The sequence below is a fragment of the Salmonella sp. SAL03688 genome (assembly GCF_046551895.1).
GTDB classification, from domain to species: Bacteria; Pseudomonadota; Gammaproteobacteria; order Enterobacterales; family Enterobacteriaceae; genus Salmonella; species Salmonella enterica.
The window spans coordinates 346,029-397,969 of the sequence record NZ_JBGDVI010000001.1 but is presented as its reverse complement, the minus strand read 5'-3'; the positions used below and the strand labels follow the sequence as shown (position 1 = coordinate 397,969).

At 50.9% G+C, this 51,941-nt stretch carries 44 protein-coding genes and 2 pseudogenes (1 of these 46 only partly in view); 22 read left to right on the top strand and 24 right to left on the bottom strand.

From position 1 onward, the window contains the following. A partial coding sequence (locus tag ACLJR2_RS01790; protein ID WP_410957913.1) for an STY4851/ECs_5259 family protein occupies positions 1–2,608 on the bottom strand: 2,608 nt, incomplete at its 3' end. Positions 2,609–2,917: 309 nt separating this feature from the next. On the opposite strand from ACLJR2_RS01790, the gene ACLJR2_RS01785 reads away from it, so the two are divergent. Both ACLJR2_RS01785 and ACLJR2_RS01780 read left to right on the top strand, forming a co-directional pair. Beyond that, positions 2,918–3,112, top strand: a complete 195-nt coding sequence (locus ACLJR2_RS01785; protein ID WP_000422448.1) for a hypothetical protein — start codon at positions 2,918–2,920, stop codon at positions 3,110–3,112. 77 nt (positions 3,113–3,189) lie between these two features. After that, positions 3,190–4,065, top strand: a complete 876-nt coding sequence (locus ACLJR2_RS01780) for a phosphorothioated DNA-binding restriction endonuclease (protein ID WP_000199885.1) — start codon at positions 3,190–3,192, stop codon at positions 4,063–4,065. A gap of 479 nt (positions 4,066–4,544) precedes the next feature. Here the strand turns inward: ACLJR2_RS01780 and ACLJR2_RS01775 are convergent, their stop codons facing one another. From ACLJR2_RS01775 to ACLJR2_RS01765, 3 genes are all read right to left on the bottom strand, one after another. After that, on the bottom strand, positions 4,545–5,261 hold the full coding sequence (locus tag ACLJR2_RS01775; RefSeq protein WP_000532937.1) for a YebC/PmpR family DNA-binding transcriptional regulator: 717 nt from the start codon (positions 5,259–5,261) through the stop codon (positions 4,545–4,547). Between the two features lie 620 nt (positions 5,262–5,881). Beyond that, complete coding sequence (locus tag ACLJR2_RS01770) at positions 5,882–7,513, bottom strand: methyltransferase domain-containing protein (protein ID WP_000979791.1); 1,632 nt, start codon at positions 7,511–7,513, stop codon at positions 5,882–5,884. A 4-nt stretch (positions 7,514–7,517) separates the two neighbouring features. Further along, complete coding sequence (locus ACLJR2_RS01765) at positions 7,518–7,775, bottom strand: YjhX family toxin (protein WP_001054380.1); 258 nt, start codon at positions 7,773–7,775, stop codon at positions 7,518–7,520. Positions 7,776–8,263: 488 nt separating this feature from the next. Here ACLJR2_RS01765 and ACLJR2_RS01760 point away from each other — a divergent pair, with 488 nt between their 5' ends. The 3 genes from ACLJR2_RS01760 to ACLJR2_RS01750 all read left to right on the top strand — a co-directional run bounded on the left by ACLJR2_RS01760 (position 8,264) and on the right by ACLJR2_RS01750 (position 10,803). After that, on the top strand, positions 8,264–8,872 hold the full coding sequence (locus ACLJR2_RS01760; protein ID WP_000864865.1) for a DUF1062 domain-containing protein: 609 nt from the start codon (positions 8,264–8,266) through the stop codon (positions 8,870–8,872). A gap of 353 nt (positions 8,873–9,225) precedes the next feature. Next, complete coding sequence (locus ACLJR2_RS01755) at positions 9,226–10,137, top strand: STM4504/CBY_0614 family protein (RefSeq protein ID WP_000556769.1); 912 nt, start codon at positions 9,226–9,228, stop codon at positions 10,135–10,137. A gap of 204 nt (positions 10,138–10,341) precedes the next feature. Continuing rightward, positions 10,342–10,803, top strand: coding sequence for a DUF302 domain-containing protein (locus tag ACLJR2_RS01750; protein WP_001654330.1), 462 nt, complete (start codon positions 10,342–10,344; stop codon positions 10,801–10,803). Here the strand turns inward: ACLJR2_RS01750 and ACLJR2_RS01745 are convergent. Continuing rightward, complete coding sequence (locus ACLJR2_RS01745) at positions 10,800–11,474, bottom strand: dienelactone hydrolase family protein (protein ID WP_000588699.1); 675 nt, start codon at positions 11,472–11,474, stop codon at positions 10,800–10,802. The genes ACLJR2_RS01750 and ACLJR2_RS01745 overlap by 4 nt on opposite strands. Positions 11,475–11,823: 349 nt before the next feature. On the opposite strand from ACLJR2_RS01745, the gene uxuR reads away from it, so the two are divergent. After that, positions 11,824–12,597 carry a Uxu operon transcriptional regulator gene (uxuR, locus tag ACLJR2_RS01740; RefSeq protein ID WP_000841654.1) on the top strand — a complete coding sequence of 258 codons (774 nt, stop codon included), beginning with the start codon at positions 11,824–11,826 and terminating at the stop codon, positions 12,595–12,597. Here the strand turns inward: uxuR and trpS are convergent, their stop codons facing one another. Next, positions 12,598–13,611, bottom strand: coding sequence for a tryptophan--tRNA ligase (gene trpS, locus ACLJR2_RS01735; protein ID WP_001094612.1), 1,014 nt, complete (start codon positions 13,609–13,611; stop codon positions 12,598–12,600). A gap of 717 nt (positions 13,612–14,328) precedes the next feature. Here trpS and ACLJR2_RS01730 point away from each other — a divergent pair. Both ACLJR2_RS01730 and ACLJR2_RS01725 read left to right on the top strand, forming a co-directional pair. Continuing rightward, positions 14,329–14,859: an Hcp family type VI secretion system effector gene (locus ACLJR2_RS01730; protein ID WP_000907667.1), complete on the top strand. Its 531-nt coding sequence runs from the start codon at positions 14,329–14,331 to the stop codon at positions 14,857–14,859. A gap of 238 nt (positions 14,860–15,097) precedes the next feature. Further along, positions 15,098–15,832, top strand: coding sequence for an aspartate/glutamate racemase family protein (locus tag ACLJR2_RS01725; RefSeq protein WP_000683248.1), 735 nt, complete (start codon positions 15,098–15,100; stop codon positions 15,830–15,832). Positions 15,833–15,837: 5 nt separating this feature from the next. Here ACLJR2_RS01725 and hypT read toward each other — a convergent pair whose 3' ends face one another. From hypT to mdtM, 7 genes are all read right to left on the bottom strand, one after another. Beyond that, positions 15,838–16,746 carry a hypochlorite stress DNA-binding transcriptional regulator HypT gene (hypT, locus tag ACLJR2_RS01720; RefSeq protein WP_000383513.1) on the bottom strand — a complete coding sequence of 303 codons (909 nt, stop codon included), beginning with the start codon at positions 16,744–16,746 and terminating at the stop codon, positions 15,838–15,840. A gap of 118 nt (positions 16,747–16,864) precedes the next feature. Further along, complete coding sequence (iadA, locus tag ACLJR2_RS01715; RefSeq protein WP_001113058.1) at positions 16,865–18,037, bottom strand: beta-aspartyl-peptidase; 1,173 nt, start codon at positions 18,035–18,037, stop codon at positions 16,865–16,867. Positions 18,038–18,049: 12 nt separating this feature from the next. Beyond that, positions 18,050–18,511, bottom strand: a complete 462-nt coding sequence (locus ACLJR2_RS01710) for a YjiG family protein (RefSeq protein ID WP_000211979.1) — start codon at positions 18,509–18,511, stop codon at positions 18,050–18,052. Beyond that, complete coding sequence (locus ACLJR2_RS01705) at positions 18,508–19,179, bottom strand: nucleoside recognition domain-containing protein (RefSeq protein WP_000068752.1); 672 nt, start codon at positions 19,177–19,179, stop codon at positions 18,508–18,510. The genes ACLJR2_RS01710 and ACLJR2_RS01705 overlap by 4 nt, the downstream gene beginning before the upstream one ends. Before the next feature lie 872 nt (positions 19,180–20,051). Next, positions 20,052–21,236 (bottom strand): MFS transporter, encoded by a 1,185-nt coding sequence (locus ACLJR2_RS01700; protein WP_000233263.1) that lies wholly within the window; start codon positions 21,234–21,236, stop codon positions 20,052–20,054. Positions 21,237–21,455: 219 nt separating this feature from the next. Beyond that, a complete protein-coding gene (locus tag ACLJR2_RS01695; RefSeq protein ID WP_001033037.1) occupies positions 21,456–22,727 on the bottom strand; it encodes a DUF445 domain-containing protein in 1,272 nt (423 codons plus the stop codon). Positions 22,728–22,813: 86 nt separating this feature from the next. Beyond that, positions 22,814–24,055: a multidrug efflux MFS transporter MdtM gene (gene mdtM / locus ACLJR2_RS01690; protein WP_001188918.1), complete on the bottom strand. Its 1,242-nt coding sequence runs from the start codon at positions 24,053–24,055 to the stop codon at positions 22,814–22,816. Positions 24,056–24,533: 478 nt separating this feature from the next. Here mdtM and ACLJR2_RS01685 point away from each other — a divergent pair, with 478 nt between their 5' ends. Together ACLJR2_RS01685 and ACLJR2_RS01680 are read left to right on the top strand one after the other, a co-directional pair. Beyond that, entirely contained in the window at positions 24,534–25,499 is a 966-nt protein-coding gene (locus tag ACLJR2_RS01685; RefSeq protein WP_000749992.1) for an Rpn family recombination-promoting nuclease/putative transposase, read from the top strand. A gap of 180 nt (positions 25,500–25,679) precedes the next feature. Then, a complete protein-coding gene (locus tag ACLJR2_RS01680) occupies positions 25,680–27,050 on the top strand; it encodes an NAD-dependent succinate-semialdehyde dehydrogenase (protein ID WP_000331416.1) in 1,371 nt (456 codons plus the stop codon). A 94-nt stretch (positions 27,051–27,144) separates the two neighbouring features. Here ACLJR2_RS01680 and ACLJR2_RS01675 read toward each other — a convergent pair whose 3' ends face one another. Further along, entirely contained in the window at positions 27,145–27,288 is a 144-nt protein-coding gene (locus ACLJR2_RS01675) for a hypothetical protein (RefSeq protein ID WP_001541460.1), read from the bottom strand. Between ACLJR2_RS01675 and yjiS the strand changes: the two genes are divergently transcribed. Then, positions 27,255–27,419 (top strand): DUF1127 domain-containing protein YjiS, encoded by a 165-nt coding sequence (gene yjiS, locus ACLJR2_RS01670; protein WP_000397915.1) that lies wholly within the window; start codon positions 27,255–27,257, stop codon positions 27,417–27,419. The two genes, ACLJR2_RS01675 and yjiS, sit on opposite strands and share 34 nt — an antisense overlap. Before the next feature lie 74 nt (positions 27,420–27,493). On the opposite strand, the gene ACLJR2_RS01665 is transcribed toward yjiS, so the two are convergent. The 5 genes and pseudogenes from ACLJR2_RS01665 to hsdR all read right to left on the bottom strand — a co-directional run bounded on the left by ACLJR2_RS01665 (position 27,494) and on the right by hsdR (position 35,510). After that, positions 27,494–28,195: a hypothetical protein gene (locus ACLJR2_RS01665; RefSeq protein ID WP_001237611.1), complete on the bottom strand. Its 702-nt coding sequence runs from the start codon at positions 28,193–28,195 to the stop codon at positions 27,494–27,496. Between the two features lie 91 nt (positions 28,196–28,286). Next, positions 28,287–28,481: pseudogene (locus ACLJR2_RS01660) on the bottom strand (SymE family type I addiction module toxin); the annotation flags it as partial. Positions 28,482–28,832: 351 nt separating this feature from the next. Then, positions 28,833–30,221, bottom strand: coding sequence for a type I restriction-modification system specificity subunit (hsdS, locus tag ACLJR2_RS01655; RefSeq protein ID WP_000086367.1), 1,389 nt, complete (start codon positions 30,219–30,221; stop codon positions 28,833–28,835). Then, positions 30,218–31,807, bottom strand: coding sequence for an N-6 DNA methylase (locus ACLJR2_RS01650; RefSeq protein ID WP_001063196.1), 1,590 nt, complete (start codon positions 31,805–31,807; stop codon positions 30,218–30,220). Before ACLJR2_RS01650 ends, hsdS begins: the two co-directional genes overlap by 4 nt. Before the next feature lie 193 nt (positions 31,808–32,000). After that, a complete protein-coding gene (gene hsdR, locus ACLJR2_RS01645) occupies positions 32,001–35,510 on the bottom strand; it encodes a type I restriction-modification system endonuclease (RefSeq protein WP_001043490.1) in 3,510 nt (1,169 codons plus the stop codon). A 197-nt stretch (positions 35,511–35,707) separates the two neighbouring features. Between hsdR and ACLJR2_RS01640 the strand changes: the two genes are divergently transcribed. From ACLJR2_RS01640 to ACLJR2_RS01630, 3 genes are all read left to right on the top strand, one after another. Next, complete coding sequence (locus ACLJR2_RS01640; protein ID WP_000290515.1) at positions 35,708–36,622, top strand: restriction endonuclease; 915 nt, start codon at positions 35,708–35,710, stop codon at positions 36,620–36,622. 268 nt (positions 36,623–36,890) lie between these two features. Then, positions 36,891–37,178, top strand: coding sequence for a BrnT family toxin (locus ACLJR2_RS01635; RefSeq protein ID WP_001131963.1), 288 nt, complete (start codon positions 36,891–36,893; stop codon positions 37,176–37,178). Next, on the top strand, positions 37,165–37,467 hold the full coding sequence (locus ACLJR2_RS01630) for a BrnA antitoxin family protein (protein WP_000063143.1): 303 nt from the start codon (positions 37,165–37,167) through the stop codon (positions 37,465–37,467). Before ACLJR2_RS01635 ends, ACLJR2_RS01630 begins: the two co-directional genes overlap by 14 nt. 73 nt (positions 37,468–37,540) lie before the next feature. Here the strand turns inward: ACLJR2_RS01630 and yjiA are convergent, their stop codons facing one another. The 3 genes from yjiA to btsT all read right to left on the bottom strand — a co-directional run bounded on the left by yjiA (position 37,541) and on the right by btsT (position 40,956). After that, entirely contained in the window at positions 37,541–38,497 is a 957-nt protein-coding gene (yjiA, locus tag ACLJR2_RS01625) for a GTPase (protein ID WP_000187837.1), read from the bottom strand. 10 nt (positions 38,498–38,507) lie between these two features. Further along, positions 38,508–38,711: a YbdD/YjiX family protein gene (locus tag ACLJR2_RS01620; RefSeq protein WP_000460616.1), complete on the bottom strand. Its 204-nt coding sequence runs from the start codon at positions 38,709–38,711 to the stop codon at positions 38,508–38,510. Positions 38,712–38,805: 94 nt separating this feature from the next. Further along, positions 38,806–40,956 carry a carbon starvation CstA family protein gene (gene btsT, locus ACLJR2_RS01615; RefSeq protein ID WP_219829016.1) on the bottom strand — a complete coding sequence of 717 codons (2,151 nt, stop codon included), beginning with the start codon at positions 40,954–40,956 and terminating at the stop codon, positions 38,806–38,808. A 366-nt stretch (positions 40,957–41,322) separates the two neighbouring features. Between btsT and tsr the strand changes: the two genes are divergently transcribed. Beyond that, positions 41,323–42,984 carry a methyl-accepting chemotaxis protein gene (gene tsr / locus ACLJR2_RS01610; RefSeq protein ID WP_000919507.1) on the top strand — a complete coding sequence of 554 codons (1,662 nt, stop codon included), beginning with the start codon at positions 41,323–41,325 and terminating at the stop codon, positions 42,982–42,984. 111 nt (positions 42,985–43,095) lie between these two features. Here tsr and ACLJR2_RS01605 read toward each other — a convergent pair. Continuing rightward, positions 43,096–43,170 (bottom strand): annotated as a pseudogene (locus ACLJR2_RS01605) (GNAT family N-acetyltransferase); the annotation flags it as partial. A 136-nt stretch (positions 43,171–43,306) separates the two neighbouring features. Between ACLJR2_RS01605 and ACLJR2_RS01600 the strand changes: the two are divergent. The 7 genes from ACLJR2_RS01600 to ACLJR2_RS01570 all read left to right on the top strand — a co-directional run bounded on the left by ACLJR2_RS01600 (position 43,307) and on the right by ACLJR2_RS01570 (position 50,805). Further along, positions 43,307–46,072: a sigma 54-interacting transcriptional regulator gene (locus ACLJR2_RS01600; RefSeq protein WP_001224215.1), complete on the top strand. Its 2,766-nt coding sequence runs from the start codon at positions 43,307–43,309 to the stop codon at positions 46,070–46,072. Between the two features lie 101 nt (positions 46,073–46,173). Then, complete coding sequence (locus tag ACLJR2_RS01595) at positions 46,174–46,596, top strand: PTS sugar transporter subunit IIA (RefSeq protein ID WP_000820693.1); 423 nt, start codon at positions 46,174–46,176, stop codon at positions 46,594–46,596. Between the two features lie 14 nt (positions 46,597–46,610). Then, a complete protein-coding gene (locus ACLJR2_RS01590; protein ID WP_000634727.1) occupies positions 46,611–47,072 on the top strand; it encodes a PTS sugar transporter subunit IIB in 462 nt (153 codons plus the stop codon). A gap of 25 nt (positions 47,073–47,097) precedes the next feature. Then, positions 47,098–47,877, top strand: a complete 780-nt coding sequence (locus ACLJR2_RS01585) for a PTS mannose/fructose/sorbose/N-acetylgalactosamine transporter subunit IIC (protein WP_000228866.1) — start codon at positions 47,098–47,100, stop codon at positions 47,875–47,877. Beyond that, positions 47,855–48,703, top strand: coding sequence for a PTS system mannose/fructose/sorbose family transporter subunit IID (locus ACLJR2_RS01580; RefSeq protein ID WP_000178062.1), 849 nt, complete (start codon positions 47,855–47,857; stop codon positions 48,701–48,703). Before ACLJR2_RS01585 ends, ACLJR2_RS01580 begins: the two co-directional genes overlap by 23 nt. A 12-nt stretch (positions 48,704–48,715) precedes the next feature. After that, positions 48,716–49,777, top strand: a complete 1,062-nt coding sequence (locus tag ACLJR2_RS01575; RefSeq protein ID WP_000075428.1) for an SIS domain-containing protein — start codon at positions 48,716–48,718, stop codon at positions 49,775–49,777. A gap of 17 nt (positions 49,778–49,794) precedes the next feature. Next, the gene (locus ACLJR2_RS01570) at positions 49,795–50,805 is read left to right on the top strand and encodes an SIS domain-containing protein (RefSeq protein WP_000900313.1); all 1,011 of its coding nucleotides are present in this window, start codon (positions 49,795–49,797) and stop codon (positions 50,803–50,805) included. 133 nt (positions 50,806–50,938) lie between these two features. Here ACLJR2_RS01570 and opgB read toward each other — a convergent pair whose 3' ends face one another. Next, positions 50,939–51,941 carry the 3' end of a phosphatidylglycerol--membrane-oligosaccharide glycerophosphotransferase gene (gene opgB, locus ACLJR2_RS01565; RefSeq protein WP_001292724.1) on the bottom strand. It continues 1,289 nt past the right edge of the window, so the window shows 1,003 of its 2,292 coding nt (coding positions 1,290–2,292); the start codon falls outside the window, past its right edge; it ends in the stop codon at positions 50,939–50,941.

The window sequence follows — 51,941 nt, the reverse complement described above, 5'->3', positions numbered from 1 at the left end:
TTTGACATTGTCGCAGTTGGCGATTTATTTTGAAGGGCGGCTGAATAATGTGATGACGCTGTAGAATTTTTAACGTGACACAGAATTCTGAACGCTCTCTTGCTTTTTGTAAAGACTGTATTGCTGTCGCGTCGCTTTGAATTACCGGCTCACCTGCAATAAAGCAAGGTCGAAATGAGGCTTCTTCACCTGGTTTCGGCAGCACCAGCCATGGGCCATTCTTTTGTATTATCGAACTTAGTTCAAATTCACCAACTGGTACACCTTCGCTCATTCTTGACGTCAGCGGTACAACTTTTCTCTCCGGTTCGCTGAGTAACATAATGACGGGCGAAGGGATCTGGCCTGTACGATTACTTATTGAGTTTGCGAGAAGAATCTGCCTGCCACGATCATAGTCCAGACTATATTTATAACGTCGGATCTGCCAGGTAAAAGAACTACCACCTCCTTTTATGCGCATATCAACTGTTTGATCAATTCCTTCCTCCAGGGAGAGTAAATTATCAATATGTTCCCTTAAGCTATATAAAGTAAGCTCTACCGGACATTCTCCCGCACTGTAGTGCCACTCATACAAGGCCTGCATTCCACTACGCGAACGTAAACGTAGTTCAAGCTGGTATCGCGTAGGCTCACCATTTTTTCCGAAAAGATATGCTCTGGCACCCAGAAGATCGTTAATCGTTAAATTTTTCGGGAGAGGCTTCTCATCTTTATCGAACGCAAGACAGCCTCGTGCAGGAAATGGTAACCAAATAACAATCGGGTTTGCAGTGAGGTTTGGCGTTATTTGTAATGAAATTGATGCAGGAGGAATGCCCTCCGCCTTCATCATTATTTCTGTACTACCGGGCAACCGCTTCCTTCCAACTTCAAGTGTTTTTTCCTTCAAGCTATACAAACAAGGGTGCTGAGTAGTAATAATGACAGAACCTTCGTTCGCCTGTTGTCCATTTTTTATTTCCAGACTAAAATCATTGGGGAGAATACCAATTTTCTTACGCAATAACGTTTCATTATTTTCGTTACGCACCGAAATAAACTGTGCTCCCATTTTTTCTTGTACATCACAATTATCTATAAATGTTCCGTTGAAAAAACGCTTGTAATGGTGCGTTGATAGATTCTCAGAATGTTGAGTAATCCCAGGAACACCGAGGAAGAGTTCATCCGGGTAACTTGTCCAATTTAACCGCTTCCCCTGGAAAGAGAATCCAGCATGGATAATCTGATCCCTTCCAGTCTTTATGCGGTACGTTTCGTCGCCTTCAATAATGATATCCTGGCGACCTTTGATGGTCAGAGCACGGCATCCCAAAGCCGAAAAGCCAGAGTCACAATCCTCATGTTCTGAAGCCAGACAACCATCCTTTGGCAGCACAATAAGTACATGGCTGCCACGTACGCTGCAAGAGGCTTGTCCCTGTAACAGCCATTCATTTTTATCAGAAACAAAAACCAATGGAACATCGCCAACCGCAACTTCACTGCCTTCTAAAAGATTGGAGCCGACAAACATACCCCCAGCTCTCGCCACAATAAACAAACTGACCGTAGGATTTCTTCGGTAAAATTTAATCTCGCGCTTACGAACTTTTATTTTTGCCTGGGAGTTACTTAGCGTTGCATAGGCAGGTCCCAGACTTGCGATTTCGTTACCATCTTCATAGATAGCAAGCTCGAAGCGCGTTGTTGAAGGCTCAATATCAATTGAAAAACTCAGCTCTTCAGGCAGAGAAATGAGGGCCTGGACGGCTTCAGGATGATTTTCTGACCATAAAAACTGACAGAGAGTGGTTTTATTCTTTTGAAGGCGGGGTTTTGATTCAGTAGAAGCTGTTCGTAAAAGTCCATTAAGGAAACTGGTACCCGTATCATCATCGAGAGGAACAGGGAAACTGTCACGCCACTTAGGATGAACACGTTCAAGTTCTTTTACGGGTTCGGTATGATTACTCAAATCATAAATTTGAACAAGAGATACTAACTGTTCAGCCATCCGACTAATAAGCTCAACTGAAGTATCCTCTTTGAAAACGACTGGCAGGGATGATTTTTCTACCGCTGCATGGACTAACGCGAACGTGGAAATGTTAGAATATTTAGCCTGATCGTATTGATTTAGAATGAGAGAAAACATCGACTGAAAACGGCTATTAGATTCCTTTAGCAACCTGAAAGGTAGGCCGCCTTCACTGAATAAGGAACCTAAGAAATTCCGCCTTTCTGTGTCATAAAACCGCACTGGACGCCCCCAGTAACCATCCAGGCCTTTAGGGATAATTTTCCCCATTTCCGAGGAAGATGCTGAGATACCTATCGTCTTGTAAATTGGCTCCCATGCCCATCCATACTCCCTTTCATAATCTCTTCGATACCACTCTGAGCAGAACAATGTGAAACAGGCTGCGTACCCTTTATCACTTTTATAACCATCGGGTACCCCTATAGATCGCAGCAGCCATTTCAATTCATCATATTCTTCACTCGTTGCGTGGTATTCATATAACGGACGATGGTCTGGTTGCTTCAATCCTCTGCGGGTGAGGAATTTAGCTAGCCATGGGGTACACTTTAGAATGGATGTGTATTCGGACTGACTCAAAGCAAGCTCCTTGCATTAGAACAGTGAATGGCTGAAAGTTATTATAACATTTTGTTATTTTGAAAAAAAACAGATAACAATAATTGAATTATGAATTTAATTAAATTTGAAATTGATATTAGTTTGATTTTAATCAATAAGCTAAGTTTATTATACGGAGGGCTACTCGCCATTTGTTTTAATCTGTAAGGAGATGATTTGTAGCTCCAAATCTTTTCAACCCCATATCATCCCATTGAACCTCCGGCCAGAACCGTCTTTACGATGGTTAAGGCCTTCTTTTTATCTGCCTGCCTACAAAGGGGTGATATGGAGCTGAATAACGAATACCAAAACTACGAAGACGAGGACGACGAAAGCGCTGACGACCTCCCTCCATCCCACCGCCCGCGCTCTTTCCAGTCCATCATCGGTTGGCTCTACGACAAAGCAGTCAGTGGTATCGCAGGCATCGAATCCGCTGAAATGCTTGCCGCCCGTTATCTTGAGGACGCGAAAGGGTGATGCACAGCTCGCCGCCCGCACCATGATCCACTGGGAGAGAATCATCGCAACTATGTGCTCATGGATTCTTCAACGTAATGACCTCTGACAAAACCCTCAAGCAAGCGATATCAAATATTACTATTTGGCGCAAAGGCGAACAGCGAGCGCCGCATAAGCCGTTATTGCTGTTATATGTCCTCTCGCACTATCGGCAGGGTCACGATCGCCTGTTTGATTATGGTTCTGAAATTCATGAGCAATTGCTGGATTTGCTGGAGCGCTATGGGCCACAGCGCCGTGAGCAGCGCCCGGATATGCCGTTCTGGCGTTTGAAGGGCGATGGTTTCTGGGAATTGCAAAACGCGGAATTCTGCTCAACCAGCGGTAGCCGCCAGCCACCTAAACGTGAACTCATTGAATATAATGTTGCTGGTGGGTTTGATGTCGACAATTTCGCGCTGGTAACAAAAAAACGTAAGCTAATCGACGCGCTGGCGCAGCAGATCCTTGAGGCGCATTTTCCGACCAGTATTCAGGAAGACATCGCTGACGAGATGGGTTTTGATATTCGCACCTCTCTCAGGCAACGCGATCCGAAATTCCGCCAGGCGGTGCTACGAGCTTACAATTATCAATGTGCGGTCTGCGGCTTCAATATGCGCCACGACAACGCCCCTATAGCCCTTGAAGCAGCCCATATCAGATGGAAGCAGCATCATGGTCCTTGTGAAGTACCTAATGGCCTGGCGTTGTGCGCAATTCATCATAAAGCGTTCGATCGTGGTTCGATTGGCCTGGATGAAAATATGCGCGTGGTGGTTTCCGACGCGGTGAATGGTGGCGGAGTGGTACAGCGGTTGTTCTGGGATTTTGCGGGGAAAGAGATCGCGTTGCCCCCGGTTAAAGAAAATTATCCGGGCGAGCGGTTTGTGGAATGGCATAGGAAAGAGGTGTTCAGAGGAGGGCATTGATCTGGGGGAGTATTTTGAGTGTGGTATACGTTATCTGTTAAAAATAGCTCCACATCAAAGGCATCAAAGTAATCGGCCACGGTTCTCGCACTATGGTCTGTAGCGCGCTGGTGGAGTCACACCTGTAGTCAAGCGACGCGTAGAGCGCCAGATGAGCCATCATGAGCGCAAGCGGAATTTATGAGACGCGGCATCTTAAAGAACACAGGGAGATTGTAAGTAGCCCGATATTGTTGGCTTTTGCTTAGCTTGCTGACGGGATTTGTCGTATGAAACATGAAAATTACCTCATGTTTTATATAAGGATTCGACACTATATCAAAACCGGTAACTCTCAATCTTTCAAAGCTATGTGTCAGATCAGGTCGTGATAAGACACATAAATTTAAAGATCTATATATCTGGCCAGATAGACTTTTTTATAACAGCTTTATAAATTAAACAAATCTGCCATAGAGACAGATTTGTTTAATTTATAATTAGAGGTTTGCAACGTTATGATATACTTTTTGCACATCATCATCATCTTCAAGGGCATCAACAAGTCCTTCAAAGATTTCTAAATCTTCTGGTGAAAGTTCAACTTCTGATTGAGCAATCATTTCTAATTCTGTTGTTGAAAATTCAGAAATTCCAGCTGCTTTTAGCGCTGCGATTCCTTTGTGCAGGTCTGTAGCTTCAGTATAAATAACGATGTTTCCTTCTTCTTCGGTTACATCACGAACATCAACTTCAGCATCAAGCAAAATTTCAAAAATATGGTCAGGGTCTGTTCCTTTAAATACAATCACTCCAGTATTGTCAAACATATAGCTGACAGCACCTGCCGCTCCGATATTCCCGCCTTTTTTATTGAAAATTGTGCGGATATTAGCAATCGTACGGTTAACATTAGACGTCAACGTTTCAGCGATAACCATTGAACCATTTGGTCCAAAGCCTTCATAACGCCCTTGCACGAACGTTTCATCTCCGCCACCTTTGGCTTTATCAATGGCTTTATCAATAACATGTTTTGGAACCTGTGCTTGTTTCGCACGTTCAATAACGAATTTTAAAGCTGAGTTTGATTCCGGGTCTGGTTCACCTTGTTTAGCCGCAGCATAGATTTCTACACCAAATTTTGCATATACTTTAGACGTTGCACCGTCTTTAGCTGTTTTCTTAGCAACAATATTTGCCCATTTACGTCCCACTGGAAACATCTCCTCAAAAAATTATTTACATTAATGGCAGGTTAATAACCTGCATGTTTTTCTGCCGTATTATATCATAATATATAAATTCTCGTCTATGAGAAATAAAAACATCCAGCTTTTACGGGGGGGTACTTTGATTTTAACAATGGCTAATATGGTGGGTAAGCCATTTTTTAATTTTCTTCTGGTTCTTTTTTTATTTTTAATAATTGAATCACAGCAATAACTTCTTATTGATGGTGGTTTCGCTCATCAGGTGAGGTGGAACGCTTGCACGTCTTGCGACATATTGTGGCAGAAACTTAATGGCGAAATTAAGAGCCTATCCCATTAGGGCTATTTTACTTGCCATTTTGGACCTGGGCAGTGCTCGCCAAAACGCGTTAGCGTTTTGAACGCCGCTTGCGGCGGCCCGAAGGGCGAGCGTAGCGAGTCAAACCTCACGTACTACGTGTACGCTCCGGTTTTTGCGCGCTGTCCGTGTCCAAACTGGCTGCGCCAATAACGCCTGGTGGGATAGTCTCTAAGACGATATATTCCCGCCTTGAGCCGTGTTAATTTGTTGCATACTTTTAAACGGAGGTATACCTCTTGTAGGCTATACCTCCTGCTTCACGTTATCGCGCGATTAACGCAAATACGCCCCAGCCAAAGTATTCTCGCGTCCAGGTGACGTGGCGTTTGGGGGCTACCGTCAGTTCTGTTCGAACCTCTTGTGCAAACGCATCGTCAGGGTTTTCCTCCAGCCAGCGGCGCATGGTCATCCACTTCGCGGCTTCATATCTGTCCCAGCCTTGCGGGTCTGCCAGCACCATTTCCACTACGTCATAGCCGAGTTGGTCGAAAAAGGCGACCAGCTCGGGCAGGGGACGAAAATCGGCGACGGATGAGACGCCACAGGCGTGGGCGATCTCTTCCGTTGCGGGGATCCGACGCCAGTACGGTTCACCGATGAGAATGATCCCGCCAGGTTTGAGGCTTTTGGCCAGCAGATCTATTGTCCCCGCGACACCGCCCGCAATCCAGGTCGCGCCTACGCAGGCCGCCACGTCATATTTTTCCTCGTCGATATAACCGGCCGCGTCGTTATGAATAAAATGTACGTATTCACTGACGCCGAGCTCTTCTGCACGTTGTTTTGCCTGTGTGGTGAAGAGCGGGCTTATGTCAATGCCAGTACCTATAACACCGTAATCGCGAGCCCAGGTGCAGAGCATCTCACCCGAACCGCTACCGAGATCGAGAATCCGCGTGCCTGGCTTCATGCGTAACGCATGGCCCAGTGTGGCGTACTTTTCCGCTGTAAACGGATTATGGATACGGTGTTCGCTTTCGCTAATGGTAAAAATACGTGGGATATCCATTGGGTTATTCCTTTTACTGAGGGCAATACCCTCAGAAGTGGATGCTTTTTCAGCCAGCAGCGCAAACAGCTTGCCTGCAAAAGTCTCGCCGACCGGCCAGGTGTGACTGTCCGGGCGCTGCAACACAGTGAAGCCAGCATCACCAAGCAGGCTGATATATTCATCATCGCGCCAGGCCTTCATTTGACTGCCGAAACGGGTGGTACAGCCGTTTTCCGCTATCGCCCAGAACTGCGTTGAGCTGGTTTGAGCCTCTTCATCCCAGGCATTTTCCGTTAACAGCAGATGAGGCACGGCAAGAAACAGGCCGTGCGGACAACGCTGCCAGCCTGGCTGCGCCATGCCCTGGCGTTTAACTTCATCGAAGGTATGCACTTCAACAAGCAGTTTGCCGTCCGGTTTCAACCACTGCGCGCAATGACTGATGAGGCTTTGCGCATCCGCAGTGCTAAAGACATTCAGTTCCCCAAACGTCATCATAATGAAATCGAAAGGTTCCGTGGGGTGGTATGTACGAATATCTTGCTGAATGTAGTCAATATTCAGGTTTGCGGCTTGCGCCTGCTGGCGAGCCCATGTGATGGATGCCGGAGAGAAATCTACGCCTGTGCAGTGAAACCCACGCTCCGCTAACAGGCGGGTATAAAAACCGGGTCCACAGCCGAGATCCAGAATGCGGGCGCCAGCGGGTAACTGACGGGTAATCCATGTTACCTGTTGCTCAATCACGGTTAGCCGGCGGCTGGCCCAGTCGTGGTCCTGTGACAGATGATTTTCCAGCATGCGTTGGCTGAAGGCTGGCTCGTCCCAGGGGATTTTGCCTTCATCGGGTAATAGCCGAATGCGATGCGTTGCAAAAATAACGGCGCTGATATCCATCATCATCTCCTTAGCGATTATCAGGCTGGGCGCGAACGTTGTTCAGCCCGGTTGTATTAATGCGGTAGGGCTGACCGTTAACGGATTTGATCAGCTTTTTGGTTTTGAGTTTTTTGAATACAGCGAGCGTGCAATCGGCGAGCAACAGCCCTTCGCGGCTATAGCACTCAACGGCGGTGACGCGGCCTGACGCATCGCGGATGTGCGTAATGCGTCCGCCTTTGGCGAGAACGTGTAAGGTACGTTGTTCCTGACGGGATAAATTCATACTGAAGAACCTGTTTAATCATCATAGGCAAAACGTGCAAACACACTGCGGTGTCCGCATTCGATTTCGGCGCATTGATAATCAGTCCGGCCTGAAAAGGTCGGGGAACTGATTATCAGATGATGACATTCTCCAGCATCAAAGCCTCGGGTTGAGTTGAAAGGTATTTACGTCGTGAATGATAACACCTGATTTCTGTAAGTGAATAACCGGGAGTGAAAAGTGTGATCTCAAAGGGAGGCTCATGACGTTTAGCGTATCAGATGAATAGCTCCCGCAATTACCATAATGAATATTGATTAAACTCATATACCCGATAATGGCCGCTTTGATAGTCTCGGCGTATCTTTTTAGCCATTGACAGGGTTGTTGCGTTGGAAATCTTTTTTTAACCCACTGAAAAATATCACTTAAATATTTTTCATACATAAACATTTATGGTCCGCTGAGTTCGGATCCGGTTTTGTATGGGTTAAAAAAGGTACGTTATGAAAGTCATATGGACTGTCACTCCTGTGGGGTATCAGCGCATAGCGAAACGTTGCCCTTCATGCAGCGTAAAACGGGACTTCACGCCTTCTGGGGCATTTCGGGTTAATTCGCAAAAGAAGGTACTCGATGTCTGGAGTATCTATAAATGCACACACTGCGATTACACCTGGAATATCTCCCTGTTCTCGCGCCTGCCAGTCAGCAAAATTAACCGCGATCTTTATGGCCGACTGATGGCGAATGATGCCGCCACGGTGCAATATTTTGCTTATGACAACGCGATCCTGAAGCGAAACAATGCTGAATTATCGGGGCAGCCTGATTTTCACATTCAGGAACGGTGGCTGGTCAGTATCGCCTCCCACAAGCAGGTCAGTGTTAGCGTCAGGATTTCCCGTTCTTTTCAGGTCAGCCTGCTGTCGATTTTGAAGAAGCAACTCCTGCTAAGCGCAGCCGAAATCAAGAGACGGATTGAAACAGGGCAAATAAGTGGCGTCACGATGAAAATGCTTAAATCGCGAAAACTGAAGAATGCGAAATATGATTTGCAGCTCTCAGTTGAAACACTGTATGACCGGCGAAGGATTGTTCTGACCCGTCGATAAAAATAATAAGCTCACCTTACGTTTAAGTGTGCTGGTATGGCAACGACGTAACGGAATGAAAGAAGGACTAAGGGACAGGTGAGCTTTAGTTGAATAACCCTTGTCTGTGGCATTTAGTGAAGGCTGAATGCCATGGATAATCCAGACGTTTTCGCACCAGTGATGATCAGCAGAATGACAAAGGGCGATGGGTTACAATTATCTGTAGAGTAAATAAATATTCACGCAACACCATTAAAAAATAAGAAAAAATGGCTCACTGTTGAGCTGATATTAATACCTGAACCACTGAATTAGAGTAATGTGGCGCTATTCATAGCGTAATTTTTTCTGTTGCGGTTACAGGGGGAGGAATGCACACCTTTAGACCATACTCACTAAGGCATAGCGATCTGTTATATGAAGATATTCCGTTAGAAATACGCGAGCAAATAATCTTATTGATTATTAATACGTTAGGGAATTGCTCCTCTTTTTATGATATGACATTATACTGCTATCATAATAGTCATTCTGACGAAGTTTATCGAAGAATATGTAAAACGTTGCGCAAAGAGTATGGCTTATTCACCTTATATGCGCATTCAACGTCATATCTGGATGAAATGAGTAATCTGTTATTAAAAACAGATGATAAAAGAAAGCATATTGATACCATTGAGCTTGCTTTTAACTATATAGATACCTACCTTCGGACCTATGAAGTTACGCTTGGGTTAGAACCGGATAAGGCGATTAGTGAATTAAATAATATATTTCATGAGCATGGTTTAAAATATCGATATGAAAATGGTAGGATTGTAAGGTTGCGCAGAATAAAACGGCTTAAAAACATATGTTATTATTTGTACTCTCCTGGAGAGTATGGCTTTGTCGAATATGATCTTATGGAAGCGTATAATCGCCTGATGCTTAATGATTTTGCCTGTGTCGTAAAGGAATGTCATGCAGTCTTCAGAAGCGTTCTTCTCAGAATTCATGAGAGAAAAGGTATCGTATATCATGAACAAGATAGTTTAAATACCTTAATGACTAATCTGATGGCGAGAGGCGTTATATCTGCTGAATATGCACATAAATTTCATTTTTTAAGTAACGTGCTGGAGTCAGAAATATTTCTGCCGATGGCGCCAGAAAAATCGCATCATCACTACGCAATGATGCTCCGTATCTCTGAAGAGTTGGCCTGTAGTATTTATTATCTTACTGAGCGGAGTATATTTTTTCTTACCCAGCGGGCTGAAGAAGATAGTGTCTCGCCATAATAATGATCGCGCTGTCGCTCAGTCAGACTGGATCATCGTTATTTAAATTTGTTCAGACGTCGGAATTTTTTGTTCTGCCGTCTCTTTTTTTAGTGATGAGCTGTTCAGTGCAATAATAAGGGGTACAGTACGATGACTGATTTTTAAACTGCATATCATCTGTGTCGCATTTACTCATGGGTATTGGGTCAGGGAGAGAGAAGAATGAGCACTATTTTAAAGCCTTTTTTATTGGCGGTAACCCTGATGTTAATCTTAATAAGGCCTGGCTTTGCAACGGAGGATGGAGCGATAACCATGGTTAAAACCTACAGCGCTTATGACTATTTGCAGACCCGAGCGCGGTTGATGCACGCTGTCGCCGATCACGGTCTGGTGTTATTTGGGGAATTTGATCATGCCAGAGCGGCACAGAATGTTAACCTGAAAATGCCGCCGACAACGGTTCTGGTCTTTGGCAATCCTAAAGGCGGAACGCCTCTCATGCTGGCGCATCCCGAACTGGCACTGGATTTACCGTTTCGGGTGCTCATTAGCCAGCAAGCCGATGGGCGAACGTTAGTCAGTTATCATCCCGCTGAAACGCTGCAACGTTATGGTCTTGATGCCGCAGATATACAGGCTTTGAAAAAACTGGAACAGCTCGTTGAAAAAAGTCTCCACTAAAGCTGAAAATCGGGCGATGTGTTTGCACGGGTGATGTCGCGAATAAATGCGCTCACATCGTCCATTACCTGATGAGATAAGGCGGCATCGAAGGTGGCGCAATCAGCATCACAGAACCCGTGCCGCGCATCGTACATTTTACACTGCACCCGGGGGCGCTTTTCCAGCGTCTGTCGCATGGCGAGGGGATCAAACGCCGGCTCATAGCGCGCGATAATAACCAGTGCCGGACAGAGAGGCGCAAGATGAAGGTACTGGCGTATACGGGAACCGTAATAGCAAATGACGCCATCGCATAACCCACTGGCTGCACTTAGCCATGCGAGCGTTGCGCCGACGCTATATCCTACGACGATTAGCGTCTCGTACTGCGTTCTGAGCTCGTGGAGTAATGTGGTAACGACGGCGGGATCAAAGCCGACATTTGCTGAAAAGTGACGGTAAGCCTCCTGCTGCTGTTCATAGCGAAAGGGGGTATGGTGAGGAAACAGCGCGGGAATATAGATGTCGAATCCGCGCGTCATCCATTCATGGCCTGCGCGTTGGATATGAGCGTTAATACCATAAATTTCATGCAGAATAATCGCTGCCCGGCGATGGCGGCTCGACAAACTGGAGGCGTTGCTTCCCCCGGATACGCCTGGGGCGAAAAACACGGTGTCTTTTATCATAACGCGTTCTTGATACAAAGAGAGCGGCTGGATTTTCGCCGATCACGCTATGTCAGAGACATTGTTCCTGTCAATGTACAGACACATTTTATGGCCTGATTTTTGGTTGATAAATTTTATATTGGTAAACCAATGTGCTGTTCATATTCAGGCATCAGGGCTAAAGGTGGAACATCAGTCGTGTATTGTCTATTGCCTTTCCTTTCATCTGGCCTCACTAGCGAAACGGGGCGCATTATTATTTTGTTGGTTGACCAGTTTCGCGTTTTTGGTGTGCTACGCGTGCTATCCCTCTTTACAAATGCTATAGTCTGATACCGGGAAATCGCATCGGACGGGCACGACCAATATGAAATCAAACACTTCTCAGCAAAGACCTTACCAGGAAGTGGGCGCAATGATACGGGATCTGATTGTTCAGACGCCGTACCGCCCCGGGGAGCGCTTGCCGCCGGAAAGAGAGATCGCTGAGAGGCTTAATGTGACGCGTACCGTCGTGCGTGAAGCGCTGATCATGCTGGAAATTAAAGGTCTGGTTGAAGTCCGCCGCGGCGCCGGGATCTACGTGCTCGACAGCGCGGATAATAACGAGATGGAAGGCGCTGACGTCAATCACTGTAATGACGCCGGGCCGTTTGAACTGTTACAGGCGCGTCAGTTGCTGGAAAGCAATATCGCTGAATTTGCCGCTCTGCAAGCCACCCGCGAAGACATCATTAAAATGCGCCAGGCGTTACAACTGGAAGAGCGAGAGCTCGCCTCCAGCGCGCCGGGCGGCTCAGAAAGCGGCGATATGCAGTTTCATCTGGCCATTGCCGAAGCGACCCATAACAGTATGTTGGTAGAGCTCTTCCGTCAGTCCTGGCAATGGCGTGAAAATAATCCGATGTGGCTCCAGCTTCATAGCCATCTGGGCGATACGCTTTACCGTAAGGAGTGGCTGGTCGATCATAAGCAGATCCTCGCGGCGTTAATTAAGAAAGACGCCCGCGCAGCGAAGCTGGCGATGTGGCAGCACCTGGAAAACGTGAAGCAGCGTCTGCTGGAGTTTTCCAATGTTGATGATATCTACTTTGATGGCTATCTGTTTGAGTCATGGCCGCTGGACAACGTTGATGCCTGATTATACCTGGAATAGCGTGGGCAGACCCAGTCCACGTTTTACTTCCTGTAGCGTCTTTTGAGTGACCTCATGCGCCCGCTCGCTACCTTTTTTCAGCAATTCCATTAGCATTCCCTTATCTGCAATAAAGGTTGCCCGTCGTTCGCGTATTGGCGCGATCAGTTCTTGCAGGCAGGTCTCCAGCTCATTTTTACAGACACGGTCGCCTAATCCGCCTTGTTGATAATGTACTTTCATCGCCGCGACTTTGGCTTTATCCGGATGGAACGCATCCAGCCACGTAAAGACGACGTTACCTTCTATTTTTCCCGGATCGCTAATTTTTAAATGATTGGGATCGGTGTACATCGCGCTGACCGCACGGTGGATGGTCTCTTCGCTGGCGGAAAGAAGCAGGGTATTGCCGAGCGATTTCGACATCTTGGCGCTGCCGTCAATGCCGGGCAGACGACCCGTATCGCTCAGGAGCGCCTGACAGGGTCGCAATACCGGCGAGGAGAAAAGACTATTCATCTTATGAACGATCTCATTCGTTTGCTCAATCATGGGTAATTGGTCGTCGCCAACCGGTACCATTTCGGCCTTAAAGGCGGTGATATCTGCCGCCTGGCTAATGGGATACGCCATGAACCCGACCGGCAGGGAACGGGTAAAGCCTTTTTGGGCAATCTCATTTTTTACCGTAGGATTACGCTCCACTCGGGCGACGGTAACAATATTCATATACAGCACCGTTAATTCGGCGAGGGCGGGTAACGCGGATTGCAGGCAGATCGTCGTCAGCGCGGGATCGATGCCGACGGCCAGATAGTCAGCTAACACTTGCGGAATATTATCGCGGATTTTTTGCGGATTACTGCCGTTATCGGTGAGTCCCTGCAGGTCGGCAATCAGGACATACTGTTGGTGATCCTGCTGTAGCGCGACGCGCTGGCGCAGTGAACCGACATAATGGCCGAGGTGCAGCGAGCCGGTGGGGCGATCGCCAGTCAGAATGATAGGAAGGGTGTTCATTTAGGACTCCTTTATGCTTACTGTAAAGCCGAAAGACGTCCCGAAACACAGTAGCCGCCTTTCGGCGGCTACTTAAAGAGGGATAGTGATCCGTGCCGCCTTCAGGAAGGCAGCCACCAGCGGAGATGACGTTGCGTAGCGTTGGATCGTTTCGTGTTCATGTGATCTAACGTATCACGACTAAACGTAAGGGTAAAGCGGCTGGCGTGTCGTCCGGGCATAAAGTCATATCGCCTGAACAGAGAACATGTTACTGACTTTGAAACGCGATTTTATAATTTGCTATCCAAAAATACGTGGCGCTGAAAGGCGCATTTTTGATGCAAATCATTTATTACTGTGATAACACTGTGCGCGATAAAAACATTAAATATATTCACATAGTAAATATGTTCTATTGGAATGGTTGTTTTCGATATGACAAAAGTCTAAAAAGCCCATTGATGTGAAAAGGAATAAGAATTGTCTATATTCCGATTCTGCGGAATTAAGTAATTTCTCGGATAAAAATAAGAAATGATATTGATATTTCTTTTTTGATATGGTTCTTATAGCGGCTATGGTTATTCAGGAAACGATGCTTGAATGCCTGGCGTAATAGATTTCAGGTCAGTAGCGCTATTGTAAAATGGATTGTTGATGGCAGAAGGTATTTAGCAAGAATCCAGTTATAGCAGATTGTCGGTATTTAATCTGGTATACAGAGACACCAACGAAATGGCTGGAAAATGGAACGTTCTTTCATTGTTGGCGTTCCGTCCTTGTCAGCCTGCTTTGCCGCATGATAATCACGGAGGGGGGATGGACGCCATCTATTTAAAACTGGACGGTATTGAAGGCGAAAGCCAGATCAAAGGTTTTGAAAACCAAATAAAACTTATTGCTTACAACCACAACCCGACGAAACGGGAGTCCGGCGAAGCGAGAGGGACATATATTGGAGGGTTGACGCTGACAAAGCCAGTCGATCTTGCTACACCAGGCCTCTATGAGCACTATTGTAACGGGAAAACGGTGAAAGAAGGCGTGCTGACATTATGCCGTCGTGATAAGGGCGCAATGCTGCCATTTATTATTTATACGCTCACCAATGTGCGAATTTCACGCATGAGCAATCATGGCGACGCCGAAGGCAGCGCCACGGAGACCGTGGATTTGGTTTATAGCCATATTCGCTGGGATATTCCCGCATTAGCGTCGAAAAGCAAAACACGGCGGCCCCTTCACCGACAGGCGCTGTGGCGATGAGAACAAAACAAGCTTGCGGACTCGCAGTGGGCGATGCTGTATAGCGAAATGGCATTTAGCGGCTTGCGAAGGCTGATGAGCGCTCATGTAACCAATCGATTGCCTGAAAAGGCGATAACGCATGGCCCTTACACCCGTTATGATTTTTACGCATAGCCGCTAATAAAACGGCATTTTTTATATACACATCAAGTTGATAGTGTGTTTCTGACCTTGACGTAAATAAGCGGGAAAAGCGATGAAACACACCATTGGGATACTGGGGGGGATGGGACCTGCGGCAACGGCGGATATGTTGGAAAAATTTGTTGAATTGCGACATGCCAGTTGTGATCAACAACACATCCCGCTCATTGTCAGCTCTATCCCTGATATTCCCGATCGTACAGCATGTCTGTTATCCGGCGGGCCTTCGCCATACCGTTATCTGGAGCGTTATCTGCATATGCTGGAAGACGCCGGGGCGGAGTGTATCGTTATCCCATGCAACACTGCGCATTATTGGTTTGATGATTTACAGAACGTCGCGAAAGCGCGAATGATCAGCATCCTGGACGCCACCCTGGGGGATATTCCGCCATCGGCGCGGCACGTTGGTCTGCTGGCGACCAATGCGACGCTGGCGACCGGGTTATATCAAAAGAAAGCGCTGGCGCGGGGGCTGACGTTAATTCAGCCAGAAGACGCGGGGCAGGCGTTGGTAATGCAGGCTATTTATACGCTTAAACGTGGCGATAAAACTGCGGCGCAAGCGCTGCTGCTGCCGCAAATCGATAGCCTTATTGCCCGTGGCGCTCAGGCAATTATTATGGGGTGTACCGAAATTCCGCTTATTGTGGCCGGACATGAACGCGCGATAGCGTGCCCGATGATTGATTCCACAGCGTCGCTGGTGCGCGCGGCGATTCGTTGGTATGAGTCCTGGCCGGACACCCGAGTCTCTTTGACCGGGGAACAACGCCTTACCGCCTGAGGTGTTTACAGCGCGGCCTGAAGCCCACGCAGGTCGCGCCAAAATGTTTCGGCTACCTGACTCATGCGGGTATTCATGCGATAAGCATAAGCCTGGATCGGAATAACCAGTTCGTCGGCATCAAGCACTATCAGGCGTCCGTCGGTAATCTCCTGACGGATAGCATACTCGGGCAACCAGGCGATTCCGCAGCCGTCCATCGCAACCTGTTTTAACAATTCACTCATCGAAGAGACGAAAAATGTACTGAAACTCAGTTCAGCATGGCGAGTCAGAGTACGATTTATCAGCCGGCCCATATAGGAGTTCTGACTGTAATTAAGCAGGGGAAAGTGCGGCTGCTCAAGCGTATAGCGCGGCTCGCCCCGGCCATTGCTGGCGCAAACCGGAAACAGTCTCGACTCAAACAGGCGGATGTTATCAAACGGCGCTTGTTGCAGGTTTTCATCGTGATAAGAAAAGATAAAATCGCTTTGCCCCTCACGTAACATATCCACCGCCTGGTCGACATCTATCGCCTCAACGGCGTAGGTAAACTGCGTCGGCATCTGCTTAACGATGGTCGGCAACAGGCCGAGGGAGAGCGAGTGGGCGGCGGCAATCTTGATTTTACGCAGCGTATAATCGCTGCCGCCGCGCAGTTCGGTCAGATTACTTTCCAGCTGCTGTAACAGGTGGCGAACCTGGGAGTGAAAGATTTTACCCTGTTCGGAAAGCTGTAGCGGCGAGACCTGTCGGTTAAACAGTTCAACGCCCACGGCATGTTCCAGGGCGCGAATCCGCCGGCTAAAAGCGGGTTGCGATACGTTGCGGATAATGGCGGCCTGAGAGAAATTGCGGCACTTTTCCAGCGTCAGAAAATCATATAGCCATTTTGTCTCAATATTGTGCAAACCTGCTCCAGTTACATCCATTTACCGTTATCCTGTCAGTCGCCCGAAGGGGCATTCTACGTCCATTCGGGCGGCTGACAACCGCTTATCCCGTCCTCTTTCAGAATGCCGTGATGGGGCAGCCTGAAACTAGCGGGAATTACGCCGGTTCAAAGGTACCTTTTACGCAGGCTTTCCCCTCATTGACCATGCGTTTGCCGCGCGCATACACCTGCTCAATGCGTAAATCTGCGCTAAAGACGAGCAGATCCGCATCGTGACCGGGACGGATTTCGCCTTTGCTGTCCAGACTGAGGAAGGCGGCTACGCTGGTCGTCAGCGGGCGCAGAGCATCGGTCAGGCTGAATCCGTAGTGGTTAACCAGCGTCTGCAACGTCTCCAGCAAACTTTCGAAGCCCGCGACGCCGATACCCGTCAGATTTCCGGCAGCGTCAAATAGCGGCTGGCTGCCGTTGCCGTCTGAACTGAGCGTCACCCGGGAAAGCGGGACGCCGGCTTTTACCGCTCTGGCAATGCCCTCCGCCGGCGCGACGGGATCCGGGATACTGGTGGTAATGTCGATCACGCCGCCTTTAAGCGCAAACGCCAGCGCCTGCTCGAAAAGAGATTCGCTACGGTTGACGTGGGTAGGCAGTAGTTTGCCGATCGGCACGTCGCTATTTTCCAGAATGTCATACAGCGGCTGTAACCCTTTTTTGCTGCTGCCCATATGAAAAACGCTGACACCGGGTTTACCGCCCAGCAGGCCGCCAACGCGTGATTCGGCGGCCATGCTGGCGAGTTGATTCCCGCTGGGCGCGGCGGAACGGTGGTCGGAGACTGCGCATTTCACGCCAATGACGCGATCGATCAGCGCGACGTCTTTTTCTACCGAGCCAGTAATGGTCGGCGACGGAACGTGATAAGCGCCCGTGAGCATCCAGGCGGTGATCCCCTCCTCATTTAGCGCTCGCGTTTTGGCTAACAGCGACGCGGGATGACGGCTGACGGAGTCGGTGCCAAGCAGGCCGACGACCGTTGTTATCCCGGCTTCCGTCAGGCGGCTCAGGGAGACTTCCGGCGTCCGCGTCGTCGGCCCCGCTTCGCCGCCGCCGCCGATCAGATGAACGTGTTGGTCGATAAAGCCCGGGCACAGCATACGACCGCTAAGATTAATCACCGCACAGTCCGGTACGATATCGCCGGGGATGTCAGCGCCGACGGCAATAATTTTGCCATTCGCGAGTAGAACATCGCAGATGCCCCGGTCTTCTGGCGCAAACAGGTGCGCACCCTGTAACAAGGTAAACTCCGCGGCGGATAAATCAGGCATGATAACTCCTTATTAAACAATAAGCTGCATGACCCAGATCGACAGCAGCGCATTGATGGCGCAGACTGCGATAATATGCGGGTAATATTTGGCGTTGACTTCGGCAGTACCGAGACAGCGGCCGACATTCTGTACCGGGTTTCCCATCAGGTAAATGGCTGGCAGTAGTACGGTAACATCGTGGCCGCTTAGCGCGCCGGCGGTAGCCAGACTGGCCGCCACGCCAACGGCGCCGCCCATACTCATCAGCGAAGCCAGAAGCACCGTAGCCGCTTCGCCGGGAAGCCCCCACAACGCCATCACGGGCTGGCAGATATGGCCTACCCAGTCGAGCAGACCGGTAATTTTCAGCGCCTGAATAATGACAAATGCCATGACCACATTGGGTAACAGGTTGGTCGTGGCGATGGTAAAACCGCGGCGTGCGCCATCGATAAACATATCCATGACATTCTTACGTACCTGAGTCGTCATGATTGGGCTCCTTGCGCAGGGTGACGGCGTTCTTCGATGTTAATCCATACGCGCAAAAGGTTTGCGCCGATAAATTTGAATAGCAGAATGACCACCAGCGGAATGATGACTGACGTTCCCAGAAAGGCGAATACTGCAACGCCGGAGGAGAAATAGTTGGTGATAATAGCGCTGCCGCTGGTCTGCCAGGCGGCAAAAATCACTTTATCGCGTTCGGTGATTTCGCCTTCCTGCGCCAGCTCTTTAGTCATACCCGCCGCGGCGTCGGTATTTTGCAGGTTGGCGATCAGCGCCAGTGAGCAAATACCGGGAATGCCAAGCAAGGGTTTCAGGATGGGCGTCATCAATTGCTGCGCCGCCCGCAGACCGCCCAGTCCATCCGTAATCGCGATGATACCCAGAGAAAGGATAACCGACGGTGCCAGCTCCAGCGCAAAAAGGAAGCCATCTTTCGCGCCCGTTCCGCCCGCGCCGCGAAAGGTCTGCGTACCGGTCACATGACCGAATGACCCGTTGAGTACGGTAAAATCAAAAACGCGCCACCAGCCTTCGCTTCCGGAAAATACGCCGGAAAAGAAAATAATGGTGAGAAAAAACGCCAGGTATCCCTTTATCCCGACCTTTTCTGTATCAAGCGGCATGGCCGCCCCGTCCACTTGTTGCGCCATAGCGATCCCCGAATTTTTTTGATGATGTGTTGGTTGTAGCCACAGGCCAAAAAGCCCGAAACAGAAAGACCTTATCAGCCATAAGGGTAAGGACAAAATGCAAGTATGTATCGTGCTATGCGTTTCTTGCATAGCAGCGCGAAAAATCACCATCCTCGCTACTGCCGGAGGCGCGGGGAACCGTGGACGGTATAACGCGAGGTAAAAAAGCAAAGAAACAGGTGTTGACGCAGGCCAGAGCCGGGAGCAGGAAAAAGGGGAAATAAATTTGACGTTAGTCAATTTTCACGCCACTTAATTATCGTTGTTAAAAAATAGGATTTTTTAACCTAAATTTTACTTTTTTACTGTAATTTTTCACGCCTTAAGAGGAATTGTCACGGTCAGGTCAGTAGCCGCTGATGGGTCAGCTTGCGCCCTAAGAATCCTACGGGCAGGTAATAAAAAACGAATAATCGAATTAATTTCATGATGTGATTTATTTATAATTGTGATGATTTGAGAGGCAGCGATAATCATCATAATGGAATATATAGCCAAAATAATTCGAGTTGCGTAAAGGTGGCAAGGGAGTGAGTCCCCAGGAGCATAGATAACTATGTAACTGGGGTGAGCAACGGCCCGTCAGGGCGAGGCCCATAGATGGGCCGGGTAATCCGTAGCCAACACATAAGCAACTTGAAGTAGGAAGGGTATATAAAATAATAGGCAGTTTGATAACACTAAAAACCATAGAATAAGTATAGTTTTTAGTGGCATCTTTACCCTGAAATAACGTGTTGAGGATGTGCTATTAAAAACAGCTCCGCATTGCGCCGCGAATAGCGTTAAAGATACAACCCGGTGCGGATAGCGCGGGTTTACTCTACCGCTTATTCACGTATCACAAACCGTTTTTGTTTTATCTGCTGCGCGGCACTGATCAGCGCGGCAAAAAAGAGCGCCGCGGCACCGCAAAGCGTGGCGTTGATAATTGCCGACGCGCCATTGCCTGACAGACTGGCGGCGAGCGGACCGAGAATTTGCCCAATACCATACGTTAGCGTCACCAGGCCTAACAAATTAATATTGCCCGGCGCGCTGAGTTGTCGGGCAAGCGGCATCACCAGCGAGGTTGTGCCCATAAACGTGGCGCCAAAACCAATACTGCTCAGTATTAACAGCAACAACGAGTCGCTGGCGAGAGACAGTAGCACGCAGGCGCTCTGGATCAACAGGTTCGCGGTCAGGCATGGCAGGACGCCCCAATGTTTTGCCGCCCACAGCCAGCCGAAGCAGCCGGGAATGATCGCCAGGCCGACCAACGACCAAAGGTGCGCCGTGAGTAGCGGAGAGCCCGCGCTTTTCGCCATCAGCGGCAAATAGGTAGCGACAATGATGTAGCCGAATCCGGCGAAACCGTACAACAGCGCCAGTTGCCACCAGGGCATAGGCTGATTTTCGATTCTTGCTAAGGGCGCAGGCGGCAGCGCATGAGCGCGGGGGGGAATCAATATTGCCACGATTAATAGCAATATACCGGCGAGCGCCCCGGCCCCCAGCCATAGCGAATGGGCCGAAAGCGCATAATGTAAACCGCCAATGACATATTCGTTGCCCAGTGCAATCCCGGCCCCGACGCCGGAAAAGAGCGCGGCGATCACAAACGGATGGCGGGTATGATGCAACACAATCATTGATCCAAAAATCATCATCCCCGCACTCGCGACGCCTGCCAGGAAGCGTACCAACATGACGACCGCGGGCTGAGTAAATATCGCCATAGACAGAATAAGAATACCGGTGGCGACCGCCGAAGCCAGCAGCATGGGGCGTAGACGAGAGGGGAGATGAAAAAGGCCAAAGGAAAACAGTAAGCTTCCCGCCAGGTACCCTGCATAATTGGCGCTGGCAATCCAGGAGAGTTGGTTAAACGTTAGCTGCTTTTCCGCCAGCATTACCGGCAGCATGGGCGTATACAGAAAGCGGCCAACTCCCATCCCCAGCGTCAATACCATCATACCGAAAAGCGCCGTAAAAATGGGATGGCGAGGTGAAGCGCTCTGAGCATGAACCATGGTTTTTCTCTTTGCTAAAGTAAGGCAGGAATGCCGGATTGTTGTTGTAAATGATAATAAAAAGTAAAATTAATGTTTCAAATTTGCAAGAAAAGAAAGTGAGACGCAGGCGAATAACGGATTGAGAAGAGGGGCATCGGTGGGAAATGGCATTAAATTAATGCCTCCCACGTGCGGGGTTTGGCAGTTAATCTGAACGAGAATTGCGCCTTCCCCTTCTTAGATACTGAGCAGTGCCGGTATTTGCGACAGTAAATATAACACCAGACCAATAGCGCCGCCGACCAGCGTGCCGTTCACGCGGATAAACTGCAAATCTTTACCGATATTAAGCTCAATCTGCTGCGACATATCGCGCGCATCCCAGCCTTTTACGGTATCGCTGATGTGGCGCGTCAGGAAGGCGGCGAACTCCGGCGCGACGCGGTGCGCGGCCTGTTCCAGATGACCGTTAAGCGAGGCGCGTAATGCGTCGTCGGCGATCAGTGTCTCGCCAAACCATTGTCCGGCATGAGCGATGCGCTGCTTTACCTTCGAGTCTTCGGCGTTGATATCTGTTTTTAACCACTGGCGTAGATCCGCCCAGATCTCGCCGAGATAACGGTTAAACGCCTCATCTTCCTTCAGGTAACTTTTAATGTTTTCTGCCCGGGCAGCCATTTCCGGATCATGTTTAAGTTTATCGATCAGCCTATACGTCGCGCGATCGAAGGCATGACGAATCTGATGCGCGCGGTCGTGACTGATATCATCCAGCAGAGAATTTACCGCGTCGGAGACCAGTTCAGCGCTGTGTTCTCCCAGCCATTCGGTCGGCAGAATCTTCGCTTTTAACGGATGTTCGGTCTCCAGCCAGCGTATGATCTGTCTGGCGATAAATGTTCGGGAGCTGTCACGCTGTAACAGGGCGATAAGCTGGGCGATCAGCGTATCGAGTAACACCTGGTGACGATCGTTTTTGGTCATGCTTTCCAGCATCAGGGCGCTGGTGCCGGAAAGATCCACTTTATCAATCGCCTTATGTACCGCTCGCTTGAGCAGCCGCTGAATACGGGCGTCATCGGTTAGTTCCAGAAAGCCGCTCATAATTTGCAGCAGATGCTGCCCGACCCGGCTGGCGTTGTCCGGCTGGCTGAACCAGTTTCCGATAAGCAGCGCGGGTTCATGGCGGCGGATTAGCGCGATCAGCGACTGCGTATCAAGGAACTTCTCCTGCACAAATTGCCCAAGATTTTCGCCGATTCGGTCTTTATTACGGGGAATAATCGCCGTATGTCGTGAAATAAACGGAATGGGAATGCGGCGAAACAGCGCCACCACGGCAAACCAGTCCGCCAGCGCGCCAACCATCGCCGCTTCGGCAATAGCTTTTACGCCCAGCACCCAAAAACTGGGCGGCAGGAAAAGCGTGGTTACAAACGTCGCGGCGGCTATCAGCAACAGTGAGAGCGCCAGGCGTTTGGCGCGTTTGAGTTCGGCGATTTTATTCATAGGGTTAAGGATAGAGCCAGACGGCAAGAACGTGCAAAAAACATCAGATTATCCTGTGCCGGATAAGCCTCTATCCGGCAGAGTGTTTACTTCTCAGCGGCCAGTTCTGCCGCCTCATGCTGGCGCACGCGCTGTAATAATGTCGCCAGGGTGAAGACCACAATCACCCCGGCCACCGCTGCCAGCAGGTGAAACGGCAGTCTCCCGCCGTGAAACCACAGCCAGCGGCCAACTTCGACCGACACCGCCATCACCGTCAGAATCACCATGTTCAGCGAGGCTGAAACCGTCCCTTTTGGCAAGTTGTTGGAAAAAAGCGTGAAGCGAAACAGCGTCGGGAAAATCATTCCAATGCCGAACGCGTACAGGCTGGTGCCCAGCACAGACCAAAGCCAGACGTGCGGCAGAAGAAGATTACCGAGGAGTAATGTCGCCAGCCCGCTTAACTGGATTGGTACGGCGCGCCAGATAAAACGCGGTCGGGTTGGATCTTTTACCAGGCGCACAACGATCATATTGGCCACGATCACCGCGCCGAATACGGGCACCTGCGCCCAGGCGAATTGCGAAGTACTCATCCCGCCGGCATCGATCAGGATCACCGGCGACACCGCCACCCAGCTCATCATCGGGATGTAGCTCAACGACAATGTCGCCGCCCCGGTGAGAAAAATCGGGTTGCGAAACACATTACGAAAATCGCGCAGTACGCTCACCGCGCTGAACGGCACCGCGCCGCGTTGCACCGTTTCTGGCATCGCCAGCAGCAGGCCGCACAACGCCAACAGTCCCATCACCGCAATAATACCGAACAGCACCTTCCAGTGAACGAAGTGCATCAGCGCGGCGCCGGAGAGCGGGCCGATAACCGGAGCGACCAGCACAATGGAGGTAATAATCGCCATCAGCTTAATGGCTTTGGTTTGACCGAAAGCCTCCTGTACCGTGACGTAGCCGACCGTTGCGATAAAGCAAATGCTGGTGCCCTGCACAAAACGGGCAACCAGAAACTGCGTCATTGAGGTCGTCAACAGCGTTGCCGCGCAGGCGAGAGTAAAAATTAATGCGCCTGCAATCAGCACTGGCCGGCGGCCAATCCTGTCGGATAGCGGCCCCAGAAGCCATTGCAACGCCATTCCGCCTGCCAGATAGAGACTGACCGAGGCCGGCGCAAGACTGACGTCAGCATTAAAATCGCGCACGACGTTAATGATGCCTGGCTGAATCAGATCCGTCGTCAGATAGGCGGCAAAATCGTACAAAATCAGCGCCATCGGGAAAAATAACGTTGTGGCGCGTTGGGAGAAAAACTGAATAATCCGTTGCATAAAAAATGCGCTCCATGTCGGAGAACCCTATGATGGGACAGCGAAACTCAATACCGTCATCGTGACGTCAGGCAGGCGATAGAAACAGCGGCTGCGGATGTACTGAATTTCATGTAATCAAAAACGCTGCCGGTGAAAACACAGACAGGAAGAGACGCGTTCTGAATCTCGTCAGAACGTGTGGCGATTACAGATAACAATCAGCACATCACACCTCGGGAAATTTACGTTGCACGGAAAATATACACATTAAGTGTAATTAAATTTTGATGTTAATCAAAAGAGTTTGTCTGGTTAATAAAGATAAAGGCAGGGCGCGCAGACTGGCATTTTGCGTGTTCAGTTCCGAAAAAGCATATGCATTACAGATAACAGGATTTATCTTCCGTCGCGCCTCGCAATGCTGAAAAGGTACGGATGAGAAAGGAATTTTCAGGAGGTAGAGTCGCAGCATCCTGGTTTGGGGTGACGGAGCGCCATGAAAAAATCGACGACCTCAACACCGCATGATGCGGTGTTTAAAACCTTTTTGCGCCACCCGGAAACCGCCCGCGATTTTATGGAGATTCATCTGCCGGTGTCGTTACGCCAGCTTTGCGACCTGCGGACGCTAAAGCTGGAACCCGGCAGTTTTATTGAAAAAAATCTGCGAGCCTATTATTCCGATGTGCTTTGGTCGCTGAAAACGCGTGAGGGCGACGGTTATATTTACGTCGTGATTGAACATCAGAGCACGCCGGATGCGCATATGGCGTTTCGGCTGATGCGGTATGCGATGGCGGCAATGCAACAGCATCTGGATGCGGGGCATAAGCATCTTCCGCTGGTGGTGCCGATGCTGTTTTATCACGGTGTTGATAGCCCGTATCCTTTTTCGCTGTGCTGGCTGGATGAGTTTGCGAACCCGGAAGTGGCAAGAAGACTCTATGCCGCTGCCTTTCCGCTGGTCGACATTACGGTGGTATCGGATGATGACATTATGCAGCACCGCCGCATTGCGCTGCTGGAGCTCATCCAAAAACATATCCGCCAGCGCGACCTGCTGGGACTGGTTGAACGAATTGCTTCGCTGTTAGTTACTGGTTGCGCTAATGACAGGCAGCTTAAAGCGCTGTTTAATTATCTTATGATTCAGCACGGACATACGCCTCGTTTCACCACGTTTATTCGTGATGTGGTAGGGCATGTCCCGCACACTAAGGAGAGACTGATGACGCTGATAGAGAGGATCCGCGCAGCGGATCGCAGAAAAGGGGAACGGCAAGGGAGACAGCTCGGTCTGGAGGAAGGATTAGCAGAAGGATTAGAAAAAGGGCTGGAAAAAGGTCAGCGTGTTGCCGCATTGCGTATCGCCAGACAGATGCTGGCGGACGGACTTGACCGCGAGACTGTCCAGCGGTTCACCGGCCTTACGGCTGAAGAGCTTCAGGATGTTAGCCACTAACGCGGTTCCAGTCTGAATGTTGCAGGCCCGGTGCCCGCCGGGCAACGCTCTCTATAATTATCGCTGATAACCGCACGAATATACCGAACTTTACCGATAGCGCCAGCCATCTCTACTACCCTTATTGTTCTGAGCGGCATTTACGGCTGCCTTAATGACGATAACAAGGAGACATGTGATATGGCTTACCAGACAGTGAATCCTGCCAATAATCAGCTCATTAAAGAGTATCCCCCGCACACGGACGCGGATATTGAAGCCGCGCTGCAAAAAGCTGACGCGCTCTATCACTCCGATTGGTCCAAAGGAGAGATTGACCAACGTCTGCCGGTACTGCATAAGCTGGCTGATTTGATCGACAGCCGTGTTGAAGAACTGGCAAAAATCGCCAGCCAGGAGATGGGCAAGCTCATCGAGCAGAGCCGTGGCGAAGTCAAACTGTGTGCGCAGATCGCTCGCTATTATGCGGATAACGCGAAGCAGTTTCTTGCCCCGGTGCCTTATAAAACCGAGTTTGGCGACGCGTGGGTAGAACATCATCCGATTGGCGTCATCATGGCTGTTGAGCCGTGGAACTTCCCGTACTATCAGTTGATGCGTGTGCTGGCGCCGAACCTGGCCGCAGGTAACCCGGTGCTGGCGAAACATGCCAGCATCGTACCGCACTGCGCCGAGACGTTTGCTCATCTGGTGCGTGAAGCCGGCGCGCCGGAAGGCGCATGGACCAACCTGTTTATTTCCTCCGATCAGGTGGCGAATATCATCGCCGACCCGCGCGTGCAGGGCGCGGCGCTGACCGGATCTGAAAAGGCGGGGAGCGCCGTGGCGGCACAGGCGGCGAAGCACATTAAAAAATCGACGCTGGAACTGGGCGGGAACGATGTGTTCGTCGTGCTGGACGATGCCGATCTTGAGAAAGCGGTGAAAATTGGCGTGCAGGCACGGCTCACTAATGCGGGGCAGGTATGTACGGCGGCGAAGCGCTTTATCCTGCATGAGAAAATCGCCGATCAATTCCTCAGCCAGTTCACCGAGGCATTCAGGAAGGTGAAGGTGGGGGATCAGATGGACGCTTCTACCGAACTGGGGCCGCTGTCATCGAAAGATGCTCTGGATACACTGACCAGACAGGTCGAGGAAGCGGTGAAAAATGGCGCGACGCTGCACGTTGGCGGCAAGCCGCTGGAAAGTAAAGGCAACTTCTTTGAGCCGACGATTCTGACCAATATTACGCGTGACAACCCGGCGTACTTTGAAGAGTTCTTCGGCCCGGTGGCGCAGATGTATGTGGTGAAAGACGATGACGAGGCGGTAAAACTCGCCAACGATTCCCACTACGGTCTGGGCGGCGCGGTGTTTAGTCAGAATGTCGAACGCGCTAAACGCATGGCCTCCCGGATTGAAACCGGGATGGTTTATATCAACTGGCTGACCGACACCGCAGCGGAGCTGCCGTTCGGCGGCGTTAAGCGTTCGGGCTTCGGACGCGAGCTATCGGATCTGGGGATTAAGGAGTTTGTGAACCAGAAGCTGGTAGTGGTGCGCCGCTAATCCCTGTTGCCCCTCTGAAATCGGGAGGGGCCTGGCTTTTTGCAGCGAAGGACGCAGATCTTAAATCAGAACGAAATAAGCGAACAAAACACCCTCAATCGCCCTCCTTATTTATCCACGTTGCACTAACCGTGCTTTTTATCCCGATATTGTTTGTACAGACATTCATGATGCCCGCATTTTCTGTTCTATGCGGAGGCCGGTATGGAATTTTACGAGAACCGCCCCAGACAACCATTTATTGGCTTTGTGCAGCTCAGACGGGCGCTAAAAAGGTGGTGGCTGCGTAAGCGGGCCTGTCAGGCGCTGCGACGAATGAGTGACGAGCAGTTAAAGGATATTGGGTTGGAAAGGAAGGATGTGGAATAGTGAATCTATTCAAGGGCAATAGTAATTAAAGGATTTTATGATATATTACTATGCCCTTATGTTATGCGTGCTCACTATTTTATATCATTTATATTAATATCATTAATCTTTTTCTCAATGTATTTTTCTGGTTTTATTTTGGTTTTTTGCTCAATCGCATGATATTTTTCCTTATCAATGGTTATAGTCATTTTTTGTTTTTTGTTAAATATGCCAGGGATGATAATCGCGGCTGCAATTATCAATAATATTATTATTGCTGCATGAATTTTGTGTTTGGGAAATGCTTTTAATAGAGTACACAGGATTGTTATACCCTTATGTATAAGATAAGGAAAAGATAGAAATAAAACAAATGGGCAAGCAAAATTTATGACATGTTTCCCATAGTAATTATTATTTATTGTTAGCGAACCAATACAGAATGCCATCACACAAAATAGAAATATTCCGAAGCATAAGAAGGATATAATGAAAGAACCTTGCATAATTCTTTTATGCAACTCTTGCAAAATACTATTTGTGATCTTTTCCAGTTTAGTGTTATGACAAATAACTACCAACATCGCAAAAAAAATCTCAGATAAAGCAAGCGAAAATAACGTATTGAAGGCCATGTAGCTCATCAGCGTTTCGAAAAATATACTTTGCTGAAGATAGTATGGCAATAGAGCGTTGACCTCCATAAAAAAAGTACATAGAAATCCAAGGGCGACATAAGCAATTAAGCCTTCATTTCTCCAAAGCGTAATGTTTTCTTTTACTTTTAGCCGCATGGTTTTCCTTCACTCATTGATATGAATTATAATTAAAGCTGGCAAGGGTTCTTTGCCAGCTTATTTTATGCGTTTACTTAGAACCTGCCCAGCCGTTCATCACCCTCACATCCACCTCGGTACCGGTGGCGAAACCGGCGGCTTCCAGCCACTGGCCTTTCATGGTGAGGGCGGGAATGCGGGTGTAATCCGGATAACGACTCGCATAACTGACGGTCAGGTGACGGTTATTTGTTGGGGAGACTTCTGGATCGCACGGATCTGCAATAGAATGGACGGTAGTCATGATGGCTATTCCTTGAAAATAGTGATTGTGATGAGTGAGATGGCCGTGTTCCCGCACGGCCATATCGCGCTAAATACCTGTATATATCATCAGTAAATAAAAGAAAAGTCCAGCTGAAAATAGACTGTAATGGGAATGTTCAGGAAGGAATTAGATATATTCTTGATGATTATGATTGCGGGGAAATAATATACACAAAATCATTCGAGTTGCATCAAGGCGGCAAGAGAACGAGTTCCCAGGAGCGTATATAAATACGTGACAGGGGGGAGTGAACGCAGCCAACGCCGAGGCAGCTTGAAGGATGAAGTGTAAAAAAGCGCACTGTTCAGGTGCGCTTGAAAATAATGGTCAGGCTTTTTTACGCGAGGTTTTTTTACCGCTGCTGGCGGCGCGTTCGGCCTTGATTTTTTCCAGAAGCGCGGCGGCGCTGTTTTCACCACTGATCAGATCCGGGTTTTCAGCACGCCACTGGGCGGTAAGCTCGCCGCGGAAGGCTTTTGCCAGGATCGACTGGGTGAGGCTGTTGACGCGGGTCAGGGCGTTGTTAACCTGCTTTTCGATGGTGTCGGCCCAGGCGAAGAGTTGTTCGACGCGGCGGACGATTTCGTGTTGTTCTTCTAATGGAGGAACTCTGATGGGATAATTTGCTAGTGCTTTTCCTGTAAGGTGTTTAATTGTAGTTCCTGTAAAGAGCTGAGATAAGCTAATGTTATTTGAATCATTTTTCAAATTATAAACTAACCATTCGGGGATGATTTTGTCTTTTACCCGTGCTCGATGTAATGCTTTTTGGAAAATAACAGGTATGTCCTGAGGTTCACTCCATATAGCACATCGACCAGGTTCACCACCTTCACATATTAAAACATCGCCAAGCTTGAGTGATAATTCTCTGCGCTCTATATCTGAAATTAGTATATCTTGAAGGTTTTCTAAATCAAAACTAAACCAGCGAACATTTATATTTCCAAGATATTTTGTTGCAGAGCCAAAATTTTTAGCTTTATCAAGCATTTTACCTAGTCTGCTATCAACAAGTTCAGAGTATTTATGAACACTCCAAGTTGATGGTAGGTCTGGCCATTGCCATTCACTACATAATGGATGGTGGTTTCTTTTATTTGAACCAATTAACAACCCGCTTACCGCAGCAGCTAGCACCGCCTGACGAAAACGTTTCAGGATTTGTGGGATTTGCTCAAGACGTGCTTTGGTGCTGTCTACCTGTGCCAGCAGCGTATCGAGTTTTTCGGCGATGATTTTTTGTTCGGCTATAGGTGGTATTGGTACTGTAAGTGTTGATAACTTTTGAGCATTAACATTTTGTACAGCATTCCCTGCTGACATTAAAGACAGCTGATTCCAATAGTCACTCGACTCTAAAAAACGTTTTAAGTAATATTCTGAAAAATAATTAACTGGTTTAAATCGAATAAGGTATGAAGCAAAAACAACTTGGCTTGGAGGGTTTTGTACCAAAAAACTAAACCCAACCGAACCGGCTCGAGATATCACAATATCTCTGTCCTGTAATTGGTATTTTGAAACATCTTCTGGGGCATCCATGCAATAAGGTACACTGGACCAGTCAACCGCTCCTTTTGTAATATCGGTTGTTCTTAAAAATTTTACATCCCCCATAGAGCTTGACTTAGTTGTGTAGCCATATTGAGGCTTACTGCATATTTCTGAAAGATGGGTTGTCACCCACCCCTCCGGCAATTTCCCCCTACTCATGCCTTCACCTCACCAAACGCTTCATTCAGCAACTGACGCTGTGCATCGGCTTCATCGCCCGCGCCCAGCTCGCGCATCAGCGCATCCAGCTCGCCCAATGCCTGCACCAGCTCGCTCATCGCTTCTGCCGCCAGCACATCCGGCTCCGGCAGGCTGTCGGCGTCAATGCTGTCTTTATCCTTCAGCCAGGAGATATCCAGCGAATCGGATTTGGCCGTGCGGATCCACTCGCGGCTGAACTTGCGCCAGCGGCTGGTGGCCTGGTGCTGGTCGGCGTTTTTGTTCTCTTCGCTGTCGGCGACTTCGCTCTCTTCGGCGTTAAAGCTCCACTCGCCTTCGGTACGCGGGCTTAAGCCGTGCGGATCTTCACCGTAGACGGTTTCAAACGGCTGCAGGTGCTGCTCGGTAAACGGCGTGCGCTTGCCGAAGCTCGGCATATTGGTCCGCAGGTCATACACCCACACGTCATCGGTGCAGTTTTTATCCTGATGCGGATTGGCGACCGTGCCTTTGGTAAAGAACAGCACGTTGGTTTTGACGCCCTGAGCGTAAAAGATGCCGGTCGGCAGGCGCAGGATGGTGTGCAGATGGCATTTGTCCATCAGGTCGCGACGAATATCGGTACCCTTGCCGCCTTCAAACAGCACGTTATCCGGCACCACCACCGCCGCGCGGCCGCCGGGGCGCAGGGTTTCAATAATATGCTGCATAAAGCACAGCTGTTTGTTGCTGGTCGGGTGCACGAAGGTGCGGGTAATGTTGGTGCCCGCGGCGCTGCCAAACGGCGGGTTGGTGGCGACGATATCGGCCTGCGGTAAATTCTCGCCGTCGCTGCCCAGCGTGTTGCCCAGACGGATGGCGCCGCCGTGGTCGAGGTTGCCTTCAATATCGTGCAGCAGACAGTTCATCAGCGCCAGACGACGGGTGCCTGGTACCAGCTCCAGACCGACAAAGGCTTTTTTAATCTGGAAATCCTGAGCGTCGCCATCAAGGTCATCCAGATCGTGAGTCTGTGATTTCACGTAACGGTCGGCTTCAATCAAAAAGCCTGCGGTCCCGGCGGCCGGGTCCTGCACCACTTCACGCGGCTGCGGCTTCAGCAGATGAATAATGGTTTTGATCAGCGGACGCGGGGTGAAGTACTGGCCCGCGCCGGATTTGGTTTCATTGGCGTTCTTCTGCAGTAGCCCTTCGTACATATCGCCGAAGTCATCGCGGGACTTGCCGTGAGCGCCGTTGTACCAGTCCAGTGAATCCATACTGCTCACCAGCTCGGTCAGCTGCTTCGGTTGGGTGATGGTGGTGTTGACGTTCTGGAACACCGCCTGCACCAGCTTTTTCTCGTCCGCGCCCAGATGCACCAGCAGGTTGCGGTAAAACTGCAACTGCTCCTGGCCAATGCGCGATTTCAGGTCGTCCCAGCGGTAGCCTTCCGGCAGGTAGTCCGCTTCCTGGCCGGTCTCTTTGCACATTTTCAAAAACAGCAGCGAGGCGAGTTCATTGACGTAGTTTTGATAGGAGACGCCGCCGTCGCGCAGGTTGTCGCACAGTTTCCACAGTTTGGCGACCAGATCGTTATTGTTCATTGAAGATCCCATGTAAAACAGCGGCCCTTATCGGGGCCGCAGAAGAAGAAATTGTTGGGTAATATACACAAAATCATTCAAGTTGCATCAAGGCGGCAAGGGAATGAATCCCCAGGAGCGTACATAAGTACGTGACTGGGGTGAATGAGCGCAGCCAACGCGGAGGCAGCTTGAAGGATGAAGTGTATACGCGTTAAGCCAGCTCGTCCCAGATATAATCGCTGAACTTATCCAGCACGCTGTCGAGGTTGTCGTCAAAGGTGCGCTGTAACATGGGTTTACCGCCGCGGCGGTGGAAATTGCCGGTTTTGAAAACGTCGTCGTCGAGCACCACTTTCTCTTTTAGCGCCTGCGCTAAACGATCGAGCCAGCTTAGCTGCTCAGGGTTCCAGTCGTTCTCGCCCTTGATACGCGTCAGCGCATGATCGACACGTTCGTCGAACGGTTTGAGCGCATCGCCCACCGCCGCGCGGCGGACGTGGCCGATCAGGCGGGCGGCAATATCTTCGTTGCGCGTCGCTTTCCACGCGCTGCGCAGGGACGACTCTTCAAAATGCTGGCGGTCAAACCACTCCTGCAATTCCACCAGCCCTTTACGGGTGAGGTCACGCGGACGATTGATCACCGCCTGCAGCGCCGGCTGGGCGTTAGGGGCGTGCTGCACCAGCGCATCGAACGCTTCGAGAAAATCCTGCGGCGTATCGTAGTCGCCGTACAGTGATTTGACGCTCACCACCTCATCGTCAATATCGAGGAAGATCGGCGCATCGCGCAGGGCGTTGATATCGGTTTTCAGCCTCTCGAGGCGGGCGATAAAACCCGGAAGCTTATTGAAAATCTCGGCGCTCCAGTGCGGCCCTTTTTCCCGCAGGCGCGAAGCCAGCCCGCCGAAGTTGACACCTGCCGCATCCAGGCACAGTTCGTCCAGACGACGTACTTGCTTATCCACCGTTTCGCTGCGGTCACGGTTATAGGTGGCAAGACCGATGATCCGCTGTAGTTTAGCAACCAGCTGTTCATGGCTGTGTTCAGCAAAACTGCGGCCATCCGCTTCGATAGTTTTGTAGGTTTCTGAGTCGGTAATTTCGTTGACCAGCGTTTGCAGCTCCACCTGCGGACGCACAACCACCGGGCGCATAGTGTCGACGCTTTCCAGCGAACTGTAGATATCCACGCAGTCGAAAATCTTAAAGCTGGTTTTCCCCACCGATGGGCACAGACGCGTGGCGCGGCCCTTCATCTGCTCGTAGAGAATGCGGCTTTTGACTTTGCGCAGGAACACAATATTACAGATAGACGGAATATCCACACCGGTGGTCAGCAGATCGACGGTGACCACAATATTGGGCAGCCGTTCTTTGTTGAAGCGGACGATCATGCTTTGCACTTTCTTCGCATCTTTATCGGCGTCACCAGTGATCTTGATGATCGCGTCGTGCTCAAGCTGCGGATACTTTTTCTTAAATGCGGTACGTAACTCGTCAACCACCATATCGGCATGGGCGTTGGTGACGCAGAATACCAGCGTTTTTTGCTGCCCGGTGGGATCCAGGTATTTGGTGAGCTCGCCGCATACCGCGCGGTTAAACGCCGGGATCACCAGGCCACGGTTAAAATCGGCGACCTCAAAATCCTGATCGTCGGCCAGCGTGTCGTTGATCAGCTCGCCCTGTGGGTTCAGGCGTTCCACCTGTTCACCCTCGGAAAGATAGACCCCATCCTGCGCGTTGCGGGTGACGATCTGAATGGGCGGATCCTGATCGATCAGGTAACCGTCGATCACCGCCGTACGGTAGGTGTAGCGGTAAACCGGCTCGCCGAAAATATCCACCGTGTGCAGCGCTGGCGTGGCGGTCAGGGCAATTTTTACCGCGTCGAAATGGTCGAGAATGCGGCGATAGGCGGAGACGTAATCCAGCTGGTTGCGGAACTGTAGCTCGCCTTCGGTCTGCTCTTTATCGAGAATGTAGCCGCGGTGCGCTTCATCAACGACGATACAGTCGTAGCGGCCAACCGGCATCGGTTCATCGGATTGCAGCGTACGTTTGACCAGCGACTGCACCGTGGCGACGTGGATTTTGGTACTGTCTTCCGGGAATTTATCGGTCAACCCTTTGATATCAAAAATGCTGTTAAAGGTGTCACCGTTAATTCGTGTGTCTTCAAACGACCCCAGCGCCTGCTCGCCGAGCGAGCGACGATCAACCAGGAACAGAACGCGTTTGAAACGCTGCGACTGGATCAGGCGGAACATCAGGGCGATGGCGGTACGGGTTTTACCGGTACCGGTCGCCATTGCCAGCAGGATGTGTTGCTGACCGTTTACGATAGCCTGTTCCACCGCGCGGACGGCATCTTCCTGGTAATAGCGCAGGCCCAGCTCGCTCATTCCGGGGTTTTCGGCAAACCACTGATTTTGTCTCTGCGGGTCGCTGCCCAGCATTGCCAGCAGCTCTTCCGGGCGATGCCATTCCGGCAGCGCTTTTGACATATTGGTGGTGTGTCGGACATCGCGATACCAGATACCGCTTTTGGTCTTCATCGCTGCGCGGTATTCGCGCCCGTTGGTGGAGTAGCAGAAGGGGATTTTAAAGCGCTGTTTGCCGCTGGTGTCCTGCCAGCTGATTTCATACTCCGGCACGGCGTCATGCACTTCGTCGGGAGCGTAGTGCTCCAGCAGCGTGTCGCGTAAAAATCCGTTATCGAAGTATTTACTGTAGCGGTAAGACTCGTTGAGCTTGCTGAAGACATCGGTATTTTTGCGTTTCGCTTCAACGACGGCGATGGGCTTCAGGCCAACGAACAATACGTAATCGGCAAAGCCTGTTTTTCCCGTTTCATCTGTACCCGTTGGCCATTCGGCAATCGCTTTATTGACGCCGGGTTCCGGGCGAGCGCCTTTGGCAAAGCGCAGCGTTTTACTGTCGGCTTGCCAGCCCGCTTTGCGCAACTGGGCGTCGATCAGGAAGCGGCTCTCTTCTTCGCTGAGATTCAGCGTGCGCTTGATAGCCTGATCGGTGATCTCTTTGTGATAGGCCTTACGTTCCTGTTCGGTTTGCTTCGCCAGTTCGGCATCTTTTGCCGCAAGCTGTGCCTCCAGCGCGGCCAGACGTGCTTTGGTCTGGGCTTCGGTTTCCTGCTGTTTGCCCTCAAGGATGGCAATGTAGCCGTTGAGCGCAACCAGTCTTTGCTGCTGAGCTTCCAGCTCGGCCTGGCTTTGTACTTTTTCTTGCGCCTGGCGTTCCAGCTGTTGTTTCAGCGTCAGCACTTCCTGGTGATAAAGATTCTCGCCGTGTTCTGGCAGAACAAACATCGGCACCGGGAAATCGTAATCTTTGGTCACCAGTCGGTAGTACCAGACGCTGAGGCGGAACCCGAGCCGCAGGCACATCTGGGCATCGTCCAGATCGTTATGAAATTCGTGGACGGCCAGGTTACCGATACGGCGCAGCTTATGGAAAACAGAAAGGATGCTGTCATCAATAAACGCAATCTTGCCCAGTTCGCGCAGCAGGTCATGCTGGTTTTCGCAGACGGGTATATCCAGCAACTGGCCGAGATGTTTCGCGGTGGCTTCGCCAAACATGCGCATTTTTATCAGAGTGGTATTAGGATCGTCCGGATAGTTGTTTTCCGCCGCGCAGGCGATGGCGTAAATGAAGTCGTTGACGCCTTTGAGAAAGTCGAAGTTAGATTTGTTCATTTTTATCTATCCGGTTCCTGAGCGGGAAGACGTTATTACCTTGTGCCGTAAAGGGAAAATAACAGACCCATGGTAGACTTCATATTGTGTGTGATCAACGAACAATCAGAGAGTAACTGCTTCTTTCCTAATGTTTTCCTGAAGAGTATCGTTCTCCGGCGGGGTATCTAATCTATATCAATAGCAGGGATGGATTTATGGCTGTTCCAACATATGACAAATTTATTGAACCAGTGTTGCGTTTTCTGGCCACTCGACCCGAGGGCGCTTTGGTCAGAGAAGTGCGTGAAGCTGCAGCCGAAATGCTTGGGTTAAATGAGCAGCAGCGTGCAGAGGTGATTACCAGTGGACAACTGACGTACCAGAACCGCACCGGTTGGGCGCACGATCGTCTCAAACGCGCCGGGTTATCGCAGAGCCTATCCCGGGGAAAATGGTGTTTAACACCAGCGGGAATGAGCTGGGTTGCCTCGCATCCGCAGCCGATGACCGAGCAGGAAGTGAGTCATTTTGCTTGTGATTTTAACGGCGTAAAGCTCAGTAAGCCGGCAGACGCGGTGGCGTTAGATCCACAGCCAGAATCGATTGAGGATGATGAGCTTGCCAGAAGCAGCCCGGACGATCGCCTGGAGCAAGCGCTCAATGAGATTCGTGAATCTGTTGCCGAAGAATTGCTGGAGAACCTGCTTCAGGTTTCGCCGGCGCGTTTTGAAGTGATTGTGTTAGATGTGTTGCACCGCCTGGGATATGGCGGTCATCGCGGTGATTTGCAGCGCGTCGGGGGAACCGGCGATGGCGGCATTGACGGTATTATCTCTCTCGATAAGCTCGGGCTGGAAAAAGTCTACGTTCAGGCCAAACGCTGGAAAGGCACCGTCGGGAGCGCTGAAGTCAGGGGCTTTTATGGTGCATTGCCTGAGCAAAAAGTGAAACGTGGCGTCTTTATTACCACCTCAGGCTTTACGGCGCATGCCAGAGACTATGCTAACAAAGTTGAAGGTCTGGTGCTGGTGGATGGCGACAGGCTGGTGCATCTGATGATTGATAATGATATTGGCGTATCCTCACGTTTACTCAAGTTGCCAAAGCTCGATATGGATTACTTTGAGTAGTGGTAACGCTGGAACCTGATTGCGGGTAATTGAGATGGATCACGTTGTGGGCACCAGTGTTTCCTCTCGCCCAGAAATCACGTGACTTTCTATGGCTGCGTATCAGCCTAAACCCATGCCGGATAGCGGCTGCGCCTTCTGCGGCCTACTCTTCTGGTCAATTTTCTTTTATCTCGAATACGCAAATTGTGAAGCTATTTCCAACAATCCAGGTATAATCGTAAGATAATTGTATATACATTTTTGTATGTACAATTAGGAAAAACACATGCCGATGGAGTTTGAATGGGATGCGAACAAGGCTAAAAGCAACCTGAGGAAGCACGGTGTCCGCTTTGAGGATGCGGTACTGGTGTTTGACGATCCCCGACACCTGTCACGTCAGGAGCGTTATGAGAATGGAGAATATCGTTGGCAGACCCTCGGCCTTGTTCATGGCATTGTGGTCATTCTGGTTGCTCATAGCGTTCGGTTCGAAAGTGGTTTTGAAGTTATCCGTATCATCAGCGCCCGCAAGGCAGACAGAAAAGAGAGGAATCGTTATGAGCATGGTTAAACATAAACGCGGCAACGCATCCGCGCTGAGTGCTCAGCATGAGGCTGAACTGAAGGCGCTGGTGAAAAAATCAGATGATGAGATTGATTACAGCGACATTCCCGCTTCGGAGGATGGGCAGTGGTCTGAAGCAGTGCGTGGTAAGTTTTTTCGCCCGTTAAAAACGCAGGCCTCTGTGCGTATTGACGCCGATGTGATGGAGTGGCTGAAACGGCCAGGAAAAGGCTACCAGACGCGGCTCAATGCCATTCTGCGCGAAGCGATGCTGCGAGAGCAAAATAAGAAATAGCCAGAAGATGCCTGATGGCGGCTGCGCCTTATCCGGCCTACAAATTCCGCCAGGCCAGATAAGCGCTTAATGGTTACTTCCTTAACCCCGCAAACGCCGCTTTTATCTCGTCTTCCGGCAACTGGATCCCGATAAATACCAGCGCGCTGTGCGGCGTTTCGTCGCCCCACGGTCTGTCCCAGTCGGCGCTGTAGAGGCGCTGCACGCCCTGGAACAGCAGACGGTTGGGTTCGCCGTCGATCCACAGCATCCCTTTGTAACGCAGCAGTTTATCCGCTGATTCCAGCAGCAGGTTTTCCATCACCCGCGAAACCTCGCTGATATCCACCGGGTAATCCAGTTCCACTACAATTGACGACACATCGTTCTGTTTATCGGCAATAAAGTGGAAACGCGGTTGGCTTGCCAGCACGTTCTCTTCCAGCATAAAGCCGCTGGTATTAAACAACTGGCTCAGGTCAATATCGCCGTGTACCACGGTGTAAACCGGGGCGCGGGCGTTGATACGCGCCAGCCGCTCGCGCAGTTTCTCGCTGTCGCCTGCCACGTCGGTTTTGGTCAGCAGGATACGGTCGGCGTAGCCTATCTGCGACTGGGCGATGGTGAACTGGTTCATCTGCTCGTTAGCGTGCACCGCGTCGACCAGCGCAATCACGCCGTCTAACAGGTAGCGTTCGCATAATACGTCATGGGAGAAAAAGGTCTGAATAATCGGGCCGGGGTCAGCCATGCCGGTGCATTCAATCACCAGGCGGTCGAAAGCAATATCGCCGCGGTCGCGGCTGTCGAGCAGGTCTAATAGCGCATCTTCCAGCTCGTTGGAGCGGGTACAGCAGATGCAGCCGTTAGTCAGGGTTTTGATCTGTGTGGCGCGATCGCCAATCAGTTGATCGTCAACGGAGACTTCGCCAAATTCGTTTTCGATAACGGCGATTTTAAAACCATGTTGTTCGTTGAGAATATGGCGTAGTAGGGTGGTTTTGCCGGCACCAAGAAAACCGGTAAGTAGGGTAACTGCAATCGGGGTCATAGTCTCTCCATTAACAACAGCGCATACCGCCTTTGCCATCGCCGCCGTAACGTGCTTGCTGACGTTCGCGGAAGAACTCTTCATAGGTCATGTACGGCTTGTCGGGATGGTTGGTTTTCATGTGCTCGACATAGTTGTCGTAGTCCGGAATACCAATCAACATTTTTGCCGCCTGGCCGAGATATTTTTTTGCCTGACCTAAAGTATCAAACATTCTGCCGTCCTGTTAATGAATAAAGCCGGATGGCGGCTTGCGCCTTATCCGGCCTACACTAGCCGGGATCGCTGTGCGCTACCCGGCATCAGTTTTAGTGGTGTGAAGAGATCTTCACGCCGCCTTCCGGCACGGGCACATACGGGGTTTCTTTATCGGTACGTTTATCGCTGTTGCGTACCTTCATCCAGGTGGTGAAACCGTAGAAGATAATACTGTACACCACCACCAGGAACAGAATACTCAAACCAGCGTTAGTGTAGTTGTTCACCACGATATGGTTCATGTTGGCAATCTGCTGCTCGGTCAGGTTGGTGCCGTTGGCAATCTTCTCTTTATACAGGTTTGCCATGTAGAAGAAACCTTCCATCTGTGGGTTGGCGCTGAACAGTTTCAGGCCCAGTGCCCAGGTGGTGCAGATCAGCAGCCATACCGCCGGGATCACCGTCACCCAGATGTACTTGGTGCGCTGCATTTTGATCAGTACCACGGTGCTCAACACCAGCGCCACGGCGGCCAGCATCTGGTTAGAGATACCGAACAGCGGCCACAGGCTCTTCACGCCGCCCAGTGGGTCGACCACGCCCTGATACAGCAGATAGCCCCACAAACCGACGCAGCCTGCGGTACCGATGATACCCGCGACCAGAGAATCGGTTTTTTTCAGGAACGGGACGAAGTTACCCAGCAAATCCTGCAACATAAAGCGGCCGGAACGGGTACCCGCATCCAGCGCGGTCAGGATAAACAGCGCTTCGAACAGAATACCAAAGTGATACCAGAAGCCCATATCCGCCATCGGCAGGACTTTGTGGAACACATGCGCGATACCTACTGCCAGCGTTGGCGCGCCGCCTGCGCGGTTCAATACTGACGGTTCACCGATATCTTTCGCCGTTTGCAGGATTTGTTCCGGGGAAATCACAAAGCCCCAGGAGCTGACGGTCGCCGCCGCGTGTGCGGTAACGTCTTTCAACTGCGCCATAATCAGCGGCGCGTTCTCGCCGCCCATCTCGTGCAGGTTTGGCATGGTAATGCCCAGACCTGCCGGCGGGGTGTTCATCGCGAAGTAGAGACCCGGTTCAATGATCGAGGCCGCCACCAGCGCCATCACCGCAACAAAGGACTTCATCAGCATCGCACCGTAGCCGATAAAACGCGCATCGGTCTCACAGGCCAGCAGTTTCGGCGTGGTACCGGAAGAGATGAGCGCGTGGAAGCCAGAGACGGCGCCACAGGCGATGGTGATGAACAGGAACGGGAACAGAGCGCCTTTCCACAGCGGGCCGGTACCGTCGACGTACTGCGTCAACGCCGGCATTTTCAGTTCCGGGTTGAGGATCACAATCCCCAGCGCCAGACCGACGATCACGCCGATTTTCAGGAAGGTGGCGAGATAGTCGCGCGGGGCGAGGATCAGCCATACCGGCAGCAGCGCGGAAACAAAGGCGTAGCCGATCAGCGCGAAGGTAATGGTGGTGTCTTTAAAGGTCAGCGCCGGGCCCCAGTACGGGTCGTGGGCAATTACGCCGCCGAAGTAAATAGACGCCACCAGCAGCACGATACCAATAACGGAGACTTCGCCTACGCGTCCCGGACGCAGGAAGCGCATGTAGATGCCCATAAACAGCGCAATCGGCACCGTGGAGCAGACGGTGAAGACACCCCACGGGCTTTCGGCCAGCGCTTTAACCACGATTAATGCCAGCACCGCGAGGATGATGATCATGATTAAGAAGCAGCCGAACAGCGCGATGGTGCCTGGAACGGTCCCCATCTCTTCTTTGATCATCTCGCCAAGAGAGGCGCCGTTACGGCGGGAAGAGATGAACAGCACCATAAAGTCCTGCACTGCGCCCGCGAGCACCACGCCCGCCAGCAGCCACAGTGTCCCCGGCAGATAGCCCATCTGCGCGGCCAATACCGGCCCGACCAGCGGACCTGCGCCGGCGATGGCGGCGAAGTGGTGACCAAACAGCACGTAGCGGTTAGTCGGCACGTAGTTCAGGCCGTCGTTATTGATAACCGCCGGCGTCGCGCGCGTCGGGTCGAGTTTCATGACCTTCTGGGCGATATACAGGCTGTAGTAGCGGTAAGCCACCAGATAGACGGAAACGGAAGCGACCACGATCCACAGGGCGCTCACGTGTTCACCCCGACGTAGGGCAACAACCGAGAGGCAGAAAGCACCGATGATTCCGAGAATCACCCAGGGTATGTGCTTGAATATCTTTTTCGTATCCATAGTAAAACCTGGTTGTAAGTTTAATTATCAGCCGAAGCTGGGTGGACATTGAGTTCGTGTTTGAGGAGGTAGATTGACTGCTATGCTGAGAGGATCTTGCCAGATCATCGCGCGCGTAAAGTTAGGTAAATCAGTGAGTGGTTGTATGGCGGTTTAAGCGGTCGGACGTACCGGTAAGCGGTTTCGCAGAGGAGGGCGTGGGCTATTTTATGTGATTGAGATCACGATATAAAATGGGACGATCCTTGTTGCGCGGGGCGTCATAACGACTTAACTGAGCTAATCGTGATATTAATGGCGCGCATCCCATAAAGTTTTCCCTTTCCAGGCCGAAAATTCTGTATCTGTCTAGCGGAAAGAGAAAACATGTTAAAGCGAATTAAAATTGTTACCAGCTTACTGCTGGTATTGGCGCTATTTGGCCTTTTACAACTGACATCCGGCGGGCTGTTCTTCAACTCGCTGAAGAATGACAAAGAAAACTTCACCGTATTGCAAACCATTCGTCAGCAGCAGTCTGCCCTGAATGCAACCTGGGTGGAGCTGTTGCAAACGCGTAATACCCTGAATCGCGCGGGTATCCGCTGGATGATGGACCAGAGCAATATTGGCAGTGGCGCAACTGTCGCTGAACTGATGCAGGGGGCGACCAATACGCTGAAGCTGACCGAAAAAAACTGGGCGCAGTATGAGGCGTTACCGCGCGATCCACGTCAGAGTGAAGCGGCTTTCCTTGAGATCAAACGAACCTATGATATCTACCACGGCGCGTTGGCGGAGCTTATTCAGCTTCTTGGCGCGGGTAAGATTAACGAGTTTTTTGATCAACCGACTCAAAGCTATCAGGACGCTTTTGAGAAGCAGTACATGGCCTATATGCAGCAAAACGATCGTCTGTACGATATTGCTGTTGAGGATAACAACAGTTCCTACAACCAGGCGATGTGGGTACTGGTCAGTGTGCTGATTGCCGTTCTGGTGGTCATTATCGCCGTCTGGTTCGGCATCAAACTGTCGCTTATCGCCCCGATGAATCGTCTGATTGAAAGCATTCGCCATATCGCCAGCGGCGATCTGGTGAAACGTATTGATGTGGAAGGCTCTAACGAAATGGGGCAACTGGCGGACAACTTACGTCATATGCAGAGCGAACTGGTGCGTACCGTGGGCGATGTGCGCAATGGCGCCAACGCCATTTACAGCGGCGCCAGCGAGATTGCGATGGGTAACAACGATCTCTCTTCCCGTACTGAGCAGCAGGCAGCGTCTCTGGAAGAGACCGCCGCCAGTATGGAACAACTGACCGCCACCGTGAAACAGAACGCCGAAAACGCCCGTCAGGCCAGTCACCTGGCATTGAGCGCCTCTGAAACAGCGCAAAAAGGCGGCAAAGTGGTGGATAACGTCGTTCAAACAATGCGCGATATCGCCTCCAGTTCGCAGAAAATCGCCGATATTATCAGCGTAATCGACGGTATTGCTTTCCAGACCAATATTCTGGCGCTGAATGCGGCGGTAGAAGCGGCGCGCGCAGGCGAGCAGGGACGCGGGTTCGCGGTGGTGGCCGGTGAAGTCCGTAATCTGGCCCAGCGTAGCGCGCAGGCGGCACGAGAGATCAAGAGTCTGATTGAGGATTCCGTGAGCCGTGTTGATGTGGGGTCGACGCTGGTCGAAAGCGCCGGTGAAACCATGGATGAGATCGTCAATGCAGTTACCCGCGTGACCGATATCATGGGCGAGATTGCCTCGGCGTCTGACGAGCAAAGCCGTGGCATCGACCAGGTGGGCCTGGCGGTAGCGGAGATGGATCGCGTAACGCAGCAAAACGCCTCGCTGGTGGAAGAGTCCGCCGCCGCGGCTGCGGCGCTGGAAGAGCAAGCCAGCCGTCTGACCCAGGCCGTCGCGGTGTTCCGTATTCAACAGCAACAGCAGCGTGCGCGTGATGTGGCAGCGGTAAAAACCCCGGCAGCCGTGTCGTCACCAAAGGCCGCTGTGGCCGACGGCAGCGATAATTGGGAAACGTTTTAAGGGCGTATGGTGAACAGTCGGCCTACAGACGACCGTAGGCCGGATGAGATGTTCACACTTTTGCCTGATGGCGCTTCGCTTATCAGGCCTGGCAGTCCGCGCAGGCCGATTTTAAACCAGCATCAGGCGCATGGCGCAGCGTGATTCATACGCCAGGCCGTGCGCCGCTTCCTCCTCTCTTTTCTGATATCGCGCGCTAATCCAACGTTGAGTGAAGGTGTGCGGTGATCCACAAAAAATGAATAAAGCGAGAGAACGCACGACAGGAGAGCCTTGTTTCGCGGCATCATAATTGCTGATGTGATAATCGTGAGAGGATACGATGCGCAAAGATGCCCTGCTTGCTTTCCTGATGAACCAAACGGATTTTTTTGATCCGGAAAATGTCAGTGAGGTGTTTACCGCGCGCTATCTGGCGCAGCGTTTTAATATGCAGCGCAATACCGCCAGCCATTACCTGAACCAACTGGTGGCGCAGGGCGTGCTCTGCAAAATCAATACCCGTCCCGTCTATTTCCTGCATAAGCAGGCATTTAGCCAACAGTTTTTTACCCTTTCGCGTAATGAATACGCCAGCGTCGCGGAGCTGTTAGCGCACGGGGAACAGGAGTGCGCGCCGGACGATCACTTTTCTCTGTTGATTGGTCATAACGAAAGCCTGAAGCGCCCGATTGAGCAACTGAAAACCGCGCTGTTTTATCCCGACGGCGGACTGCCGCTACTGATGACCGGCGAAAGCGGCACCGGTAAAAGTTATCTGGCGCAGCTCATGCACGAATATGCCATCGCCCAGGCGCTTCTGTCGCCGGATGCGCCATTTATCAGTTTTAATTGCGCCCAGTATGCGAGCAATCCCGAACTGCTGGCGGCGAATCTTTTTGGCTATGTGAAGGGCGCGTTTACCGGCGCGCAGAGCGACAGACCGGGCGCGTTCGAGGCGGCTGACGGCGGCATGTTATTTCTGGATGAAGTCCACCGGCTGAGCGCCGAAGGGCAGGAGAAGCTCTTTACCTGGCTCGATCGTGGTGAAATTTATCGGGTAGGCGACACCGCGCAGGGGCATCCGGTTTCGGTACGTCTGGTATTTGCGACGACCGAAGAGATACACAGCACCTTTCTGACGACATTTTTGCGACGCATCCCGATTCAGGTCAACCTGCCGGATCTCCAGCACCGCAGCCGCCAGGAAAAAGAGGCGCTGATCTTACTGTTTTTCTGGACGGAGGCGAAAAAACTTTCGGCCACGCTTATCCTCAAACCGCGTTTGTTGCAGATCCTCAATCAGTATGTTTATCGCGGCAACGTCGGCGAGCTGAAAAATGTGGTGAAGTATGCGGTGGCGACGGCATGGGCGAAAAAGCCTGGGCAGGAAACCGTTACCGTGTCGCTGCACGATCTGCCGGACGCCATGCTGTCGGCATTGCCGTCACTAAATGAATCGCTGGCGGACGACACGCCGGTGAGCATCTCGCCCGACACGAACCTTACCTGGCTGCTGCGCGCCCGCGACGAGATGCAGGGCATGATCCATGATACGCAGTGTCATGTGCTGGCGCTATACGAACTGGTACGTAGCGGGAAAGAGGAGTGGGAGACGGTACAAAAAAGAATGGGCGATGAAATTGAGACCCTCTTCGATCGCCTGATTTTTACCGGCGACGATAATGTGCACTCACAGCGGTTGCTGTTAATTACAAGCCAGGTGCGGGAAGAGTTTTATCGTCTGGAGAAGCGCTTCAATATGCAGCTTAACGGCAACTGTATTTACGCGCTTAGCCACTATTTAATCCATCGTACCGCACTGGCGCCTTCTCGTCTCAACAGCGAGCAGATCCGCCAACTGGACGCCTTCCTCGCCCAGAAATATCCGCTGCTGTACAGCTTCTGTTTACAAATTCTGGAGACGCTGGGCCAGAAGCTGGATCTGGAGCCGAGACGCATTGATATGCTGCTGCTGGCGCTTTGGCTGCATAAACAGGGGGCTAACAACCAAAAACAGGTGACGCATGCGGTGATTCTGGCGCATGGCTATGCCACCGCCAGCAGTATCGCCAACGTCGCCAACCGGTTACTGAAAAATACGATTTTTGAATCGTTCGATATGCCGCTGGACGTCACGCCGGAGGCGATAGCGCAGCAGGTGATGCGCTATCTGGAAGAGCATCCGCTCGCCTCCGGCCTGATGATTCTGGTGGATATGGGATCGCTCAAGGCCATTCATCGTCATTTTGATCGCGCGCTTTCCACGCCGGTGACGATTATCAACAACGTCTCGACCAGCATGGCCCTGTATGTAGGGGAGCGTATTTTACAGGGGCATTTTATTGAAGAGATCGCCCGCGATATCGCCCGGGATGTGCCGGTCGAGTATCAGCTCTACTGGCCGAAAAGCAACAAACCGCGCGCCATACTGACCACCTGCGCGACCGGTATCGGTGTGGCGACGAATCTTTGCGCATTACTGAGCGCCAGTATTCCGCAGGCGCTGGAGATTGACGTCGTCGCCTGCGATTATGCGATGCTGGCGAGCAATAAAACCCAGGAGCCGGTATTTATGCGCTACGACGTACTGGCGATAGTCGGCACGCTGGACCCGCACATCGCCAGCGTGCCGTGGATTTCGCTCGACTCGCTGATCTCCGGCGAGGGGAATCACTATCTGATGCGGCTGTTTGGTTCGCTGACCACGCCGGAGCAGGTGGCGGAGATCAACAACCTGCTGCTGAAAAACTTCTCGCTCCGACGAGTGATCGAATCCGTCACCATCCTCGACACCAGCAAAGTCATCAACCACGTTGAGCAGTTTCTGCTGCGCTATGAGCATCTGGCGGGCGTTACCGTCTCGAATGAAAGAAAGGTGGCGCTCTATGTGCATATTAGTTGCCTGATTGAGCGTCTGATCCGCCATGCGGGTATTACTGCCTGGAGTGGGCAACAGTGTCCGGAACAGGAACTGAATCGGCTACGGGAAGCGTTTAGTGTCATTGAGAGTAACTACAGTGTCAAAATCCCCACCGCCGAGCTTGGCTATATCCATAATATCCTGACCTTCGAAACAGAACTTATCGAGCAAGATCAACAGTTTTAACGATTTCCTGCTGTTAACCCGCATCTTTTTTCGGCGCGCCACTTTTTCTGGCACGCCGCTTGCTCTCTTTTATCACAGTGGAATGTGTTTTAGAGGTCAGGATGAAGAGACATTATATTTTCGCCAGCCACGGCACGCTGGCCAGCGGAGTTTTAAACTCCGTGGAGCTGATTTTAGGCAAACGGTCAAATGTCTGGACGCTGTGCGCTTACGTTGAAGAGAGCGTGGATTTAAGCCAGCAGGTAGATACGCTAATTGCCCGGATCCCGCCGGAAGATGAAATTATTGCGCTGACCGATATTTTTGCCGGCAGCGTGAATAACGAATTTGTCCGTTATTTATCACGAGAAAATTTTCATCTGCTGGCAGGGATTAACCTGCCGCTGGTTATCGATCTCTTTATGTCGGAAAACGATGGCAATACCACGCATACCATAATGACGGCGTTAGCGGATTCAAAAGAAAATATTCAGTACTGCAATCAAACTATCACCAGCGCCATGCAAAGCGATAAAGATTTTTAAGGGGAGGAAGCGTCATGATTGTTTTTTTACGGGTGGATCATCGTTTATTACATGGACAGGTCGCCTTTTCCTGGACGCAGTACGTTGGCGCAGACTGTATTTTAATTGCCAACGACAGCGTACCCAATGATGACCTGCGTAAAACCACCATTAAAATGGCGAAGCCGCCCGCGGTGAAGCTGGTTATTAAAAATATTGCCGATTCAATTGAAGCGATAAAAAGCGGCGTTACCGATAAATATAAACTTTTTATTGTTGTTGAATCCGTGGCGGATGCGTACCGGCTGGCGCGCGAATTACCCGACATTAAAAGTATTAATTTAGGCGGCACGAAGGTGCGTGAAGGGAGTCAGAATATTGCTAAAGCCATCAATCTGTTAGCGGATGAAATGACTCAACTTCGGGAGCTGGCGGCTGACGGAGTAGAGATAGAAATTCGGCTGGTGCCTAACGATCGTAAACAACTTTTTGCCTGAGCGGATACCCTCCTGAGGACATATTATGGTAGAGGCGCTTTTACTTGGACTGGTGGCGTTTATCGCCCAGTCTGAATATGCATTAGGGACGTCGCTGATTTCCAGACCTATCGTGACCGGACTTTTAACCGGACTGGTGCTGGGCGACATGGAAACCGGAATTGTGATGGGCGCGACGCTGGAGTTGGCGTTTATCGGTTCCTTTTCGGTGGGCGCGTCGCTGCCGCCAGATGTGGTCACTGGCGGTATTTTAGGTGTGGCCTTTGCGATTAATTCCGGCGCTGGGGCGGAAACCGCGCTGTTATTAGGTTTGCCTATCGCGACACTGGCGTTAATTGTGAAAAATATCTATAACGGAATGTTTATTCCGTTGCTCTGTCATAAAGCCGATGCTTACGCTGAGGTGGGGGATACCCGGGGCATTGAGCGTATGCATTTAATCTCCGGCATTGGGCTGTCGCTGACGCTGGGGATTATCGTCACGGTCTCTTATTTAGCGGGCGTGAATATGGTTAAAGGTTTTCTGGATGCCATTCCAGAATTTATTAAACATGGATTAAGCGTTGCCACAGGTATTATTCCCGCGCTGGGTTTTGCCATGCTGGCGCGCTTATTAATTAATAAAAAGGTCGCCCCCTATTTTTTCCTCGGTTTTGTTTTAATGGCGTATTTAAAAATTCCGGTGACGGGTATTGCGATTCTCGGCGCGATCGTCGCCGTCGTGATGGTCAATATGCCGAAATTTGCGGCCTCGCAACCGGCACCTGCGCAAGGAGCGTCTCATGACGATGAAGATGATTTCTGATAAAGACCGCCAGCAGGCGGAAACCACTGGTCTGGTCACCGCGCGTGATTTACGCCGCGTCTTCTGGCGGTCATTCCTGATGGAGTTTTCCTGGAACTATGAACGACAAATGAACCTGGCGTTCGTCTATACGCTCATTCCGGTATTAAAGAAACTGTATAGCCGAAAAGAAGATCTTGCCGAAGCGCTAAAACGCCATCTGGCTTTCTTTAATACCACGCCGCACATTGTGACGTTGATCCTCGGTATTACCGTGGCGATGGAGGAGAAAAATAGCCAGCAAAAAGAGATGGACGCCAGTTCTATCGATAACGTCAAAGCGTCGTTAATGGGGCCGCTGGCGGGTATTGGCGACTCTTTTTTCTGGGGAACATTGCGTCTTATCGCCACTGGCATCGGTACCAGTCTGGCGCTGAAAGGCAATATTCTGGGGCCGATTTTATTTCTGCTGGTGTTTAACGTACCGCATATTCTGGCCCGCTGGTTCTTTACCCGCTGGGGCTATGTGCTGGGAACCGGCGTACTGCAACGTATTCAGCAAAGCGGAATGATGGAAAGCCTAACCTATGGCGCCTCGATTATCGGTCTGATGGTGGTTGGCGCGATGACGGCCTCCATGATTGATATCACCATTCCCATTACGTTTGGTACGGGAGAAGCGAAAACCCATGTTCAGGACATTATTAACGACATCATGCCTTGTCTGCTGCCGTTAATTAGCTTCGCCATTGTGTACTGGCTGTTAGGGAAAAAAGTGAAACCGTTAACCATCATTGGCGGTATTGCGCTGGTGGGAATTTTCGGTTCCTGGATAGGGTTATTTTAAGAGGGATACACAATGTCACCAACCATGCTGACCTATATTAACGAAGAGTCTGACGTCCTGGCGAATATTATTCGACGCCATCGCCAGTCGCTGGAAGAAGTATCGCGGTTCGCCAGCCAAAAAACGTTACGACGAATCCTGATATTAGCCACCGGATCGTCATTGAATGCCGCCTTTTGCGCCCGTTATTTCTTTGAGCGCTGCGGTATCTCTATCGATATTAAAGAGCCGTACACCTTTAGCCAGTATGAGAATAGCGATCCGCAAGCCGATATGGTTATTGCTATTTCCCAGAGCGGGAAAAGCGCTTCTACCCTGGAGGCGATGCGTAAAGTTCAGGCGCAGGGACGTCCGGTATTCGCTCTGACCGCCGATCCGCAAAGCCCCCTTGGCAAGGCCAGTGATTATCCACTGGATATTCTGACCGGGATTGAGTCCGTCGGCTTTGTTACCCGTGGATTTAGCGCGACGGTACTGAATCTGTTGCTTATCGCGTTGTTAATTGCCCGTCAGCAGCAGCGACTGACGGAATCGCAGGTCGAGGAGTATGTGGCGCAGCTTCAACGCATCGCGGCAACCCTGCCGTTGGTTATCGTGCGTACGGAAGCGTTTATTCACCAGCACCAGGCCGTTTTACGAAACGGGACGCGTTTTGTGGCGATAGGCTACGGCGCGCTGGTTGGGGTGGCAAAAGAGTTGGAAACTAAATTTACCGAGACGGTACGTGTTCCCTCAAGCGGGTTTGAGCTGGAAGCCTATATGCACGGCCCGTATCTGGAAGCCAATGCGGAACACGTGATGTTCTTCTTTGAGGACCGGCCCGACGCGCGCTCCAGGGCGCTACGGGAGTATATGACGCCTGCGGTTGCCAAAACCTTTACTCTCACGCTGGCGAAGGCGGCGCAGGATGACCAGACGCTTGCGCTGGATGTAGCGGTTGATCACCATTTCTCGCCATTACTGTTGATTGTACCGGTACAACTCATGGCGTTTCATATCGCCTCACTGAAAGGCATCGACCTTTCGGTACGCATTTTTGACGATTTCGATCGCGTTTTAAAAAGTAAAATCTGAACAATCAGGAGAAAAATATGTTGGGTTTTAATCAGGACGAGTACCTGACGAGTGCTCGTGAGATCATCGCTGCGCGCCAGAAGGCAGAACAGGTTGCTGACGAGATTTATCAGGCCGGGTTCAGTTCTTTATTTTTCGCCTCTGTTGGCGGTTCACTGGCGCCAATGATGGCAATTAATGAATTTGCCAAAGAATTAACGACGTTGCCGGTTTATGTTGAGCAGGCGGCAGAATTAATTCATAAAGGAAATAAGCGGCTGAATAAAGACTCTGTGGTTGTTACGCTGTCTAAATCCGGTGATACCAAAGAATCGGTGGCGATCGCCGAGTGGTGTAAAGCGCAGGGAATACGCGTAGTCGCTATTACCAAAAATGCGGACTCTCCGCTGGCGCAGGCGGCGACATGGCATATTCCGATGCGTCACAAAAATGGCGTGGAATATGAATATATGCTGCTGTACTGGCTGTTTTTCCGCGTGCTGTCGCGCAATAACGAATTCGCCAGTTACGATCGCTTCGCCAGCCAACTGGAAATTCTGCCGGCGAATCTGCTGAAAGCGAAACAAAAATTTGATCCGCAGGCGGACGCTATCGCCAGCCGTTATCATAACAGCGATTATATGATGTGGGTCGGCGGCGCGGAGATGTGGGGCGAGGTCTATCTGTTCTCCATGTGTATCCTGGAAGAGATGCAGTGGAAGCGCACGCGCCCCGTCAGCTCTGCGGAATTTTTCCACGGCGCTCTGGAGCTGCTGGAAAAAGACGTTCCGCTCATTCTGGTGAAAGGGGAAGGGAAATGCCGCGAGCTGGACGAGCGCGTGGAACGCTTCGCCAGTAAGATTACCGATAACCTGGTGGTGATTGATCCGAAAGCGTATGCGCTGGACGGCATTGATGATGAGTTCCGCTGGATTATGGCGCCCTGCGTCGTCTCGACACTGCTGGTTGATCGGCTGGCGGCGCACTTCGAGAAATATACCGGCCACAGTCTGGATATTCGTCGTTACTACCGTCAGTTCGATTATTAACAGAAAGGGGCGTGTAGCATATACAGTGCCTGATGGCGCTTCGCTTATCAGGCCTGTGCGCCAGTTTATTGATAAAGATGATGTGTAGGCCGGGTAAGGCGCAGCCGCCACCCGGCATATATGACCTTCTCTTTTAACCCTCAACATTCACCACTTTGATCTCCACCATGCCAATCCCCAATTTGCGCGGCGAATGGCCCAAAATATTACCTTCGTTGGTGGCGACGGGAGCGGGCGGCGCAATGACTAAGGTATTCGCGTCCGTCGGGTTGTTGAAATGCAGCGTGATAGTGGACATATCGTGACCCAGCACCAGCGTCTGTTCTTCGTTGCCTACGCGTACCGGAATTGGCCGATTCGCGTTGTCGCCGAAGGCTTTGGCGGTGATCACCAGATCAAACTTTTTCGGCAGCGGCGCTTTATATTCGATTTTAACCTCATCGCCCAACTGCGCATTTGACCAGCGCCCCCAGGACTCCGGCCGGGAAATGCCGCTAAACTGCTTCACCTCCTCCGGCGCGCCCGCCACATTAAAGATAAAGCTATCGGCTTTATAACGAATATCGTTATCGACAATCTTTAAGGTATCGACGTTGCCTTTGTAGCGCTCCATATCGATCATCGTGTCTTTAAACGCCGTCTTACCCTGCCACTGCGCTTTATCAACATGCTGTACGGTTTGCTGCCCGCCAAGCTGTCCCTGCGAGACGCACCAGTCGGTAGAGAGCGCCAGCGCCGGCGCCCATAGCTGCGCCATTTTGTAGCAGCGATCGATCCAAACGAAATTATCGCGCGGGGCGAAGTCGGCCAACTGGAACCGTAGCGGAGCGGAGTATTCACTTTCCGGTAACGGTTCGACGCGCTTATCCGATACGCGCAGTAGTAACGGCAGGCGGAAGTGGCTCCCGGAAAACGCGATCATGTTTTTGTCCCGATCGACGGTAAAATCTTTTATCTCTTTCGGGAAATTCCACAGGCGAATGATATCCGGCTTCATCGCCAGCACTTTCTCTTTTACATTCAGGAACACTTCCGACAGCGACTGCCCGGAAAGGCTGCTACGTCCCAGACCGATAAAATTATCGCCGCCGAGAATATCCAGCACCGTTGCGCCGTTGTCCATCGTGTTGCGTTTG

Coding starts and splice junctions, on each gene's coding strand:
- ACLJR2_RS01785 (WP_000422448.1), top strand. CDS start 2,918: ATGGAGCTGAATAACGAATACCAAAACTACGAAGACGAGGACGACGAA.
- ACLJR2_RS01780 (WP_000199885.1), top strand. CDS start 3,190: ATGACCTCTGACAAAACCCTCAAGCAAGCGATATCAAATATTACTATT.
- ACLJR2_RS01770 (WP_000979791.1), bottom strand. CDS start 7,513: ATGATGATGGATATCAGCGCCGTTATTTTTGCAACGCATCGCATTCGG.
- ACLJR2_RS01765 (WP_001054380.1), bottom strand. CDS start 7,775: ATGAATTTATCCCGTCAGGAACAACGTACCTTACACGTTCTCGCCAAA.
- ACLJR2_RS01760 (WP_000864865.1), top strand. CDS start 8,264: ATGAAAGTCATATGGACTGTCACTCCTGTGGGGTATCAGCGCATAGCG.
- ACLJR2_RS01755 (WP_000556769.1), top strand. CDS start 9,226: ATGCACACCTTTAGACCATACTCACTAAGGCATAGCGATCTGTTATAT.
- ACLJR2_RS01750 (WP_001654330.1), top strand. CDS start 10,342: ATGAGCACTATTTTAAAGCCTTTTTTATTGGCGGTAACCCTGATGTTA.
- ACLJR2_RS01745 (WP_000588699.1), bottom strand. CDS start 11,474: ATGATAAAAGACACCGTGTTTTTCGCCCCAGGCGTATCCGGGGGAAGC.
- uxuR (WP_000841654.1), top strand. CDS start 11,824: ATGAAATCAAACACTTCTCAGCAAAGACCTTACCAGGAAGTGGGCGCA.
- trpS (WP_001094612.1), bottom strand. CDS start 13,611: ATGAACACCCTTCCTATCATTCTGACTGGCGATCGCCCCACCGGCTCG.
- ACLJR2_RS01730 (WP_000907667.1), top strand. CDS start 14,329: ATGGCTGGAAAATGGAACGTTCTTTCATTGTTGGCGTTCCGTCCTTGT.
- ACLJR2_RS01725 (WP_000683248.1), top strand. CDS start 15,098: ATGAAACACACCATTGGGATACTGGGGGGGATGGGACCTGCGGCAACG.
- hypT (WP_000383513.1), bottom strand. CDS start 16,746: ATGGATGTAACTGGAGCAGGTTTGCACAATATTGAGACAAAATGGCTA.
- iadA (WP_001113058.1), bottom strand. CDS start 18,037: ATGCCTGATTTATCCGCCGCGGAGTTTACCTTGTTACAGGGTGCGCAC.
- ACLJR2_RS01710 (WP_000211979.1), bottom strand. CDS start 18,511: ATGACGACTCAGGTACGTAAGAATGTCATGGATATGTTTATCGATGGC.
- ACLJR2_RS01705 (WP_000068752.1), bottom strand. CDS start 19,179: ATGGCGCAACAAGTGGACGGGGCGGCCATGCCGCTTGATACAGAAAAG.
- ACLJR2_RS01700 (WP_000233263.1), bottom strand. CDS start 21,236: ATGGTTCATGCTCAGAGCGCTTCACCTCGCCATCCCATTTTTACGGCG.
- ACLJR2_RS01695 (WP_001033037.1), bottom strand. CDS start 22,727: ATGAATAAAATCGCCGAACTCAAACGCGCCAAACGCCTGGCGCTCTCA.
- mdtM (WP_001188918.1), bottom strand. CDS start 24,055: ATGCAACGGATTATTCAGTTTTTCTCCCAACGCGCCACAACGTTATTT.
- ACLJR2_RS01685 (WP_000749992.1), top strand. CDS start 24,534: ATGAAAAAATCGACGACCTCAACACCGCATGATGCGGTGTTTAAAACC.
- ACLJR2_RS01680 (WP_000331416.1), top strand. CDS start 25,680: ATGGCTTACCAGACAGTGAATCCTGCCAATAATCAGCTCATTAAAGAG.
- yjiS (WP_000397915.1), top strand. CDS start 27,255: ATGGAATTTTACGAGAACCGCCCCAGACAACCATTTATTGGCTTTGTG.
- ACLJR2_RS01675 (WP_001541460.1), bottom strand. CDS start 27,288: ATGGTTGTCTGGGGCGGTTCTCGTAAAATTCCATACCGGCCTCCGCAT.
- ACLJR2_RS01665 (WP_001237611.1), bottom strand. CDS start 28,195: ATGCGGCTAAAAGTAAAAGAAAACATTACGCTTTGGAGAAATGAAGGC.
- hsdS (WP_000086367.1), bottom strand. CDS start 30,221: ATGAGTAGGGGGAAATTGCCGGAGGGGTGGGTGACAACCCATCTTTCA.
- ACLJR2_RS01650 (WP_001063196.1), bottom strand. CDS start 31,807: ATGAACAATAACGATCTGGTCGCCAAACTGTGGAAACTGTGCGACAAC.
- hsdR (WP_001043490.1), bottom strand. CDS start 35,510: ATGAACAAATCTAACTTCGACTTTCTCAAAGGCGTCAACGACTTCATT.
- ACLJR2_RS01640 (WP_000290515.1), top strand. CDS start 35,708: ATGGCTGTTCCAACATATGACAAATTTATTGAACCAGTGTTGCGTTTT.
- ACLJR2_RS01635 (WP_001131963.1), top strand. CDS start 36,891: ATGCCGATGGAGTTTGAATGGGATGCGAACAAGGCTAAAAGCAACCTG.
- ACLJR2_RS01630 (WP_000063143.1), top strand. CDS start 37,165: ATGAGCATGGTTAAACATAAACGCGGCAACGCATCCGCGCTGAGTGCT.
- yjiA (WP_000187837.1), bottom strand. CDS start 38,497: ATGACCCCGATTGCAGTTACCCTACTTACCGGTTTTCTTGGTGCCGGC.
- ACLJR2_RS01620 (WP_000460616.1), bottom strand. CDS start 38,711: ATGTTTGATACTTTAGGTCAGGCAAAAAAATATCTCGGCCAGGCGGCA.
- btsT (WP_219829016.1), bottom strand. CDS start 40,956: ATGGATACGAAAAAGATATTCAAGCACATACCCTGGGTGATTCTCGGA.
- tsr (WP_000919507.1), top strand. CDS start 41,323: ATGTTAAAGCGAATTAAAATTGTTACCAGCTTACTGCTGGTATTGGCG.
- ACLJR2_RS01600 (WP_001224215.1), top strand. CDS start 43,307: ATGCGCAAAGATGCCCTGCTTGCTTTCCTGATGAACCAAACGGATTTT.
- ACLJR2_RS01595 (WP_000820693.1), top strand. CDS start 46,174: ATGAAGAGACATTATATTTTCGCCAGCCACGGCACGCTGGCCAGCGGA.
- ACLJR2_RS01590 (WP_000634727.1), top strand. CDS start 46,611: ATGATTGTTTTTTTACGGGTGGATCATCGTTTATTACATGGACAGGTC.
- ACLJR2_RS01585 (WP_000228866.1), top strand. CDS start 47,098: ATGGTAGAGGCGCTTTTACTTGGACTGGTGGCGTTTATCGCCCAGTCT.
- ACLJR2_RS01580 (WP_000178062.1), top strand. CDS start 47,855: ATGACGATGAAGATGATTTCTGATAAAGACCGCCAGCAGGCGGAAACC.
- ACLJR2_RS01575 (WP_000075428.1), top strand. CDS start 48,716: ATGTCACCAACCATGCTGACCTATATTAACGAAGAGTCTGACGTCCTG.
- ACLJR2_RS01570 (WP_000900313.1), top strand. CDS start 49,795: ATGTTGGGTTTTAATCAGGACGAGTACCTGACGAGTGCTCGTGAGATC.